The sequence below is a fragment of the Dyadobacter bucti genome, assembly GCF_005869225.1.
Taxonomy (GTDB): Bacteria; Bacteroidota; Bacteroidia; order Cytophagales; family Spirosomataceae; genus Dyadobacter; species Dyadobacter bucti.
On record NZ_SWFP01000001.1, the window covers coordinates 1,326,443 to 1,384,113 of the forward strand.

At 47.5% G+C, this 57,671-nt stretch carries 46 protein-coding genes and 1 pseudogene (2 of these 47 running past the window's edge); 16 read left to right on the forward strand and 31 right to left on the reverse strand.

Annotated features, from left to right (window positions below; all coding sequences use genetic code 11):
• Together FBF61_RS04975 and FBF61_RS04980 are read left to right on the forward strand one after the other, a co-directional pair.
• Positions 1 to 1,955, forward strand: the 3' portion of a protein-coding gene (locus FBF61_RS04975; protein WP_138476040.1) for a histidine kinase dimerization/phosphoacceptor domain -containing protein. It extends 1,204 nt beyond the left edge of the window; 1,955 of the gene's 3,159 nt are visible here — the last part of the coding sequence; its start codon lies beyond the left edge, outside the window; it ends in the stop codon at positions 1,953 to 1,955.
• 6 nt (positions 1,956 to 1,961) lie between these two features.
• Positions 1,962 to 2,705 carry a LytR/AlgR family response regulator transcription factor gene (locus FBF61_RS04980; protein WP_138476041.1) on the forward strand — a complete coding sequence of 248 codons (744 nt, stop codon included), beginning with the start codon at positions 1,962 to 1,964 and terminating at the stop codon, positions 2,703 to 2,705.
• A 67-nt stretch (positions 2,706 to 2,772) separates the two neighbouring features.
• Here the strand turns inward: FBF61_RS04980 and FBF61_RS35475 are convergent, their stop codons facing one another.
• From FBF61_RS35475 to FBF61_RS05060, 16 genes and pseudogenes are all read right to left on the reverse strand, one after another.
• On the reverse strand, positions 2,773 to 3,795 hold the full coding sequence (locus FBF61_RS35475; protein WP_138476042.1) for an acyltransferase family protein: 1,023 nt from the start codon (positions 3,793 to 3,795) through the stop codon (positions 2,773 to 2,775).
• A gap of 965 nt (positions 3,796 to 4,760) precedes the next feature.
• Positions 4,761 to 5,258: pseudogene (locus FBF61_RS04990) on the reverse strand (3-coathanger stack domain-containing protein); the annotation flags it as partial.
• A gap of 297 nt (positions 5,259 to 5,555) precedes the next feature.
• Positions 5,556 to 6,995 carry an NADH-quinone oxidoreductase subunit N gene (locus tag FBF61_RS04995; RefSeq protein WP_138476044.1) on the reverse strand — a complete coding sequence of 480 codons (1,440 nt, stop codon included), beginning with the start codon at positions 6,993 to 6,995 and terminating at the stop codon, positions 5,556 to 5,558.
• The gene (gene nuoM / locus FBF61_RS05000; RefSeq protein WP_138476045.1) at positions 6,985 to 8,502 is read right to left on the reverse strand and encodes an NADH-quinone oxidoreductase subunit M; all 1,518 of its coding nucleotides are present in this window, start codon (positions 8,500 to 8,502) and stop codon (positions 6,985 to 6,987) included. The genes FBF61_RS04995 and nuoM overlap by 11 nt, the downstream gene beginning before the upstream one ends.
• Complete coding sequence (nuoL, locus tag FBF61_RS05005) at positions 8,499 to 10,388, reverse strand: NADH-quinone oxidoreductase subunit L (RefSeq protein ID WP_138476046.1); 1,890 nt, start codon at positions 10,386 to 10,388, stop codon at positions 8,499 to 8,501. Before nuoL ends, nuoM begins: the two co-directional genes overlap by 4 nt.
• A 24-nt stretch (positions 10,389 to 10,412) precedes the next feature.
• Positions 10,413 to 10,724 (reverse strand): NADH-quinone oxidoreductase subunit NuoK, encoded by a 312-nt coding sequence (gene nuoK, locus FBF61_RS05010; RefSeq protein ID WP_138476047.1) that lies wholly within the window; start codon positions 10,722 to 10,724, stop codon positions 10,413 to 10,415.
• On the reverse strand, positions 10,721 to 11,269 hold the full coding sequence (nuoJ, locus tag FBF61_RS05015) for an NADH-quinone oxidoreductase subunit J (protein WP_138476048.1): 549 nt from the start codon (positions 11,267 to 11,269) through the stop codon (positions 10,721 to 10,723). Before nuoJ ends, nuoK begins: the two co-directional genes overlap by 4 nt.
• Before the next feature lie 3 nt (positions 11,270 to 11,272).
• Positions 11,273 to 11,788, reverse strand: coding sequence for an NADH-quinone oxidoreductase subunit NuoI (nuoI, locus tag FBF61_RS05020; RefSeq protein ID WP_138476049.1), 516 nt, complete (start codon positions 11,786 to 11,788; stop codon positions 11,273 to 11,275).
• Positions 11,789 to 11,809: 21 nt separating this feature from the next.
• The gene (gene nuoH / locus FBF61_RS05025; RefSeq protein ID WP_138476050.1) at positions 11,810 to 12,763 is read right to left on the reverse strand and encodes an NADH-quinone oxidoreductase subunit NuoH; all 954 of its coding nucleotides are present in this window, start codon (positions 12,761 to 12,763) and stop codon (positions 11,810 to 11,812) included.
• A complete protein-coding gene (nuoG, locus tag FBF61_RS05030) occupies positions 12,760 to 15,459 on the reverse strand; it encodes an NADH-quinone oxidoreductase subunit NuoG (RefSeq protein ID WP_138476051.1) in 2,700 nt (899 codons plus the stop codon). Before nuoG ends, nuoH begins: the two co-directional genes overlap by 4 nt.
• Before the next feature lie 6 nt (positions 15,460 to 15,465).
• On the reverse strand, positions 15,466 to 16,734 hold the full coding sequence (nuoF, locus tag FBF61_RS05035; protein ID WP_138476052.1) for an NADH-quinone oxidoreductase subunit NuoF: 1,269 nt from the start codon (positions 16,732 to 16,734) through the stop codon (positions 15,466 to 15,468).
• A 1-nt stretch (position 16,735) separates the two neighbouring features.
• On the reverse strand, positions 16,736 to 17,215 hold the full coding sequence (nuoE, locus tag FBF61_RS05040) for an NADH-quinone oxidoreductase subunit NuoE (protein WP_138476053.1): 480 nt from the start codon (positions 17,213 to 17,215) through the stop codon (positions 16,736 to 16,738).
• An 18-nt stretch (positions 17,216 to 17,233) separates the two neighbouring features.
• Positions 17,234 to 19,054 (reverse strand): NADH-quinone oxidoreductase subunit C/D, encoded by a 1,821-nt coding sequence (nuoC, locus tag FBF61_RS05045; RefSeq protein ID WP_229214919.1) that lies wholly within the window; start codon positions 19,052 to 19,054, stop codon positions 17,234 to 17,236.
• Complete coding sequence (gene nuoB, locus FBF61_RS05050; protein ID WP_138476055.1) at positions 18,993 to 19,631, reverse strand: NADH-quinone oxidoreductase subunit NuoB; 639 nt, start codon at positions 19,629 to 19,631, stop codon at positions 18,993 to 18,995. Before nuoB ends, nuoC begins: the two co-directional genes overlap by 62 nt.
• The gene (locus FBF61_RS05055) at positions 19,628 to 20,062 is read right to left on the reverse strand and encodes an NADH-quinone oxidoreductase subunit A (RefSeq protein WP_138476056.1); all 435 of its coding nucleotides are present in this window, start codon (positions 20,060 to 20,062) and stop codon (positions 19,628 to 19,630) included. Before FBF61_RS05055 ends, nuoB begins: the two co-directional genes overlap by 4 nt.
• 92 nt (positions 20,063 to 20,154) lie before the next feature.
• On the reverse strand, positions 20,155 to 20,586 hold the full coding sequence (locus FBF61_RS05060) for a CBS domain-containing protein (protein ID WP_138476057.1): 432 nt from the start codon (positions 20,584 to 20,586) through the stop codon (positions 20,155 to 20,157).
• 233 nt (positions 20,587 to 20,819) lie between these two features.
• Between FBF61_RS05060 and FBF61_RS05065 the strand changes: the two genes are divergently transcribed.
• Both FBF61_RS05065 and FBF61_RS05070 read left to right on the forward strand, forming a co-directional pair.
• Positions 20,820 to 21,170, forward strand: a complete 351-nt coding sequence (locus FBF61_RS05065) for a YciI family protein (RefSeq protein WP_138476058.1) — start codon at positions 20,820 to 20,822, stop codon at positions 21,168 to 21,170.
• Complete coding sequence (locus tag FBF61_RS05070; RefSeq protein ID WP_138476059.1) at positions 21,167 to 22,432, forward strand: RNA polymerase sigma factor; 1,266 nt, start codon at positions 21,167 to 21,169, stop codon at positions 22,430 to 22,432. Before FBF61_RS05065 ends, FBF61_RS05070 begins: the two co-directional genes overlap by 4 nt.
• A 31-nt stretch (positions 22,433 to 22,463) precedes the next feature.
• Here the strand turns inward: FBF61_RS05070 and FBF61_RS05075 are convergent, their stop codons facing one another.
• The 9 genes from FBF61_RS05075 to FBF61_RS05115 form a co-directional block, all read right to left on the reverse strand.
• Positions 22,464 to 22,817 carry a hypothetical protein gene (locus FBF61_RS05075; RefSeq protein WP_138476060.1) on the reverse strand — a complete coding sequence of 118 codons (354 nt, stop codon included), beginning with the start codon at positions 22,815 to 22,817 and terminating at the stop codon, positions 22,464 to 22,466.
• Positions 22,818 to 22,870: 53 nt separating this feature from the next.
• Positions 22,871 to 24,991 (reverse strand): PVC-type heme-binding CxxCH protein, encoded by a 2,121-nt coding sequence (locus FBF61_RS05080; protein WP_138476061.1) that lies wholly within the window; start codon positions 24,989 to 24,991, stop codon positions 22,871 to 22,873.
• An 85-nt stretch (positions 24,992 to 25,076) separates the two neighbouring features.
• Positions 25,077 to 26,450, reverse strand: a complete 1,374-nt coding sequence (locus FBF61_RS05085) for an enolase C-terminal domain-like protein (RefSeq protein ID WP_138476062.1) — start codon at positions 26,448 to 26,450, stop codon at positions 25,077 to 25,079.
• Between the two features lie 29 nt (positions 26,451 to 26,479).
• Positions 26,480 to 27,829 (reverse strand): hypothetical protein, encoded by a 1,350-nt coding sequence (locus FBF61_RS05090; protein ID WP_138476148.1) that lies wholly within the window; start codon positions 27,827 to 27,829, stop codon positions 26,480 to 26,482.
• Between the two features lie 71 nt (positions 27,830 to 27,900).
• On the reverse strand, positions 27,901 to 29,550 hold the full coding sequence (locus FBF61_RS05095) for a RagB/SusD family nutrient uptake outer membrane protein (RefSeq protein WP_138476063.1): 1,650 nt from the start codon (positions 29,548 to 29,550) through the stop codon (positions 27,901 to 27,903).
• Positions 29,551 to 29,574: 24 nt separating this feature from the next.
• Entirely contained in the window at positions 29,575 to 32,997 is a 3,423-nt protein-coding gene (locus FBF61_RS05100) for a SusC/RagA family TonB-linked outer membrane protein (RefSeq protein ID WP_138476064.1), read from the reverse strand.
• A 171-nt stretch (positions 32,998 to 33,168) separates the two neighbouring features.
• On the reverse strand, positions 33,169 to 34,152 hold the full coding sequence (locus FBF61_RS05105; protein WP_138476065.1) for a FecR family protein: 984 nt from the start codon (positions 34,150 to 34,152) through the stop codon (positions 33,169 to 33,171).
• A 132-nt stretch (positions 34,153 to 34,284) separates the two neighbouring features.
• Positions 34,285 to 34,875: an RNA polymerase sigma factor gene (locus FBF61_RS05110; RefSeq protein WP_138476066.1), complete on the reverse strand. Its 591-nt coding sequence runs from the start codon at positions 34,873 to 34,875 to the stop codon at positions 34,285 to 34,287.
• 199 nt (positions 34,876 to 35,074) lie between these two features.
• Entirely contained in the window at positions 35,075 to 36,118 is a 1,044-nt protein-coding gene (locus FBF61_RS05115; protein WP_138476149.1) for a PDDEXK nuclease domain-containing protein, read from the reverse strand.
• 191 nt (positions 36,119 to 36,309) lie between these two features.
• Here FBF61_RS05115 and FBF61_RS05120 point away from each other — a divergent pair, with 191 nt between their 5' ends.
• The 4 genes from FBF61_RS05120 (at position 36,310) to FBF61_RS05135 (ending at position 39,768) form a co-directional block, all read left to right on the forward strand.
• Positions 36,310 to 36,846 carry a hypothetical protein gene (locus tag FBF61_RS05120; RefSeq protein ID WP_138476067.1) on the forward strand — a complete coding sequence of 179 codons (537 nt, stop codon included), beginning with the start codon at positions 36,310 to 36,312 and terminating at the stop codon, positions 36,844 to 36,846.
• A 62-nt stretch (positions 36,847 to 36,908) separates the two neighbouring features.
• Positions 36,909 to 37,880 (forward strand): aldo/keto reductase, encoded by a 972-nt coding sequence (locus tag FBF61_RS05125; RefSeq protein WP_138476068.1) that lies wholly within the window; start codon positions 36,909 to 36,911, stop codon positions 37,878 to 37,880.
• Positions 37,881 to 38,762 (forward strand): helix-turn-helix domain-containing protein, encoded by an 882-nt coding sequence (locus tag FBF61_RS05130; RefSeq protein WP_138476069.1) that lies wholly within the window; start codon positions 37,881 to 37,883, stop codon positions 38,760 to 38,762.
• 271 nt (positions 38,763 to 39,033) lie between these two features.
• Positions 39,034 to 39,768, forward strand: a complete 735-nt coding sequence (locus FBF61_RS05135) for a hypothetical protein (protein ID WP_138476070.1) — start codon at positions 39,034 to 39,036, stop codon at positions 39,766 to 39,768.
• Between the two features lie 324 nt (positions 39,769 to 40,092).
• Here FBF61_RS05135 and FBF61_RS05140 read toward each other — a convergent pair whose 3' ends face one another.
• Complete coding sequence (locus tag FBF61_RS05140) at positions 40,093 to 40,737, reverse strand: class I SAM-dependent methyltransferase (RefSeq protein ID WP_138476071.1); 645 nt, start codon at positions 40,735 to 40,737, stop codon at positions 40,093 to 40,095.
• A 160-nt stretch (positions 40,738 to 40,897) separates the two neighbouring features.
• Here FBF61_RS05140 and FBF61_RS05145 point away from each other — a divergent pair, with 160 nt between their 5' ends.
• A complete protein-coding gene (locus tag FBF61_RS05145) occupies positions 40,898 to 41,779 on the forward strand; it encodes an FkbM family methyltransferase (RefSeq protein ID WP_138476072.1) in 882 nt (293 codons plus the stop codon).
• Positions 41,780 to 41,829: 50 nt separating this feature from the next.
• Here FBF61_RS05145 and FBF61_RS05150 read toward each other — a convergent pair whose 3' ends face one another.
• A complete protein-coding gene (locus FBF61_RS05150) occupies positions 41,830 to 43,125 on the reverse strand; it encodes a T9SS type B sorting domain-containing protein (RefSeq protein WP_138476073.1) in 1,296 nt (431 codons plus the stop codon).
• 502 nt (positions 43,126 to 43,627) lie between these two features.
• On the opposite strand from FBF61_RS05150, the gene FBF61_RS05155 reads away from it, so the two are divergent.
• From FBF61_RS05155 to FBF61_RS05170, 4 genes are all read left to right on the forward strand, one after another.
• Positions 43,628 to 44,821, forward strand: coding sequence for a PAS domain-containing sensor histidine kinase (locus tag FBF61_RS05155; protein ID WP_138476074.1), 1,194 nt, complete (start codon positions 43,628 to 43,630; stop codon positions 44,819 to 44,821).
• Entirely contained in the window at positions 44,814 to 45,866 is a 1,053-nt protein-coding gene (locus FBF61_RS05160; RefSeq protein ID WP_138476075.1) for a response regulator, read from the forward strand. Before FBF61_RS05155 ends, FBF61_RS05160 begins: the two co-directional genes overlap by 8 nt.
• 84 nt (positions 45,867 to 45,950) lie before the next feature.
• A complete protein-coding gene (locus tag FBF61_RS05165) occupies positions 45,951 to 46,394 on the forward strand; it encodes a Rossmann-fold NAD(P)-binding domain-containing protein (RefSeq protein WP_138476076.1) in 444 nt (147 codons plus the stop codon).
• A gap of 132 nt (positions 46,395 to 46,526) precedes the next feature.
• Positions 46,527 to 47,945, forward strand: a complete 1,419-nt coding sequence (locus tag FBF61_RS05170) for a porin family protein (protein ID WP_138476077.1) — start codon at positions 46,527 to 46,529, stop codon at positions 47,943 to 47,945.
• A 267-nt stretch (positions 47,946 to 48,212) separates the two neighbouring features.
• On the opposite strand, the gene FBF61_RS05175 is transcribed toward FBF61_RS05170, so the two are convergent.
• Together FBF61_RS05175 and uvrA are read right to left on the reverse strand one after the other, a co-directional pair.
• Entirely contained in the window at positions 48,213 to 51,425 is a 3,213-nt protein-coding gene (locus FBF61_RS05175; RefSeq protein WP_138476078.1) for a T9SS type A sorting domain-containing protein, read from the reverse strand.
• 447 nt (positions 51,426 to 51,872) lie between these two features.
• A complete protein-coding gene (uvrA, locus tag FBF61_RS05180; protein WP_138476079.1) occupies positions 51,873 to 54,428 on the reverse strand; it encodes an excinuclease ABC subunit UvrA in 2,556 nt (851 codons plus the stop codon).
• Positions 54,429 to 55,061: 633 nt separating this feature from the next.
• On the opposite strand from uvrA, the gene FBF61_RS05185 reads away from it, so the two are divergent.
• From FBF61_RS05185 to FBF61_RS34465, 3 genes are all read left to right on the forward strand, one after another.
• Complete coding sequence (locus FBF61_RS05185; RefSeq protein WP_205748226.1) at positions 55,062 to 55,367, forward strand: helix-turn-helix domain-containing protein; 306 nt, start codon at positions 55,062 to 55,064, stop codon at positions 55,365 to 55,367.
• Positions 55,364 to 56,590 carry a type II toxin-antitoxin system HipA family toxin gene (locus FBF61_RS05190; RefSeq protein WP_138476080.1) on the forward strand — a complete coding sequence of 409 codons (1,227 nt, stop codon included), beginning with the start codon at positions 55,364 to 55,366 and terminating at the stop codon, positions 56,588 to 56,590. Before FBF61_RS05185 ends, FBF61_RS05190 begins: the two co-directional genes overlap by 4 nt.
• Before the next feature lie 72 nt (positions 56,591 to 56,662).
• Positions 56,663 to 57,031 (forward strand): hypothetical protein, encoded by a 369-nt coding sequence (locus FBF61_RS34465; RefSeq protein WP_166444422.1) that lies wholly within the window; start codon positions 56,663 to 56,665, stop codon positions 57,029 to 57,031.
• Here FBF61_RS34465 and FBF61_RS34470 read toward each other — a convergent pair.
• Positions 57,028 to 57,399, reverse strand: a complete 372-nt coding sequence (locus FBF61_RS34470; RefSeq protein ID WP_166444423.1) for a hypothetical protein — start codon at positions 57,397 to 57,399, stop codon at positions 57,028 to 57,030. The two genes, FBF61_RS34465 and FBF61_RS34470, sit on opposite strands and share 4 nt — an antisense overlap.
• Positions 57,389 to 57,671, reverse strand: partial view of a hypothetical protein gene (locus FBF61_RS05200; RefSeq protein ID WP_138476081.1) — the final stretch only. It continues 344 nt past the right edge of the window; 283 of the gene's 627 nt are visible here — the last part of the coding sequence; the start codon falls outside the window, past its right edge; its stop codon occupies positions 57,389 to 57,391. Before FBF61_RS05200 ends, FBF61_RS34470 begins: the two co-directional genes overlap by 11 nt.

The window sequence follows — 57,671 nt, forward strand, 5'->3', positions numbered from 1 at the left end:
CGAATATCTGGACGCATACTTTCCTCGAACAGCAGGGAAAAACGCAGTATGTTTCTGATCTGGAGATCAAATATGCGCTCGTCCGTCATGGTGGTGAATTATACTCAGGCGGGTACAACCTTTTCCGTTACCATGAACAAGAAAACAGGTTAATACGGATGCCGGGTGGGGCCGGATCAGAAATATGGTCTTTGTTTTCGGTCAATGACAGCCTGCTGCTCCTGGGAAGAACCGACGGCCTTTCCGTGTTCAACTCCCGGAGCAAAACATTTGATTCGATCCCCTATGCAAACAAAACTGTTCCCGCGGCAAAATTTGTGTACCGTTTCTTCAAAGGCGCTTCCGACACGGTTTGGGCGGTAGCAGAAAACGGGCTGTACATGCTCAACCGGGGCGTTATCCAAAAATACCAGTCGTCATCCACAGAGCGGCTTAGTTTGCTGGATGCTTATCTGGACATCGATGGCGTTTTCTGGCTGGCGACCAATGGGGAGGGGCTGTACCGCTGGGACAGGAAAACCAACGCATTCCGGCAATTCAATATCGCCGGTGGCCTGCCTTCGGATGTATTGTACCGGATCGAACCTGACGTCTACGGGCACCTCTGGATCAGCTCGGACTACGGGCTCATCCGGTTTAACAAAAAAACATTTTCGGTTAAAACCTATACCACCAAAGACGGCATTTCGCATAACGAATTCAACCGAACGTCGTCTTTCAGGGCCCGGGACGGCCAGCTTTTTTTCGGGGGGATAGACGGCGTAAATGCGTTGTATGCAAAGAATTTCGTGACTGATACCAATTCACTGCATGTACCGCTGCGCATCATTGCATTTAACCAGTATGTGGATTCTGAAAAAGAACTTATCGACAAAACGACTGCGCTGCTGAACACCCGGGAGATCAGGCTTGCGCCGGGCGACCAGTTCTTTACACTCCAGTTTCAATTACTCGATTTTTCCGAAAGCGAAGTGGAACGTTATGCATACAGGATCGTGGGCGTTGACAAGGATTGGAATTACATCAGTGAAAACTCGATCCGTATCAGTGGTCTGCCTTACGGAGATTTTACATTGCAGGTCAAAGCACAAAATCAGGAAGGGGCGTGGAGCAGGAGCGAGCTGAGCATTCCTGTTCATGTTTTGAAGCCATTTTATCTTACCTGGTGGTTTATTACCCTGATGCTGCTTTTGCTGGTACTGGCGATTTACCGGTTCATCAGACTCAGAACAAAGCAGCTGGCAGCGGAGAAAAACAAACTGGAGAGGACCGTCAGTGAAAGGACGGCACTTCTAAAACAGGCTTTATCTGAACAGGCCGGATTACTGGCCGAAAAAGATGTGCTGATGAAGGAAATTCACCACCGCGTGAAAAACAATCTGCAGGTTATTTCCGGCTTACTGGAACTCCAGAGTAAGAATCTGTATGATGAAACCGCCCGGGAAGCATTGATGGAAGGACGCAACCGGGTGACCAGCATTGCACTGATCCACCAGAACCTCTACCAGTTTGAAAACCTGAGTGCCATTGAACTGAACAGGTTTGTAAAAGATCTTTGCCGCCAGGTCGAGGCAGTGTTCAGAAAACAGAATCATGTGGCAGTAGAGATAGAGGTGCCGACTTTATATCTGGATATTGATTCGGCCGTTCCGCTCGGTCTGGTGATGAATGAATTGTTATCCAATTCATTCAAATATGCATTTAATCATGTTTCGGAAGGCAGGATATATCTGAAAATCGATGCGGTTGCAGAAGGAAGGTACCGGCTGATCTACTCCGATAACGGCCCCGGACTACCGCCCGATTTCAATTTACAGAAATCGACGACCCTTGGCACACAACTGATCGCCGACCTGAGCCGCCAGATAGGCGGTACCGTTCACTACGAAAACCGGAACGGCGCTGTATATACTATCCATTTCACCAATCGCGAGACGCGCAAAAATGAAGATTAACAAAGTATGACATTATTAAAAATAGGTGTTGTAGAAGATGAGCTGGTCATCGCAAGAACCATTCTGGGTACGCTCGATGAGCTTGGTTACTCACATTGCGGCCCGGCGATCAGCTACACCGAGGCACTGGAAATGCTGGGCGACAACAAACCTGACCTGCTGTTGCTTGACATACAGTTATCGGGCAAAAAAGATGGTATTGATGTGGCGCAAAAGGTGAACGAACTCTACCAGATCCCTTTTATTTTTTTGACAGCCAACAGCGACCCGGAAACGATCGACCGGGCAAAAAAAGTAAAGCCCCATGCTTACATTGTAAAGCCTTTCAGCAAGGAAGAGTTGTTTGCGGCCATTGAGATCGCGTTCAGTAATTTTTCAGAAAACCGCACCGGTACCAAACCGGAAGTGACCACATCCTGGCGCAGCAGGGATTTTATATTTGTAAAGGACGGCTATGTCTTCCGGAAAATATTCTTCAACGAAATAGTATACCTGGAAAGCGATGCCAACTACGTAACTGTTCATCTGGAATCAGAAAAAAAGGTAGTGGTGAGATCTACGATCAATGATTTCATCGGCCAGGTCGACCGGCAGATCTTTGTTCGGGTACACCGGAGTTATTCTGTCAATATCAACAAGATCGAAGACATCTTTCCAACCGAGATCAGCATCCGGGGATTCAGGGTCCCAATCGGCAAATCGTACAAGGAAATGCTGTTCAGGATACTGGGCATAGGTGATAATTTGTGATGGTCCGGAACATTGGCACCGGACCATAAAACCTTAGGATTTTCAACACATACAGATCTTTTACGGCCTATTTTGCTCTGAATATTTGATTGGCCTTATTTGGTTTTTCAGAAAACAAATTGAAAAGCCAATCTGAGACTTTATTAAGAATATAAGAGAAAATCAGTATAAGAACAAGCGCAAAAATGTAATTCACCGGAAAAACAATACCGGATTTTTTAATAGCATGAATGATAGAAAAGTGTACAATATAAATATCCAATGTTAAATAGGAAACAAATATTATACTCTTATTAACGAATGATTCAGGGGTATTTTTTAAGTACGAACTGACCCGAACCGACGCAAGATAAAAGGGATACGTTACTATAATTAAAAGGATAGGGTATATAAATTGTATCGAGCTATCAAAATTCAGTTTGGTAAACAAGAATTTGGGCGTATAAAAAAGAATCACAGATACGACAAGAATTGCCAGTAAAGTAAACCAGTTCATTTGTTGTTCTTTCAAATACAATTTATCCGATCTGTTGAAGATACTATCGTTTTTAGAGACTACTGCACCCAGCAACATTATCAGGAAATAATAGACCCAGTGAACCCTGGTCGGGTTTGTCATTATATCAATTGTCCACTTCGCGTGATTATAAGTAAAAAAGAAAAAACACGCAAAAGCCAGAAAGTTGACCAGCATAAGAATCCCAAGATATTTATCTAAATATTTAATCAATGGAAAAAACAAAAAATAGTAAACTACTATTGCCTGAAGGAACCACGATCCATTGAAGAACAGCCAATCATACCAGTCATAAGTCCCTTTGAACACCAGCAGGGAGAACACTGTAAACACCAAAAAGCTGGGATATAGCCGCACCAGGCGCTTTTTGAGCCAGGGTAAGTAGTCAGAAGTATTTTTCCTGATTCCCAGTGAGAGGGTATAGCCAGACGTGAAAAAAAAGATGGCATTCCCGATACTGCCTCCTGTCCCAAGGACGGATAGTCCTGCCGGGAACAGTTTGTCAGAGTGAGAATTAATTATTAAGAACGCGGCAAATGCCCGTAAAACATGGATGAAGTTTATAGAATTCATTTGTAACGTGAGTAGAATATAACCTATTAATTACTATCTTAGAACCATGCAATCCCGTGTTCTCTCAATCACTTCTGATGCTTGGGGCCAGCCTCATTTTTCTAATGAATATGTCGTTTCGTATGTTTAGATAAAGATTACTCTTACCTATCATTTTTTCTTTTGATTTATCTATTAACGTTTCTTATCTACATCCAAATTATCATCTATACACACGCGTTTGGGTATAAAGTACACAATGTGGCCATGCAACTAAATTAGTTTCAAAAGTCTCGTCCGTTCTCTGGCTGGCTGCAAAAGCAGAATTGAGCACGGGAATATTAATACCGGAATTAGTAAAGCACAGAATTTGAAATTTGGACGTGAATGTCCACAGATGGGTATTTGGATGTTCATAGTTCGTTGAGTTGGTCGCAAAGATAACATAAATGGGACAACTAAATATTCTACCAGCTAGTTTTCTAAAAGTTACCAATCGGTATCGCTCAACGGATCAATAAAAAAGGGGTGCCTAAACCAGGACTCCCGTTCAGATCTACTGTTTCAGATCAATTCATCCCTGACAAGCACAACTGACCCAAACAGCGATGCTAAAAATTATGCCAAATAAATTTTTATTGCCGAACATAAAAAAGATAGCCCCGAGCTGGGACTATCTTTATCATTAACCCTCCATTTAGGTACCGCCGTGGCGGCATTTAAGAACAGCAAGAAGCGTGCCTGATGGGCCCGCCAGAGAGCGCTGCCCGTTGTCAAACTAGTTTTAATGACCTCGCAGCCGAGGTTCCCGCTCTTTTCTTTCAGGGAAACAGAGACGATTGGCCGACGTACGCAAAGGTTACATCACCACCCGACCAATAAATATCGAAGAAGATAGGGAAGTTGCCGCACCTTGGCGTACACTACTGCTTGAAAACTTTATATACTTTTTTACCGGATGGCGTTTCCAGTACGCAGGTATACATTCCGGATGGAAGATGTTTGGATTCGAAGGTGACTTTATGCATGCCTCTCCCCTGGATCTGGTTGTGGACCGGCTTTGAGATTTCGGTTCCTTTGAGGTTCACGACGGAAACATTCACATTCGATTCCTCGGAAAGATAATATTCGATTTGGGTATTTTCAGCGAATGGATTCGGATAAACCTTGAATGCAAGCGCTTCATCCGGGCGTTGTTCTCCAGTGTTTTCCCTGAAATCGGTAGTAATCTCCGCATGAAAATTCGCCCCTTGGGCAACATGAAACCCGGGTTTCAACTCTATCAACCCGCCAGATAAGTAGGATACATTACCAGAACGGACTATATTATACGCAGTAATCGAGTTCCGGGCTTTCTCTACGAGCGTAGCGTTGGAGATCGGAGCGGATAAAACCGATTTCAGAGGAATGTTCTGTTGCGCAAAAACACGGGAACAAGAAATGAGAATGCCGAATAAAACCAGGGGGTTGGATAGAATTTTCACAGTCTGTTTTGAGAAGGATTGATAAAGCCGCCCTTTCCCGGGTCGGAAACAATATAAACCTAAACCAAAATCATCAAAAAGTAAAATAATTCTACAAACTATTTTGTCAAATAAATATGATATATAAACAACTATATGATTTAAAATACACAACTTATTCTACTCAACGATTTACCCGGACGTTTTGCCGGCTACCGGATGGTAAGCAACTGAATATCGCAAAAGACCAAATTTCATTGATTGAAATCGACGTGACTCGACTAACTCAATTTTCACAGGAACGGCTGCCTAGCCAGGCTATCTTAACCGGAATTGCTGAACAAAGCTGATAACTCCGTCGGGAAAAACGCCCAGCCAGATCACCAGGACGGTGAGGACAGACAGAACCCCCATGCTGATACCGAAAAAAAGAGGATGCTTCTCCTCTGGCTCAGGCACATGATCATTGATTCCTGAAAACATGACCGTGATGACACGCAAGTAATAATATAACCCGATTACACTGCTGGCGACCAGCACAATGCCCAGCAGCCAGAAACCGCTCCGAAGACTCGTGGCCAGAATATAAAACTTACCCGTAAAACCGGCTGTGAGCGGAATTCCCGCCAGAGAAAGCAATGCAGAACTTAGTATACAAGCCAGGACGGGGTGTTTCCAAAAAAGGGCCTTGTACCTGACCAGTTCCTCAGCATCCGATTCTCTATCAGACAAAACAGCCACGACTCCAAAAGCAGCTAGCGTCGTAACGAAATATGCAAGCAGGTAAAAACTTACTGCCTGCGGGACCATAGGACTTCCCGGGATAAATGCTACCAGCAGGTAACCCAGATGCGCAATGGAAGAATAGGCTAATATCCGCTTCAAGTTTTTTTGTCTCAGGGCCAGCAGATTACCAACGATCATGGAGGCAATAGCGATGCATATCAGCAAAAACACCAGTCCTGCGAACCGAAACCCGTCGATCGCCACAAAAAAACGAAGCAACACGGCTACCACCCCGCCTTTGGAAGCTGTCGCAATAAAAGCCGTAACAGGTACCGGTGCTCCCTGGTACACATCGGCCGTCCACATGTGAAAAGGGACAACCGCCAGTTTGAAACCGGCCCCGACCAGCATTAAGCCTAACCCCATCAAAAATAAAGGTGGAATGGTAGCAACATCAGCCAGTGCACCAGCCATTTCAGAAAAACCCATGGTACCCGTTTGCAGGTAAATCAATGCCATGCCGAAAAGCAGAAATGCGGATGAAAACGCAGCCAGGATGAGATACTTGATCCCCGCTTCAATACTATGCTTTCTTTTCCTGAGATAGGCGATCAGAGCATACAATCCTACCGTCAGTATTTCCAGTCCCAAAAATAGGGACACAAAATGCCCGCTCACAGCGAGCACACATGCCCCAAGCGTGCACAGGAAAAGTAACACGTAGTACTCTTTGGGACCCTCTTCTTTTTCTTCAAAATAAATATAAGACAGTACATTCACGACAAGCCCCGAAAAAATGATCAGACCTATCATAAAAACCCCGAAATCGTCGATCACAAACAAAGGATCAATAGGATAGGGAAGCAAATCCCTCATGTAAACAAGTGAGGAAAAAGATACAATGAAAAGTGCCAGACTGACGATCTGAATGATGCGGTGGCTCAGTCTGGCGACGATCAGCAGCATCACCAGTACGGATGCGCCGGCAAGCAGCAACAACGGCATGAGCGCATAGAAATCGTTATCTGACATAGGATTGCTCGGATTTGATGTCACTATCGGGTTGTAACAGCTGTACCAGCCTGACAACGGCCGGTTTGGCGGTATTGATCACCGGCTGCGGGTACAACCCCAGCCACACAATGGACACGGTGAGCGCGGCCATAATGACCATTTCCCTCCGTGAAAAATCGGGAATGTGTCCCGCTCCTTTCTCCGGTCCTAGAAATATTTTCTGGACAATGCGCAAAGAATACACCGCTGAAAAGATCAACCCGGAGGCCGCGACCACCGTGATCCAGAAATGAGCATGAAAAGCGCCTAGTAAAATCAGGAATTCGGCGATAAAACTTCCCAGTCCGGGCAGTCCCAGCGAAGCCATGGCAAACACCATCCCGATCGTCCCCAGCCGCGGCATCTGCGTCCATAATCCTCCCATGAGATTCATATCCCTGGTATGGAGCCGCTCCTTAATCATGCCGGCCAGAATAAACAATGCGCCTGTGCTGATCGCGTGCGTAACAATCTGCATTACAACGCCTTGCAAAGCCAGTTCGTTAAAAGCAAAAATACCCATGAGGACAAAACCCATGTGACTGACGCTGGTAAATGCTACCAGCCGTTTCAGGTCGGTTTGCGAATAAGCCAGCAGGGCACCGTAAACAATCCCTGCGACGCCCAGTACCATGGCCGGAACAGCCACTTGTCTTGCAGCTTCCGGAAACAGCGGAATGACAAACCGCAGCATCCCGTATGCACCCGTTTTCAAAAGCAATCCGGCCAGGATCAGGCTCCCGGCCGTAGGCGCTTCGCCATGTGCGTCGGGCAGCCAGGTATGGAATGGTACAACAGGCAGTTTGACAGCGAAAGCAACCATAAAACCCATCATGAGCCAGATCGCCACCTGGGAAGGAATAACAGTACCCGTCAGCTCAACATAGCTGAAAGTATAAACCCCTGTATTATTGCCATGAATAAAATAAAGCCCCAGTATCGCCAGGAACATCAGCAGGCCGCTTGCCTGGGTGAAAATAAAGAATTTGTATGCGGCATAAACCCGGTTTTCGCTTCCCCAGATCCCGATCAGGAAATACATCGGAATGAGCATTACTTCCCAGAAAAAGTAAAAAAGGAAGAGGTCCATAGCCATAAAGACCCCGGCAACACCGGCCAGTATCCAAAGCAAATTGAAGTAATAAAATCCTGTCCTTTCCCTGATTTCCTCCCACGAACACAGTACCGCCAGAATTCCCATAAAGAAGGTCAGTACCAAAAGCAAAAGGCTCAGCCCGTCGATAGCCAGGTGAAAAGTAATGCCAAATGAGAGTATCCAGTCCTTTTGATACTGAACCAGCCAGTTTTGATCAGAACTGACCTGAACAACCTGGTGCTGGTCTATCCAGAAAAGCAGCAGTATCAAAAATCCGGCGGTAGAGGAAATAAGGGCTATCCAGCGCGGGAAGCTTTTGTTCCATTTGCCGGCAAGAAGCGCGGTCAGGCCTCCTGCCATTAAGATCACGATCAGTAAAGCGAGCATCATAACATCATCTGAATACCTAATATGACAATAGCACCGATCACCATGCCCATAATATACCACCGAAGCGACCCCGACTGTGTCCGGGAGAGCAACCTGTAAAGTGCGTGCGTTACAGACACTATGCCGGTGTAGAGCTTGTCGACGACGTCGGCCTTATTGATCCTGGTAATAAATACAAAAGGCTTAACCAGAATCACGTCGTACAACTGATCAAATCCCCAGCCGGAAAACCAGAACCTGCGCAGGCCCGCCAGCATTTCGTTTTGTCTTAAATTCTCAATGCGCTGCGGCTGTTGGCCATAATAAAAATACCCCAGGAAGATCCCGCCGAAAGTAGCAAGAGCCGCCAAAAGCTGAAACATCCATTCAGAACTTACATTTGTTCGCAAAATCGTTTCAGGTAAGACCTTATGCATCAGGTCAGAAAAAAGTGTGAAATGCCCGAAATTATGGGGCAGCTCGATAAATCCGGCGACCAGAGAAAAAAACGCGAGTACAATCAGGGGAATGGTCATCCGTTTGCCGGGATGATGGCCGATATGTGTTTTGGACTCGCCCCAGAATGTCAGGATCATCATGCGGGTAGTATATGCGGCGGTGATCAATGCACCCAGAAGGGCAACCGCCCATAGCAACGGACTACCCCCGCCAGCGCCCCAGGCATACCAGAGGATCTGGTCTTTACTGTAAAATCCTGAACTGATCAGCGGCACAGCAGCCAGCGACGCCGCGCCGATCAGGAACGTCCAGAATACGACGGGCATTTTATCCTTTAACCCACCCATCCGGAACATATTATGCTCATGATGAAGGGATTCGATAATAGCTCCCGCCGCCAGGAATAGCAATGCTTTAAAAAATGCATGGACCATAAAATGAAAAACCGCCGCTGTCCAGGCGCCTACACCCAGCGCAAGAAACATATAACCGATCTGGCTCATGGTGGAATAGGCCAGTACTCTTTTAATATCATACTGCGTGAGCGCAGTGAATCCTGCGATCAGCAAAGTAGCAGCGCCTATAATGGCAACGACCGACTGCGCCACCACCGAAAGCTCGAAAATAACATGCATCCTGGCAATCAGGTAAACGCCCGCGGTAACCATGGTCGCCGCATGGATGAGCGCACTTACCGGTGAAGGCCCGGCCATAGCGTCGGGCAGCCAGGTCTGCAGCGGAAGCTGGGCCGATTTCCCTACGCCGCCTGCCAGGAGCAGCAATGCGATAACAGTGACCACGGTTTCATTTTGCTGCCATAGTTCCGGTGCTTTCGCGGTAATATCAGCGACGACCAATGTACCCGATTGGTAGAAAACCATAAAGAGCCCTATGGCCATGGCCGTATCCCCTATTCTGGTGATGGTGAATGCTTTGCGGGCTGCATAACCATTGGCCGGATTCTCATACCAAAACCCGATCAGCAGATAACTGCACAGCCCCACCCCTTCCCAGCCCAGGTACATCAGCAGCAGGTTATCGGCCAGTACCAGCACCAGCATGGAAAATACAAACAGGTTCATGCAGGCGAAGAATCTGGAATAATCCTTGTCGCCCTCCATAAAACCCGCCGAGTAAATATGTATCAGGGCGCCGATAAATGTGATCACGAAAACAAAAACCAGCGACAGTGCATCCAGCGTCAGGGTAATTTTAGCATTGAACCCGGCCACATCTATCCAGGTCCACAAGGTTTGGGAATATGTACCGCCGTCGGGCCCCGCCGAGAGCAGCTTCGTTCCGATCATAATGGTGATTAAAGCTGAAAGACATACGCTGCCCGCACCAGCTGCCGCTATCATTTTTTTGGACAAATGGCTGCCTCCGAACGCAAGGATCAGGAAGCCGGCAAGGGGTAGGGCGGGTATCAGCCATAACGGGTTATCCATACGCATTCATTTTATTTAAATGACCTAACCGTTCATTTCTTTCAATTTGTCGATATCCAGCGATTGGTGCTGGTGATAGATCTGCAGGATCAAAGCCAGCCCGATGGAAACCTCGGCCGCTGCCATGGCGAGTATAAAAATGAACATGACCTGCCCGTCCGGCTGGCCCCAATGCGAGCCTGCCGCGATAAACGCGAGCCCGGAGGCATTGAGCATGATCTCCACCGACAACAGCATGAAAATGATATTCTTCCGGATGATCACACCGGCGATGCCCAGCGCAAAGAGCAGGCCCGCCAGCAGCATGACCATTTCAATAGAAACAGATGATTTCATATTACAGCCTCTTCGTGTTCTTCTTTTTCTTCCTTCAGAAATCTGTGTAAAACCAGCCTTTTATGCCGTCCGATATGCGCTGCCCCTACCACTGCGGCCATCAATAGCATCGCCGCAAGCTCCACGCCGATCATGTACACCCCGAATAATGACAGGGCCACCTCCCGTGGGTTTACGGTTTTGGGACCAAATGCTGCGCTTTCCGACCATAGTACCAGAACCAGAAACTCCGCAAACAGTATCGCCGCAAGCAGTGACGGGCCTATCCAGACTTTCATTTTCAACCATTTACGCTCCTGCTCCTCGGTTTCCTTACCCAGATTTAAAAGCATGATCACAAAAATGAAAAGTACCATGATCGCCCCGGCGTAAATGATAATTTCCAGCAATGCCGCAAATGGCGCACCCAGCAAGTAAAACAGCATGGCATGCGACAGTAACGAGACATTGAGATACAGCAAAGCATGCACCGGATTATGCCGGGTAATGACCAGAATTGTAGCAATCACGGTGACTGCTGCGGTTATATAAAAAGCGATATCCATAGGTTATGGTAATAAGCTGCGTACATCCACCGGCGGCTCCTCGTTCTCTCCTTCTCCCTTGCCTTTCACTCCGGCAGCCAACCCGGCCACCTTGTAATAATTGTATCCGGGATATTTCCCTTCGCTATTGATGAGCAGGTCTTCCTTTTCGTAAACCAGGTTCTGCCGGTCGTATTCTCCCATTTCAAAATCAGGGATAAGCTGTATGGCATAAGTAGGGCATGCTTCCTCACAATAACCGCAGAATATGCATCTCGAAAAATTGATCCTGAAAAACTCCGGGTACCTTCTGCCGTTCTCATCCTCGGTAGCCTGCAAGGAAATGCAATCTACAGGACAAGCCGCCGCACACAGGTAACAACCTACGCAACGCTCGCCCATATCGGGGTCACGCGTGAGCACGATCCGTCCCCGCCAGCGGGGATGCAGCACCACTTTTTCTTCCGGGTACTGAATGGTCTCCCGTTTTCTGAACATATGCAGAAAAGTCAACCACATTGTTCTTAGTAAACTGATCATGATGCTGCGGTTTAGATTGTGTCAGCCTTTTAGTAATGCAAATGCACCGGTTATTAACAAATTCAGAAGCGCGACGGGCAGGATGATTTTCCAGCCATATTCCATCAGCTGATCATACCTCGGCCTGGGAAGCGATGCCCGCAGGAGTATGAAAAGCACGATGAAGACAAATGTTTTTAATGCAAACCAAACCAGCGGCGGCAGGAACGGCCCCAGCCATCCGCCGAAAAAGATGGTGACCACCATGGCTGAGACCAGTGTTATACCGAGGTATTCACCAATGAAGAACATCCCGAACTTCATACCGGAGTATTCAGAGTGAAACCCTGCCACCAGCTCACTTTCAGCCTCGGGAATATCAAACGGCAGCCGGTGCGTTTCGGCAATTCCGGCGATCAGGAACAGTATAAAACCGACCGGCTGCGTTACCACGAACCAATGATCCTTTTGCGCCATCACAATATCAGTGAGCCGGAAAGAACCCGAAAGCATCACCACACCCATGAGTGAGAGCCCCATAAAAACTTCGTAACTGATCATCTGGGAAGCTCCCCGCAGGGCACCAAGCAATGAATATTTGTTATTGGACGCCCACCCGCCAAGTACAATGCTATACACGCCCAGGGACGACATGGCCAGAAAAAAGAGCAATCCGATATTCAAGTCGGCAACCAGGATACCCGGGGCGAAAGGAACAACTACAAAACTCAGCAACACCGCAGCGGCAACGATCGCCGGGGCAATAACAAAGATGGTTTTCTCGGCAAACGGAGGTATCCAGTCTTCTTTAAAAAACAGTTTGATGGTATCCGCCGCGACAATCAACAACCCGAAAGGCCCTGCGCGGTTGGGCCCGTAGCGGTCCTGCCACAATGCGAGCATACGGCGTTCCAGCCAGATGAGCCAGGCAGCGATAGTGGTCAGCGTGAACAGCATGACGACGATCATCAGCAGATAACGGAATACCTCATTCATGACATTGTTTTGGTTAAAATCCCTTTGGCAGGCCAGACGGTACCAAGCATGGAAGGAAGGTTATATGGCATCGCAGCCAGACCTTCGGGCAATGCCTCTTTTCTGATGACCGGCAGATCATAACCCTGATCGCCGATCTGCACATGTAAAATATCCCCTTCGCCTACACGCAGACGTTCCGCATCCACATTACCAACCATGATATACGGCCTGGCCGATCGGCTGGCGACGGATGGTGAATACACACTCAGTTCGTCGGAACCGAAAATATGCGGTAGAGAAATGATCACCGTTTCTCCTGTATGCGGTTTAAAAGCGGTCGGAATATTATCCTGAAAACCTGCCTTTGAAACCAGTCCTTCCCGGAAAAGCCGGACGCCGGGATCACCACCATGCAGCGGACCGCCCACTTCTATCTGGTACTTGTTAATGGATTGGACCGAATTCCAGCCCGGTGACCAGTAAAAGGGGATCAATGGCGCAGGGGGCATCCCGCGGTATCCTTCCATTGTAAACGAAAATGGTGAATCGGTATCTTCCGGCGGCTTGGGTTCGCTGACGGCCACATTGGCCAGCATGGACGTACGGCCGCTGAACCGGTGCGGCTCCCGGGGTATCCGCTGCCCGTTGATCCGGAAATCGGCCGGAGGCGCTACGGTTTCAACCCCGCGGAACTGCGGCAAAACGGCAATGAGCTCTTCCGTGAGATTGTCCAGTTCATGGAGGTCCTCCGGCATGATACCATTGCGAAATTGCCTGAATTCGTCCAGCCAGCGCCAGCTTTCTCTGATGTTCTGATTTTTGGGCATAAAAACCTGAAAAAACCGCTGTGCCCGTCCCTCGTTATTGACAAGTGTACCCTCCCCTTCCGCAAAAGTGGCTGCGGGGATCAGTATTGTGGCCTTGCCTGTGGTTTCATTATGAAGGTGATCCAGTACGATGATATTTTTAAAACCACTGAGAAAATGGTCGATATCAGCTTTTGCTCCTCTTCTGTACAAATCGTTTTCCAGGATAATGGCTGTATCCGCATCCTCATTTTCCATAGCTCTGGTCAGGGAGGGAGCCTGCATCATGCCGAGTCCCGCTGAATTACATTCGGGAAGCACAAAACAGAGGCCGGCTTTCTTATGCTCCATTTCCAGCGCCAATGCGATGTTATAGGCAGCTTTGACTATATCTTCATTGAAAAGCGTGGTACCCGAAACGATCAGCGGTCTTTCGGCCTTTTCTAAAATATCCGCAACATGTTTTGCGATTTCCAGCGTCTGATTGTTCATCCCGTTGGGTACCGGAGCGGTATTGTTCAGGTAATCGGCTATGGCAAAACCAAAGCGTGCAATGTCATCCGGGGCCACATGAAAGGTCTCAGAGGCCACCTCGTCGAGTTTGGTTTCGATGGGGTAAGCAATAAAAAGCTCTCCTTTTTCCTCCTGGATAAGCTCACGCAAAGCAGCGTCATGCCAGGCAGGGATATTGATATTTGCTGCATTTTCGAGTGGTTTTTGCCTCACCGCCTGCCTTAATGCCAGCGCGAGCCTGGGAGCGGAGTTGGTGGGATCTTCGCCCAGGATGAGTACCACATCGGCTTGCTCTGTTTCTTTCAGCGAAGGTGTGTGCACGCGGCCGCAGTTCAGGACTTCGAGCACGGTATGGGTCAGGTGGGCTTCATTTTCCGGGATACCCTGGTAAAAATGCTGTTTTCCAACGAGTTGCCGCAATGCAAAGTTGGCCTCAAGTGACGCCCTCGGCGACCCTATCCCGATTATTTTACCGCCGAGTAAAACCGCCGCCAGAATATTAAATAAATTCTCTTTATCGCCTGTATCAGCTATTTTGCCACGGATTACCGGTTGCCGGACTCTGGTTATATCATTGACAAACTCGTAGCCAAACCGGCCACGGTCGCATATAAAGTACCCATTCACCTCACTGTTGAACCGGCTGGTGACCTGTCTCAACTCTCCATACCGCTCGCCGGCAATGATATTGCAGCCCAGACTGCAATGCTGGCAAATGGAAGGCGCCATCGTCATGTCCCATTTCCGGGTGTAATGTTCTTTCAGGGTTTTGTCTGTAAAAACGCCGGTAGGGCATATCTCAGCCAGGTTTCCGCTGAACTCGTTTTCGAGTATGCCGTCTTTTTCCCGCCCGAAATAAACATGGTCGTGGGCCGCAAAAACATCGAGGTCTTTTCCGCCTGCATAATCTTTGTAAAACCGCACACAGCGGTAGCACTGGATACAGCGGTTCATTTCATGGTTGATAAACGGCCCCAGGTACTGATTTCTGTAGGTACGTTTGGGAAACCTGAAACGACGGTAAGCATGCCCGGTCATTACGGTCATATCCTGCAAATGGCAGGAACCGCCTTCGTCACATACCGCGCAGTCGTGCGGGTGGTTGGTCATGAGCCATTCCACATTCTGTGAGCGGAAATCTCTGGCGACGGGATCATCCACGGACACATACATATTGTCGCGGATACCCTCCATACACGACATCACCAGCCGGCCATTGGCATCGTTTTCGTCTTTAAAAACCTTGACAGCACATTGGCGGCAGGCACCTACCGAACCCATGGCCGGATGCCAGCAAAAATACGGCAGGTTGAAACCCAGTGTCAGGCAAGTTTCGAGCAGGTTTTTGCCCGGTTTTACTTCATAAGGCTTTTTATCGACATAAATGAGTGCCATAATGATCTACCGCCAGGGGCATTTTTTTTGACTGATATGCGTTTCAAAATCCTCTCTGAAATATTTCAGCGCACTTTGCAATGGTTCCATCGCCCCGGGGGCCAGCGCACAGAAAGTATTGCCGGGCCCCAGAAAGCGCGTATGCATGTCGAGCAACTGCAAGTCTTCCGTCCTACCCTCTCCCTTTTCTATGGAAAGCAGTATTTTCTCTGTCCAGGGCAGCCCTTCCCGGCAGGGCGTACACCAGCCGCACGATTCCTGCGCGAAGAAATGTTCGAGATTATGCACGAAACCGACGGGACAAGTATGATCGTCCAGAATGATCATCGTGCCGGTTCCCAGCCTGCTTCCCGCGGCAGCTACCGATTTGAAGTCCAGTTTCACATCCAGATGTTCTTTTACCAAAAAATCAGTGGAAGCACCTCCGGGCAACGCTCCTTTGAACCTGTATCCGTTGGCCATCCCTCCGGCATGCACTTCGATCAGTTCCCGCATGGTGACGCCCATCGGCAGCTCCCAAAGCCCCGGTTTCCTGACTCGCCCGCTGACACCATATATCTTGGTCCCTGCATCGCTTCCGCCCAGGCTTTTGAACCACTCGGGGCCGTTATTGATGATATGCGGGATGTTGCAGAACGTTTCCACATTATTGACAATGGTAGGCTTGCCAAACAGGCCGCTCACCTGCGGAAAAGGTGGCTTGGTCCGGGGAGTGGCCCTTTTGCCTTCCAATGCATTGAGCAAGGCGGTTTCTTCACCACATATATAGCGGCCTACCCCGGTGTGCAGGTACATTTCCAGGCTGTAACCGGTACCCAATATATTCTTTCCGAGATAACCCGCCGCATACGCTTCATCCATCGCATGCCTGAGCAGCCTGCCTGCTTTTTTGTAGGCCCAGCGTAAAAAGATATACGATATACTGGCCTGAATGGCATATGCGGAAATGATCATACCTTCTATCAGCTGGTGCGGGTTGCCTTCCATGAGCATTCTGTCTTTGAAGGTACCCGGCTCCATTTCGTCCGCATTACAGATCAGATATTTGACGGCATGGTCGCCGGTCATGGGAACGAAACTCCATTTCATGCCGGTATTAAAACCCGCTCCTCCCCTGCCTTTCAAGTCCGAATCCTGTACTGTTTTGGTAATATCTGCCGGCCCCATGGTTGTAAGCGCCTTCCGCAAGGCCTGGTATCCGCCCGCTCTCTCATAGTCCCTGAGATTATATGGGGGCCGGTTAAAGCTGATATGCTGGGTGAGCGGTGTTTCCATGTCAGTGGTATCCGTCTAAAATTTCATCGAGCCTGTCTTCGGTCAGGTCCCTGAACAATTCATTGTTGATCATCAGCGCCGGGGCATGGTCGCAGGTTCCCAGGCATGCGTTGGGCAGGAGTGTAAACCGGCCGTCGGGTGTGGTTTCACCAAAACTGATATGGAGCCTGTCGCGGATATAACCATAAATTTTTTGATAACCCATTACATAGCAGCTGATACTGTCGCACAGCAGGATCACATTCCTCCCGACAGGCCTTCTGAAAACAAGGTTATAGAATGTCGCCACGCTTTCAAGCTCCTCGGGCGAAATTTCCAGGTGCCCGGCGATCGCGCGCAGGCTCTCGTCCGAGACCCATCCGCGGTGTTGCTGCACAACTTTCAATGCCTCAATAGCCGCTGCCTTTCGAAAAGGTACCAGGGAGATTTCATGGTCGATCTCGGTAATTTCCTCCGTTGTAAGTGTTTCCAGGATGGTCATGATCAGGATATTTCATGGTTATCTGTCTATATCTGCCAAAACATAATCGATGCTTCCCAGGATCGACAGCAGGTCGGCGACCGTGTAACCCTTGCTGATATACGGCAGCATCTGCATGTGCGGAAACGACGGGGTGCGGATCCTCACCCGGTATGCCGAAGTGCTTCCGTCGCTGGTCAGATAGTAGCCGTTCGCGCCTTTGGTGGCTTCAATGCAGCTCATCGCTTCTCCCGGCGGGATCACCGGCCCCCAGCTCACATTCAGAAAATGGGTGATGAGCGTTTCAATGTCCTGCATTGTATTTTTCTTCAATGGCGGGGTGGTGAGGGGATGATCCGACTTGTAAGAACCTTCGGGCATATTCTGAAGGCATTGTTCAATAATGCGGAGGCTCTGCCGCATTTCTTCCACCCGGATCACCGCCCGATCGTAACAGTCCCCGTTTTGAGCCGTAGGAATATCAAAATCGAAGTTTTCATAACCCGAGTAAGGCTGTTTTTTTCTAAAATCCCATTCATATCCGCAGGCTCTCAGTCCCGGACCTGTTACCCCCCACTCAATAGCTTCTTCCAATGTGTAAATACCGATAGCGACTGTACGTCCCCGGAAAATGCTGTTTCGCATCACCATCTGATCGTATTCACGCAATTGTTTTGGAAAGTAATTAACAAAATCGCGCACCAGCTTATCCCAGCCCACTGGCAGATCCTGGGCTACGCCACCGATCCGGAACCAGTTGGGGTGCATTCTGGCGCCACATATGGCCTCTATGATATCAAAGATCTTTTCCCGGTCGGTAAACATGTAAAACACCGGTGAAAGCTGTCCAAGATCCTGTGCAAAAGTGCCGTACCAGACCAAATGACTGGCAATGCGGAACAACTCGCACAACATCACGCGTATTACCTCTACCCGTGCCGGAACCTGAATTCTCGCCAGTTTTTCAACGGCCAGCAGATAAGCCAGGTTGTTCATAACGCCGCCCAGGTAATCGACCCGGTCGGTGTAGGGGATATAGGTATGCCAGGATTGCCTTTCACCCATTTTTTCGGCCCCGCGGTGGTGGAAACCAATGTCGGGAACTGCATCCACAATATCCTCTCCGTCCAGCTGAAGAATGATCCGGAGTACGCCGTGCGTGCCCGGGTGCTGCGGTCCCAGATTGAGGAACATAAAATCTGCATCGGCGCTATGCCTTTTCAAACCCCATTCCTCAGGGTTAAACTGCAGCGCTTCCTGTTCCGATGCCTGCTTTTCATCCCATAACCTGAAAGGTCCCATTTCGGTTGCCCTTGCCGGATGTTCTTTTCTCAGCGGGTGGCCGTTCCAGGTCACCGGCATGAGTATACGCCGTAAATTCGGATGCCCCTCAAACCGGATACCGAACATGTCGAATACTTCTCTTTCATACCAATTGGCATTTTTCCACAGGGATGAAATGGAGGCTATGGAAGGGTACTCTCCATGCAATGCCACTTTGAGCCGGACAAACCGGTTACGCCCGAAAGACAGTAAATGATAAACAACGGTGAAATCAGGGGGCACAGAGCCATTCATCCCCACTTTCACCCGGTTGCGCTCATCCATCGCGCTGAGGTCGTAGAGCATACCAAAGGGACTGCGGATCTTCGTTTTGAGATGTGTCAGCAGTGTTACAATATGTTCTTTTTTAACCCAAAAAGTGGCTACACCGTCTGCTGTGGCCTGCGGTTTGAAAGCTGCTTCGCCGAAGACGGCAAACAGTTCATCTTCCAGGCTTGAATCGGTATCCTTGCTATCAAACATTGTCAGGCGTACGGAAATCAATGATTTTCGCTCTTTCTTCTCTTTTTTCGACACGCATCACCGGCTTTTCGGGCCTGATGACGCCCTGGGGACCAATAGCCCAGCTTAGTGGCCGCTGTTCCTTTCCAACCGATTCGGCCAGGAGCATAAGCCCTTGCATAAAAGCATCCGGGCGCGGCGGGCAGCCGGGAACATACACGTCCACGGGAAGGAATTTATCCACACCCTGCACCACGCTGTAAATGTCGTACATCCCCCCGGAGTTGGCGCATGAACCCATGGAAATCACCCACTTAGGTTCTTTCATTTGTTCGTGGAGCCTTTTGATGATCGGGGCCATTTTAACAAAAACAGTCCCGGCGATCACCATCACATCCGCTTCCCGGGGCGTGCCGCGGATCACTTCTGCGCCGAAACGTGCCACATCGTACTTGCTCGTCAGGCTGGTAGCCATTTCCACGAAGCAACAGGAAAGCCCGAAATGGAACGGCCACATGGAATTTTTACGCCCCCATGCCAGCAAATCCTGAACGGTCGTGAGCATTATGCTTTGCCCTACTGATTCTTCGAATGAACTTGTTCCCTTGGTCGTAACGGCGGGATCTGACGGTTTGCTAAGCCACCATTTCATAGTACAGGATCTTTAAAGGGTAGCTTACGGTAAGCTTTCAGGATTTTTTTCCCGTCAGGTCCGAAATTCAGCGCCCCTATGCTCCATTCATAAATCAAAACGGCGAATAATAACCCTATAAAAACACAAATGCTGAGGTAACCCGGCCATCCGAGTTCACGGAAAGCCAAAGCCCACAGCACGATAAAAACCACTTCAATATCAAAAATGACGAACATCATGGCTACAAGGTAGAACTGCGCGGAGAACCTCAGCCTTGCCGAACCGGTTTCGAGAATGCCCGATTCATACGGCTGACCGGAAGCTCCGCCCTGATGACGTTGTCCTAAAAAGTAAGAAAGTGAAATGATCAGTGTTAATAATGCAAAAACCAGTAAAGTATAGACCCAAAAAGGCCACCCTGGCGCACCAGACGCATTTAAACCATCCATAAGCAATCGAATTTTAAAAAAGCGGAAACAGAAAAAGCTGTCTTTTCTTAAAATAACGTGATGCGAAAATGAAAATCCGGGATCGAAGCTGTTTAAATGCCCGTGATGTAGTGTTTCAGGTTCCCGATGATGAATTCCTGATCTTCGATGATATACTTTACAACATCACCGATCGAGATGATGCCCATGAGTTGTTCGTCGTCGATAACCGGCAGATGCCTGATAAATTTGTCCGTCATGAAGGACATACAATCTTCGATGGTTGTATCAGATGATACCGTCAGGGGATTCATCGTCATGATTTCCCTGACCCTTAGTTCTTTGGAGGCCTTTCCTCTCAGGATAACTTTGCGTGCATAATCCCTTTCAGTGAAGATCCCGACGACCTTCTGTTGTTCCATAACCAGGAGCGCACCGATGTTCTTTTCAGCCATCAGTTCCAGAGCTTCAAAAACAGTGTTATCCGGGCAAATCGACACCGGCCCTGTTTTTTTTGTTTCGAGAATGTTTCTGACTTTTCCCATAATTTACTCCTTCTCTTGACAGATTCAGCGATAAATTGGTAATTATAAAGCTAACTTTTTTTTTGAGAAAAAACTAATATTCTAATATTTTTTTGCACTTTATTTTCTAAGCCGCTTTTACTCCCCATAATCATGCGCCGACCGAGCATGGAAAAGGCCAAGCCAAATATATTTTTGTTTAAAATATGTCCGGAAAAGCATAACATGATGTACTATATCAGAAAAAAACTATCATGAAAAAATTCTTATTGCTTATCCGTGAGGATATTAGCCGGCTGTCACAAATGTCGGAGGAAGAAATGCAACAGGACATAGCCGAGATGAACAGCTGGGTGGAGGATCTCATCAGATTTGACAGCTTCATTTCCGGGGAACCTTTGGAAAATGATTTTAAACTGGTCGGCAAGCAGGTGCCGACAGACGGCCTGTTTATCGACGCCAGGGAGGGCATCAGCGGCTACCTGATGATCCAGGCAGAGAACCTGGAACAGGCGGCTGCTATTGCAGAACAGTGTCCGCATATCATTGAAGGCAAGATCAGCATAGAGGTACGTCCCATCATGGAGATTCCGCAATCATCGTGAACGAAGATCTTTCGCTTCTGATTTCCCGGCTGTACCGCAATCATTTCGGAAAAATGGTTGCGGTTCTGATGTACCATACCGGCATAGAAGAAATCGCGGTTTCCGAAGATATTGTTCAGGAAGCATTTGCAATAGCCTCCGATAAGTGGCAGAAAAGTATCCCGGACCAGCCGGAAGCATGGTTGTACAAAACGATCAGGAACATTGCTTACAATAACCTGAAGAAAGAAAAACGAAAACAAGTTCTTGAATATGACCTTATCGCTTTTGACCCGCAATTGGTTGACGACCATGATTTACTGAGGATACTGTTTGCTTGTCTGCAGCCGGCTTTTCCGCCGAAAGTCCAGCTAGTGATCGTCCTGCGATATGTTTGCGGTTTACGGGTGAAACGTATTGCCGCTTTACTGGCCTCGAATGAGGAAAACATATCTAAAATCCTCTATCGCTGGCGTGCGCAAAACAAATCCGAAAATTTCATCCTGACGGAAATGTCGGGTAAGCCGGACAGCCAGAAGGTCAGAATGGCGCTCAAAATTCTGTACGTCATGTTTACGGAGGGTTACCAACTGTCTGAGGAAGGCGGTCTTTCCGATGAAGTTTTATGTGAAGACGCTTTGAGCCTGCTGCAGGAAATGATGAAAATGGACATTGTGGCGAACGGAGAAGTGAAAGCATTGTACGCATGGATGCTGTACAATCTGGCCAGAGCCGAGACCAGAACAAACCAGCTTGATGAACTGACTGTACTGGCCGAACAGGACCGTACCCGCTGGAACCGTGAAATGATCGCCGTGGCGAACCACTATCTGCTCTGTTCCCAAAAGGAATCACTGAGCACCAGCGCGTACCAGTTAGAGGCTGCAATTGCCTATAAACATACGCAGGCAACCACATTTGCAGAAACGGACTGGCATGGAATAGCCGGTCTGTACGAAAAACTTGTGATCCTTAATCCATCCCCTTTTACGAAACTGGGGCAGGCGGCGGCATTGTATTTTGGCATGAATGAAACAGGGGCAATTGAAATCCTGAATCAATGGAACGCCAATCCGTTTTTTCAGAATTACCACCTGATCCATTGTTTCTGGGCCAGAATATACCGGGATAAAAACGATGTGCCCCGTGCGTTGGCCTCTTACAAAAAAGCGCTGACCTGCCCGGTCAACGCTTTTGAGAAAAAATTCATAGAAAGGGAAATAGACATCCTTCCCAAACTGAGCTTGTCCCAGTGCTCGGGGCCTACATCAAATCCGCCGTGATTGGCCACCAGCAAACAATTGACGCAATGCTTCAAACCTGCGGCGCCCAGTAGGTACAGTTTCCCTCGGGAGCTACCGGCCCGGTGAAAAGCAGGCAGCCGCCACATTCTTTTCCTTCTGCTACGGTTATCCATAATTTGCAGCCATCGCATTGTTTGTCGGGCATGGGCGAGAGGCTTACATAACCCAGGGCTTTTCTTTTTTCCACATCCACAGGGCTTACTCCCGTGAGATCTTCACAAGGATTTCCGGCGGCGGGTGAACTGATATTTGCCACATTTTTCTTGGCACTCCGGCAACCGGCAATCCATAAACTTCCAGCCGACAGGGCCAGTGACGATTTCAGACATTTTTGCAGGAATGCCCTTCTGTTTTTTTTATTCATAAATAAAATACTTGTAATGAATGTGTTTTGGCAATAACTGTTTCAAATGAGATTTACCGGACATTCATAGCCTTCTTCACCAAGTGAATTGCTTTCGTTACTTCATCCCCGGATTTATCCTCCATTTTTTGCAAACTTCTGATCACATTTTTATCCGGTTCGGTTTGGTTCTTCGACCGTTTGATTCCTTTTGCCAATCCGTTCAATACCGCAGCCTGATAGCTTTTATCTTTGTTCTCCAAAACACCCAATAACCCGCCGATTTCATTTTTCCCATTTCTCGATCCGGTTATATAGCCGAAATCTTCCGCAAACTTCAGCTTCCCGGGAGACGCGCTGTCAAAAAACCCGCTCTCCGCCAGCAGTCCGGCCATCTCAGCAGAGCTGCCGGGAACAGAACTCAGTACCGATAGGCGGTAAAGGGGTTGTTCTGCATTTTTTCCGGCCACATTTACCAGTACCGGCAAAACCTCTTTTCCCGAAAACTGCCCCAAGCTCAGGCTTGCCTGATATGACACCTGCGGGGACGGATCGTTTGTCAGTTTGATAACTTCCGGGAGGTATTTCGGATATTTTTCAGCCAGTACCAGTCCATGTTCCCGCATGCCCGGATGGGTGTCTGCCAATGCGCTGCCTACCATTCCCTCCTCCAGCGCGCCAAGGCCTTCCAGGGCATACATGATATGCAAACGGCCGCGGGCGTCCTGGGTTTCCGCGAACGCCTTTTTCAGGATCGGTACCATGCTTTGGTCCTGCCTTTCCAGCAGCAGACGCTGCGCATTCAGCCGCCACCATTGGTTGGGATGGGACAAAAACGGAATGAGCTCGGCGGAGTTTTTGCTGTGAAGATCGGGTAGCTGAAGATTCCGTTTTTCGCCGACCTTAGGGAAAATCCGCCAGATCCGGCCATATTGTTCGCCTTTTGAAAAATCCATATCGGCTTTCAGATCCTCTGGAATGGATACCGGCGTTTCGATATGCTGACGGTACATATCGATCAGATAAAGATACCCGTCGGGCCCGAGCGCCATGTTGACGGGGCGGAACCAACTGTCGGTGGATGCCAGAAATTCCCCGCCTTTATCCTCCCCGCTGCGGGTGGCAGTATACGCAGGCTGCCCGGGCTGTGATTTGATCACATCCCGGTGAACAAGGTTTCCTGCAACCTCACCCGTAAAAACAGAGCCGTAGAAAGATTCGGGGAAAGCATCACCTCCATAGTAGGTGGCGCCGGATGCCCCGGTAAAATGGTCGCGTGCATACTCTTTGTTCCCCGTTTTCAGCGAATCATATTTGGCCTGGCGGCGGTCGCTGCGCTGCTGACGCCAATAAGGCGTCGCCGACTTCTGGAACATTTCGAGTTCGTGGTCCGAAACATTTACGTCGGTACGATAACTCGGCAGGTACGGGTGGCGGTTTACATATCTCGCGGCAATGGGCGATTGCTGAATATGCAGGGTATTTTGGGTATAAAAACGATGCCCCCAGTCATCGATAGCCTGCCCGAACTGACCAGTGCCCGACTCCGGCTCAAATATGCCTCGGTCCATACGGAACCGGAAACCTCCTCCCCCAACCTGAATAGCGGGTTTGTCGGGCCATTTTGGCGAAGTGATCAGCCCGGCTTGTCCGTTGTTATTGGCATAGATCCAGTTGTCCGCCCCGAAGCGCAGGCTGGTGATCTGTGCTTCGGAATTTTTTGCGAAAAAACCTGTAAAAAGCACTTCTCTGCTATCGGCTTTGAAATCACCATTGGTATCTTTTAAATATAAAATATCCGGAGCCGCCGCCACGATGATGCCTGCTTTCCAGGGAAGCACAGATGTTGCGCTTGGCAGGCCGTCCGCATACACGTACGATTTATCTATTTTACCATCTCCGTCAGTATCCTTTAAAAGCCGGATCCTTCCCTTAAAATTTCCGGGTTTTGCGTCGTAAGGATAATCGCCCATTTCAACGACATAGATGTTCTTATTGTCATCAAAAACCATATCGACAGGAGAAAGCACGTCCGGTTCCGCCACGAAGGGCTCGATACCGAAAGCATCATGGAGCTGAAAAGTGCCCATGGATTCCTGCGGGGAAAGTGCCTGCGGGTAACGCTGGGAAAAGGCCGGCAAGCAAGGAATTGCCAATAAAAAAAGGTTGATTGTTATGTTGAATATGTATTTCATGGTTCAGAAAGGTTTTCAGGTTCACGGCGCAGCAAGCCAGAGCCCGAAGTATTTCCGGACGCTGCCCACACTGCCAGTTGGTTTTTTATTTGTGAAAAAGTGATTTGTAATGTGGGATTGTGTCAAAAATTCCGCCGCTGCGATCGTAGAAATCCCGATCGAGCCGGAACACGCCTCTCTCCGCACTTGCCCAGCTGGCCCCGGAATCGGGCAGATAGCTGCGCATTTGTTCCCAGTTTTTGTAGTTCATATCACCGTTTGTTTCCAGTAATCCCATACCCAGATCGGGAAAAGGTGCGAGCCGGGCCGCCAGGTTTTTGTGCCACTCCAGAAGCGCAGGATTAACCGTGAGATCCGAGCAGGCGCAGGGAATTCGATGTGCGTGGGCAATGCGGGCAATTTTCATGGAGAGGCTCAACGTTTTGGCCACGCCCTTTAAAATAATAGCACCATAGCCGAGTTCCAGACATTTCAGCGTACTGGCCTCATCATTGGCCCGCTCGTCGGCGGCGATCCGCAGCCCCAGCCCGCCCACATGCTCGTCGCTGGTTTCGGGAAGCGGTTCTTCGATAAACAGGATATGTGAAAACGCCCCGATTTTGTGGGCATAATCGATCAGCTTTTCGAGTGTTTCCTTTTTCTGGTAGCGGCCGTTGGAATCCAGGGTGTACAGGATCCTGCCGTTTTGGGTTTCTGTGCTGTTTTTATCTTTTAATGCCTCATGAATTTCAGCCAGCCGGGCCTTGTCTTTTTCGAGCATTTCCGCCTGGCTTCCGGGTTGTCCGGTTTTTATTTTTATTACAAAATAACCTTTATCGACCGCCTGCTGAATCTCTTGCACAGGCATCCCATACGGAACCTGGAACATGACGGCCACTTTCCGGTTTTGATGTGACAGGGCTGCCTTGTAAGCCTCGGGCACCATATCATCATAGCTGGTCAATCCATTCTCACGTGCGTATAAAAGCCAGGCAGCATTGTCTACGCTGACGAGTGCGTTTAAAATAAAATTCACGCTCAGATCGGCTCTGTCGGTCAGGTTTGCGGCTACCGGGCCAAGTCTCGGGATCAGTTCGTCCATCAGCGAAACGGGGTCAGCAAAGGGAATTTCCCTGGCAAGCAGTGATGCTTTCTGCGTAAGCACATACATGAGCGCATTTCCGGCAGCTTCCGGATAGTGGCTGAAAAGTTCGGCGTCACCATAAAGTACACTCTGGGTAGCGAGCCCGATCCCTTCATGGTTTTCTGTTGAAAGCCTGGACACAGTTTGCCAAAGCTCGGTCAGATAGCCGCCTTTAAATCCGAACGGACGCAGCAGAGGCTCTCTTTCAAAATCAGAATCGGTTGAAATGATCCTTAGCATAGATTGTTTTTTCAAATTCCCAATAAACGGAAGTCCGGCAGGATAAGCTAAAACCGCCGCCATACCCGACTTCCTGATAAAATCTCTCCGGTCCATTGCATGCAGGCTGGTTATTGGCCACGTCACTATTTCTGCAATAGCTGAAACATGGCCTTCATCAGCACACCTTCCACTTCGGGCGCTACACTCGAGGCGCGGTCGCTTACCTCATAGCCGCCTTTTTTATAGGCGTCGGCCGTTCCGATATAACCAGGCCCCAGGTCCCCGTAGGCAGCCATGGCAACAAAAAGATCCGGTCTTTTCGCCTTGGCTGCAAGCTGGTATTCCACAAAAAGTTCGCCCGGCATATATAGTATCCTCGCGTTTTTTAATTTCAGGCACGCCAGGTCGAGTTTTTTCCCGCTTTCGCAACGTCGGAGCCAGGCTATCTTACCTGCGTTTCCATTGTTTTCGTGCAGGATCGCATTGCCCGCTGCAAGATCCTCTTTCATTTTGTATAAATGCGCAGCCGGCGGCAAAGCGACCGGAACCACCGTCCAGTCTATATCCCCGGGTTTGATCGCTTCACGCTTTGTTGCTTCCCAGGCAAGCTTCATACCTTCTGCAAGCCTCTCGGCGAAGATAAGCCGGTTGGCCGGAGAACCATCGTTGTACTTGCCCGCGGCGATGTTCCCTCCTGCCCCGTTGAAATGAATATGAAGGGCCTCCGGCTCGGCAAGCTGCCGGTAAAAGCGGGCTACCCCTGGAAAATCGGGATTGACCACACCGGTACGGTAATAGCTCTGCGGGTGCGTGGCGTAGTAAGTGAGCACTGCGACGGGCTTGTCCCCATTCCAGAAACTGACAAGCGACAATTCGGGATCGATCAGCCCTTCGGGTTCCGCCCGGATCGCGGGGTCCTTGGTCGTCGACATCCGCGTTACCCGTACTTTTCCGTCCGGGCCGTATATGTTCCTGTTGGAAGCCACTTTATGTACTTTGGATTTCCCCAGCCCTATATGCGTCACAGGGCGGGATTTGCCAAGAGAATTTTTCACAGCCACAGTAAGCTCCCGCAAAGCCTGGCGCGGGAAATCTCCATTGAATTGCGTAGGATTAATGAATGCCGGGTCAATTCCCGCCTCAAGAAGTACCTGCTCGGCCCCGGCATCATACCGGGGTGCATCGTGCTGATGCAATACGTTCACGCTTACGCGCTGGGGCGTTGTTCCGGCCGCCGTGGCCAGCGCATTTCTGAACTCGTCCATTCCTTCATTGCTGATGCCAAGCCAGTCTACCGCACACAAAACAACCGGCAAACCCGAACCAAATAATACGATCCCTTTCGCACGCAGGCCCAGGTCCCATTTGTTGATCTCAGGGTCATAGGACAAATGGCTTCCGACGGGAGGCGTTACGTCAATATCAAAAGTGGACAGTCTGACGGTGTCCGGCTGTTGGGCCAAAACATTTTGACTTAAAAGGAACAGCAGCATAACACCTGTTTTACAGACGTATCTGAGGTAAAATATGCCTGAACGATCTCGGTAGTGATACATAGCCAGGCTTAGTAGTTAGGGTTTTGTTTGAGCTTTGCATTTTTATCCAGTACGGGCTGCGGGATGGGCAAGAGATAATTTTTGTTGGCAAAAAATATCCTGCCCCCGTTCGGCGCTTCTATAACGGAATAGACCTTTTTGCCTGCTTCTTTCACTATTTTCATTGCATGAAAAGGGCCGTTCAGAGTAGTCTCGGCTATTTTAAGCCTCAACAGGTCGGGCCAGCGTTTTTCCTCGAATGCAAGCTCAACCCTCCTTTCCTGCTGGATCAACGCACGCATCTGCGCCTGCGTCAGCCCGGACTTCAATGCCGGCAGCCCGGAACGTTCCCGTACCTTGTTCACTGCGCTGTAAACCGTTTCGTCGGGTCCGACTTCCTCATTTCTTGCTTCGGCATAGCTGAGAAGCACTTCTGCATATCTGAAAATGATAAAGCTGGCGCTGCTGAGCCGCTGGTCGCCACTGGCAAATTCATACTTGGGATTCAGGCCTTTTCGGAGGTAGTAGCCTGTATTGGTGGCTTCGTTGGCACTGGACAGGTCGAGGGTGTTGCGGGAACCCGAACCGATCCACATTTCCATTTCATAACCCAGCCATTTGCAGCCATCATAGATCACCGACTGGTAAAATCTCTTCTCCCGGTTCAGGTAAGGATTTTGAGGATCATAACCCGAAGCAGGATCCGTAATAGGCAGCCCGTTCGCCATAAAATAGGAATCCACAATCTCCTGGGTAGGATTCGGTGCGCTCCATGCACGCTGTGTACCGCCCACGATCCAGGCACCATGTAAGCCCTCCCTGCTAGCCCCCAGGGTAGTGCCGCCCAGGTAAGCTTTGTCAAAAATGACTTCTACATTGTTATTATTTTCCTCATAAAACAAAGTTTCGAGATCGGGAAAGAGGCTGTATTTATTCAAATCCATCACCTGTTTGTTGGTCGCAGCCGCGGCGGCCCATCTTGTTTTATCATTTGTCGGGTTTTTCAACGGGCTTGCCTGAAACAGTTCGCACCAGCCTTTCAGTGTGAGCGCGGCACCCTTACTGGCTCTTCCCTTGTCGGGAGTAAGCGGCAGGTCGGTAGCCATCGCGGCACATTCGTCTGTGATGAACTTAAAGGTCTCATCCGAGGTGCTCCGTTCGCGGAATATTTCATCTCCCTGCTCCTCGCGGTTCAGCACTTCCGTGATGATCGGTACGCCTCCGTAGCGGACCCAGAGCATCTGATAAAAATACGCTCTCAGAAACCGTGTTTCAGCGATCCGCATTGTTTTCCAGGCATCCGGTAAAGCACTTGCAGTTACTTTTTCAATGAACAGATTACATTTCCGGATCTTCGCATAATTGGTAGTCCAGTCGTCGCGGACCGAACCCGGGGTGTAGCTTGATTTGGCATAGGCAGTGAAGCTATAACCCGAAGAAGAACCCCGCATGGTATTGTCTGAAAAGCTTTCGTCAGGATCGTTCGTGGTAAATGAACCGGGCAGGCTTCCGTAAATATCATTCAGGAACATATCGGCATTCCCGGTGGTTGCCCAGGCATTATTATCTGAAACCTGGTCTGTAGGCGAGACATCCAGATAGCTGTCGCAGGAGGCAAGTCCGGAGCCCAGGAGCACCACAGCAAAGGCTGAATAGAAGTAATGGTTTATCGCTCTCATGTCTGATTTTTTTGATCTGTTGAATTAAAACGTAACGTTCATGCCCAGTGAAACCACCCGTTGCTGCGGGTAATTGAGCCCCGAGCTGACAATGTTCTCAGGATCGTAGTTGACGATTTTTGTCCATGTCAGCAGGTTTTGGCCAGAAACAAAAACCCGGGCGTTCTGCATACGTACCTTGCTCATCAGCTTCGCAGGAATGGAATAGGAAAGCATCGCACTTTTCAGTCTCAGGTAACCCGAATTCCTCATCCAGAAAGAAGACATCTGTGTGTTGTTAGTCGTAGGCGCGCTGGTGATCCGGGGATTTAAAGCATTGGTATTTTCTGGCGTCCAGTAGTTCAGATTTTCTTTTACCGGAACAGTCCCTCCGTAAAAAGCCCAGGCGGAGTATAAGCTGGTGTAAAAATTGGTTTTCGCCGCGCCCTGAAACAATACATCCAGAGCCAGTCCTTTGTAAGTAATATTAGGCATGAGCCCGTAAATAATCTGCGGCACATCCGGATTGCCGATCACCGTCTCATCGTCCGTATTGATCACGCCATCTTTGTTCATATCCTCATAACGGATGTCACCGGGAAGCACTTTCCCCCACGGCTGTACCGCAATGCCTTCTTTCAAGGCGCCGGTTTCTGTGAAGTCATCCACCTGGAAGAAACCCAGTGAATGATAGCCAAACTGCGTACCGAGCGGCCTGCCCGTTCTTTTCCGGTTTGGATTACCAAAAGTAGAGGCGGTTTCAAAAACTTTCAGCAACGTATTCTTTGCGAATGTCAGATTGCCTGTCAGCGACACATGCAGGTCTTTGGTGACATTGTATTCGGTACCGATCGAAAGGTCGATCCCACGGTTTTCCATTACGCCCGCATTCACCTGGCTCAGCCCGATCCCGTATTCGGCCGGAACCGTTACGTCGGGCGTGGTCAGCATATTGGATCTTTTTTCATAGAAATAGTCCGCTTCGATCGTGACCAGACCTTTCCAGAGCGTTGCCTCTATGCCAATGTCGGTTTTCTTTGCTCTTTCCCAGGTAATGTTCGGATTGGACTCGGCACGCTCGCTGATCCCCTGAACTGCCTTGCCTCCAAGTACATAAGCCGGGCCGTAAACGCCGTAAGTACTCAGGTACTGAAATGCGCTGCCGGCCAGTGCCCCTACTTCTCCATAAGATGCCCTGATTTTAAGATTATTGATCCAATTCACATTTCCTTTCATGAAATTCTCCTCAGAAATTCTCCAACCGAGCGAAAATGCCGGAAAAAAGCCAAACTTCTTGCCGGGCGCAAAGTAGTAGCTCCCGTCATACCGACCGCTGGCTTCGAAGAGATATTTTCCGTCATAATCATATTGGGCACGATAAACCAGCCCCACCTGCCGGGCCCTGGAAGAACTTCCCGTGTTGGATATATCCGCCTGGTTTGAGCTTCCCATATTCAGCTCGTCGATGGTAAGCCCGAAGTTTTTCCGCGTTGCGCCAAACGTAAGCTGATCATTTCCTTTAGCCTCAAAAAGACCCAGAAGACCAACATAATGTTTGCCAAATGAGCGGGCGTAGTTCAGGCTTCCCTGGAATGTGAGCTGCATCGCACGTATGTATCCTTCGGTCAGTTCGGCGGTGGCACGTTCGCCGTAAGAGACATTGTATTGACCTGGCGATGCCGGGTTCGGGGCCCAGATGGGGATCGGTGTGAGCCAGTTTTTATTAAAAGTCGCAGTTGGATCATAGGCTACCGAACCTTTGAGTTTCAACCCTTTTATAAAACTCAGATCCTGCTCAATGGAAAGCTGGGAGAAGATTTGTGTGGTATTGATTTTGCGGTAACCGTCACTTTTTATCAATCCAGCCAGCAGGTTCCCGACCAGTCCATTGGGGTAAATCTGCGTCCAGGTTGGATTGGCATTGGTAATGGTAATAAACATCCTGTCGGTGGTTGACGACGGATAATTGTTTTTTTGCTCCCGGCCTTTCAGCCCCAGTGAGATTTTGGTGGTTTTGGTAACCTGGGCATCCAGACTGAAATTGAGGTTGAAACGATGCTGGTAAGTAGAGCCGAACAAACCCGCTTCATACTGATAGCCAAGGCTTCCGTAATATTGTACAAGATCGGTACCTCCCGAAATTTCCAGATTATGGCTCGTGAGGGCCGTATTTTTATTGACCAGGTCCCACGGACTATTGTTGGGAAAATTCACAGGATCAGAACCATCCCTGAATTTCTGAAGATCCTCGTCCGAGTATTTCGCCGGCAGGCCTTCGTTCCTGGAAGCCGCATTGAGCAGGGACGCATATTCGAATGAATTGGGATATTTTGTCAGTACGGTCGGGTTTTGAAAACCCATGTAGCCGTTGTAAGTGAGTGCCGGAGAACCTGCTTTCCCTTTTTTAGTAGTAACCAATATTACCCCGTTTGCACCAGCCACACCATAGGGTGCCACTGCCGCCGCATCTTTTAAAACCGTGATACTTTCAACGGAATTGGGATCAAGATCCTGAAATGCCCGTGGGATATTGTCTACCACCAATAACGGCTGACTGTTCCCGGTCGTGGCGATACCCCTGATGTAGATACTGGATGCGTCCCTGCCCGGCTCGCCCGAACCCTGACGAAAAATAACGCCTGACATTCTTCCGCCCAGCCCGTTGCTCAGGTTCGTTATCGGTGTCGATGCAACCTCGCTGCCTGTCATAGAAGATATGGCAGCAGTTACAGAAGTCTTTTTCTGTGTACCATATCCCACCACAACAAGCTCTTCCAATGCCTTCGTGTCAGGCAACAATACTACGTCCAGGGAAGTCTTATTTCCGACAATTAGCTCTTGGGGTACGTACCCGACGAAGGAAAAAATAAGTGTAAGCGAGCCGCTTGCTCTTTCATTATCCGATATATCCAATGAATACTCGCCGTTTACGTCGGTAACCGTGCCGCGCTGGCTGCCTTTGACCAGAATGCTCACACCCGGCAAAGCGCCTCCTTTTTCTTCGGTCACCTTGCCTTTTATAGGAACATCTGCATCCTGCGGCTGCTTATCGGCACTTCCTGACTGGTGCGCTTCTTTCAATGCACTGATCAATATCCTTTTATCGATTTGCTTGAATGTCAGCCGATTGGGTGTCAGAAGCCTGGCAAGGAGTTTTTCAACGGTGATCTTTCCTTTGAGTTCCAGCTCACCGATATGCTTTACATCCTGTTTGCGGTACATAAACCGGAAAGGCGTCTGCTGCTCGATCTGGTGGAACACGTCAACGAGCGTTCCGTTTTTCAGCGCTATTTCCACCTCCGAGGTTTCCAGGTTCTGCCCTTTCAGGGAAGAAGCGCTCAGGAGCTGGGTAGTCGCCAAAACAGCCAGTGACAAAATCAGTGAAAGTTGCATAAGCTTCTTTAATTTTCTAACAGGAACGCGCCGGGCGAACACACCCGTAGCTTCTACAGTTGTAGAATTTTTCATATTTTTGACATGTTTTTAAGTGAAAATCCCGCAAAGGTTACTTGATCTTTTAAACACAGCCGCTTCGTATCCGAACCGGCGCCGGTGCTGCAGAGTTGTTTTCATACTTCCAATATGACGACAGTTTGCAGCACTTTTTTATGGAGTATAATTGTGCATGGCGAATAGGGTTTAGTTGGGTGAAATAATGACTTCTTTCTTCTCGGGATCCAGCTCATACCTGGCGTCGTTGAACTCGGTAATGCTTTTCAATACACTTTCAAGGTTTTCGTCTTTTCCAAAAGTTGTGGTGAAACGTTGTGTTTTCAGCCTTTCCCCGTTGATCCGGATTTTCACGCCGAAGCGCTCTTCGATCAGCCGGGAAGCATTGGAGACCGTCACGTCGTCAAACAAAAGGTCCTCCATTTTCCATTCAACCGTTTTTTCAGCATTTACCTTTTGCTGCACGGCTTCCTGTTTCACGGTACTGTAAGTGATCTGCTGATCGGGTGTCAGGGTGCCGAAAGTTTTATTCTGGTCGCTTACTTTTACCCTTCCGCGGGTAACGGTTACCGTTATACTTTCATCTCCGGGCAGCGCCCTGATGTTGAATGCGGTGCCCAGTACCGTCGTCGATAATTTGCCTGCGTGCACGATGAACGGCTTTGCAGGATTACGCTGTATGTCGAAATACCCTTCCCCCGAAAGGTATACCTCCCGCTTTTTCTTATCGTCAAATGAATTGGGATAATCGATTTTACTGCCTGCGGTAAGGATCACCGTGCTACCGTCGGGAAGCTGTACAAAATTATTGGGTTGATTGGCCTCCTTCTTATTCTTTGCATATACTATCTCAGGCTCTGTTTTTTCATGCGTTCTCAAAAAAAGAAAAGCAGAAACAAGCAATACAAGTGCAGCCGCGGCATAGGCCGACCATACCGGTAATTTACGTTCAGCCACCGCAAAACGGACCTCCGCTTTTTCAGGTGTGTGTTCGTCGATATATTGTTTGATTTCCAGCTCCAGTTTTTCCTGGTCGCTTTCCGACAAGCTATCCAGGATGTCAGGCTGAATTTCAAATGCATTGTAATAGGCTTTAATCAGGTCGGTTTCCTCCTTGGTGGCTCTCCCCGTCCGGTATTTTTCCAGAATCTTTAAAAATTGTTCTTGCTGCATGTCAGGGCTTTTGATCCTTTGAACATTCTGATAATACCAATAGAAATAACTGATGTTAACTGTATGTTCTGAAAAACCAAAATCCGCCCACGCGGAAAAGAACTTTTTTTTATTTTTTTGAAAAAACGCCTCTCAGGCCACAAAAGAAAAGGAGGATATGCAAACCACTGTCATCAGCAACGCCGTTTTCAGCTTCGTCAAAGCCCTGCCAAGCTGGTTACGGACCGTTTTCGGGGAAACATTCAGCTTATCGGCGATTTCATCGCTGGAAAGCTCGTAATCGTAGCGCATACGGAAAATAACCTGCTGCTGCTGAGGCAATTGTTCTACCACAGATTCAAAAGCCAAGCGCAGTTCATTGTACCGGATCAATGCGTCGGCATCATCCCTGCGGCTTTCCAGTTGTACAAGCAGGTCGGGGATCGGCACAAATTTCTTCTCGCTCTCCATCCATTTCAACACATTGTTCCGGACAGCGACGTAGAGGTAGGCAGACAGGTTGTCGATAGCGGGAGCCGAAGAGCGCGACGTCTGCTGCGTCCAGAACTGGATAAATACATCCTGTGCGATATCCTTGGCCTGATCGTAATTTTCCAGCCGCTTATAGGCGGCATTGTACACAAACCTCCAGTGTTTCCGGTACAACGCGTCAAAAGCCTCCCTGTTTCCCTCACGGATTTGAAGCATCAGCAAGCTGTCCTCTGCGGCGGATATCTCCCTCATTGTTTTTCGGCTTTAACCTTCGGTGGAAAATTATCCTAAAAGTATTGTGCGAAGATAAGCAAAGCAAATTCTATGAAAATTATATTTGAAAGAATTAAATTGGGTGAATGCGGGTGTTGGGGATTTATTTATAGTTTAAACGAGAAAGCTTCGGCCACGCTCCCGGACCTCAACTTCGCCAGTCAGACGAGATGGGAGTTCACGGAAGATTCTTTTGTTTTTTCACCGCATTTAATTCATTCAGTACCAATGTTTGCAATTCCTCCTTGGGCAACAAAAGTTGATATTCAGCTACGCCTATGGGTTTGTTGATGTCTTGCAGGGCTATTTCAACATCAAGATGGTCTTTGTCCGCACAGAGAATGATGCCTATGGATGGATTTTCGTTTTCGCTCTTTTCAAGGCGATCTAGTAAGGAAAGGTAGAGATTCATTTTACCTACAAATTCCGCCTTAAAATTTCCAATTTTCAATTCGATCGCCACCAGGGAACGTAAACCTCTGTGAAAGAAAAGCATGTCTACGAAATATTCCTTGTTATTGTATTCCAGTCGATATTGGTTACCGATAAAACTGAAACCTTTGCCCAACTCCAATATAAAAGCCCTGATTTTGGCGATAAGCCTGTTTTCGAGCTCTAACTCTTTGACGGGTTCGGTAATGCCCAAAAATCCCAGATTGTATGTGCTTTTGAATACTTCATTGACATAGTCAGCATGTTCAGTAGGCAGCGTTTGGTCGAAATTGTGTGTTTTGATTTGATTTTGGACCTGGCTGTAATTGTCCATTTTGATGGCATTCAGCAATAAGTCTCTCGACCAACCTTTTGTCAGGGTTTCATTTGCATAAAATTCAATTTTCGAATCATCGTTTAATTTATTGATTAATAGCAAATTATGCCCCCAAGGCAAAACTGCGACAGCCTGTCGCAGTTTTGCCTCTGCCTGATAATATCGCTCATAAAAGCGCTTCATATCCCATAAGTTGCGCGGAGACAACCCCATATCCGGAAACTCGGTTTTCAGGTCGATCGATAATTGTTTCACAACACCGCTGCCGTAGCCTTCTTCCAATTGTCTCTCAAAGAGCAATCTTCCTAAATTCCAATAAACGGATTGGGTGCTGCTACTTATTTGCTTGGCAATCAGAACACGGGCTGTGCGAATTTGGTTAATCGCCTGGCTTAGTATTTCTCCATACTCCAAGTCGTCTAAGTGCGATAGTGCTCCTTTTTTCTCTTTCATTATGATCAACTGCAAAATCTGACATAAGTATAACTTGCAAAAAACACTTTTTTTAGCATTCATCAAAAAAAGGACTGCCAACCAACAGTCAAATTCCCCCCGATATCACCACTATAAAAACTTGATTAATACACTTTTTCAAATCATTTTTTATGTTTATATTGGTTACATCATATCATCGCCACTAGCACATGAAACTGATACTGACATTGGCCATACTGGGCCTCGCGCTGGTTTCCCGAGCGCAGGGCGTTGTGGTCAATCCGGACGGGACACATTCTCATATCGTCAATAACGGCAGTACGTCCCTCATTGTGAACCCGAATGGAACGCATTCCACCGCTTTCAACAATGGCAACACGTCGATCATCGTGAATCCGAACGGGACGCATTCCACTGCTTTTCACAATGGCAATACGTCGACCATCGTGAACCCTAACGGCACACATTCCACCGCTTTCCGCAATGGTAACACTTCGGTCGTTTTTAATCCCAATGGAACCACGTCCACGGTGTTTCACAACGACCCCGTCCGGGAAGAAGAAGAAACTGATTCCCCGCGCAGGCCATCCTATTCCTTCGCCCGTCCTTGGGGAAGAGGCCCCGTAGTTCCCGAGGCTGCTATTGTCGATCTGTCCCACTGGAAATCCGGACCTGTTATCTGGTTAATGTTAAAAAAGCCAGGCGTTAAAAAAAAATTGCAAGTCTCGTGTTCATCTGAGCCATAAGGACTAATTATTTGAGCCGTAGGAGCAACTTACGACATGGTATGAAGGTTGACCTTTGTATCATGAAAAACTTCAAAACAATTCAGTTGGGCCACAGCGGCCCGTTCGTGTCCAAACTTGGTTTGGGCTGTATGCGTATGTCTTCGATATGGGGCGGCAATACACCAGATGAAACAGAAAGCATTGCTACAATCCATGAAGCCCTGGACAGCGGAATTAATTTTTTGAACACCGGAGACTTTTATGGTGCGGGTCATAATGAAATGCTGGTAGGTAAGGCCATTAAAGGAAGGCGCGACGATGCATTCATCAGCGTGAAATTCGGCGCTATCTTTCACAACGGCCAGTGGCTGGGGCTGGATCTGCGCCCCATTGCGATCAAAAATTTCGTCAACTACTCGCTGAACCGTTTGGGTATTGAAACGATTGACTTGTACCAGCCCAGCAGAATGGATGACAGCGTACCAGTAGAAGACATTATCGGAACAGTTGCCGATTTGATCAAAGAAGGTAAGGTGCGTCACATCGGTGTATCTGAAATCACAGCTGAGCAACTTCGCAAAGCCAACGACATTCACCCGATAAGCGCGCTTGAAATCGGCTATTCGCTGGCTGATCGTCAGATAGAAAGCGAACTGCTGCCAACGGCAAAGGAGTTGAGCATTGGCGTAATCGCCTTCGCGAACACTGCGGAAGGCTTGTTGACCGGCGAACTAAAAGCTCCACTTCCAGAAAACGATTACCGGAACCATTTCTCCCGTTTTAAAGGTGAAAACTTGATTAACAACCTGGAAAAAGTAGAAGTATTAAAGCAAGTGGCCAGCGATAAAGGTGTCACGCCAGCGCAGCTCGCCATCGCGTGGGTGAATGCACAGGGTGAGCAAATTATGCCTTTGGTTAGCATGAGCCGCAGGTCGCGTCTGCCGGAGAACATCGCAGCCATGCATATTGAATTTACACCGGAAGAAATGAACACCTTAAACATTACTTTTGCAATCGGCGCTATACATGGCGGTACCTACTTACAACGCTAAATGACCAGTCCAGCAGAAATCCTTCCAGGCGTGATCTTTTATTCTTACCTATCTGCTGAGCGGAAAGAGAAAGTATGTTTCTGGAACCACCATACCTTAGTATTTCAGGTATCAGGACAGTTCACCCTGGAAACCTCTTCGCAAACCATTTCGATGACCGGTGGAGAAATGCTGCTGATAGGCAGAAACCAGCTGGGTACGCTCACCAAAACACCGCTGCCAGGAGGCAATTATGAAACTATTGTGATATCCCTGCAGGAGGATCTGTTGCGCAGGATTGTGTTGGAAGAAAAGCTTGAAGCAGGTCAGAAATACGTCGGCCCGCCCAACCTCCTGATTCCAACCAACGAATTCCTGCAGGGATATTTTCAATCGATTATTCCTTACGCCCGAAATTCGGGAGCGGGTATGACAGACGAAATGGGTATCCTGAAAGTGAAGGAAGGGGTTAAATTGCTGCTGCTTGCCCTGCCCGGGCTTCGTCACTTTTTATTCGACTTTTCAGAACCCTATAAGATCAACCTGGAAAGGTTCATGCTCAGCAATTTTCATTTTAATGTTCCGATTGAAAAATTCGCGCAGCTTACCGGCCGCAGCCTGGCAGGCTTCAAACGCGATTTCCTGAAAACATTCGGCGCGCCTCCGCGTCACTGGCTGCAAGACAAACGGCTGACCGAATCAAAGCACCTCATCGAAACCAAGCATGAAAAACCTTCGGCCATTTACCTCGACCTGGGTTTTGAAAGCCTGTCTCATTTTTCACGTTCCTTCAAGAAAAAGTTCGGCATGGCGCCCACGGCGCTGAACGGTGGTCTTTCACTGGCAGGCAGCGGCAATTTCACTTCAAACAACGCCCCCCCGAAACATCCCGGCCCTGCTTAGGCATCGGTTTTCCAACAAAAAAAGGCTGCCCACCGAAAATGGCGAAATACTTTTAATCATTCACTTCCATTCGTTCAAAGAATACAACCCGCGAAATGCATATTACGGATTTAGCAATACGTCCGTGTTTAAAAATGATATCTTGCTGTTCAGTTTCCAAACAAAATCCGTTTAATAACTTTAAAAAAAATATATCATTATAATATTAGACCATCATAATTAACATTATATCATTGCATGGCAATATTGCTGCTGACTTAACAAATTAATTATGAGAAAATCTGTGATGCTCTTTGGACTATTAGCTGCTACGATGCTTTTTAGCTCTTGTCAAAAAGAGCAGGATGTTGAAGATGCGCTTAGTAAACAAACTTCAAAAAACAAGTTCAGCGCTTTTAAATTTGATAATTCAACTAACATTGTTGCCGTTGACTGGTCAGCACAGAATTCAAAATTTTACTATTGGAGTACTCAAGGTTTTGCAATTTTTGGAAACTTCAATGATACCGATCCACCTGGCTCCAGTTCATATCCTTTTTCTGTACTGGCCGGAAAGATTCCAAGTGATATTGTTGAAACCGTTATTTATGCTCCTGAGGGCGGAGGGGTTAATAAATGCTATGCCTACTACTATGACGGAACGGTGACCTCGGGTATCTCTAACGACCTGTCTTTTCACACTACCGCAACGCCCTACTTTTGTCCTACAGGATACAATCCAAGTAATATTGTCGGTATGTCAGTGGATGCTAGCGGAAAGCTTTTCACATGGTTTAACGACGGAAAGGTCTCAGTCGGGAGAAGCCTAAACCATACACACCTTTATAATCTGACAGCGCCCAGAAGCTATTCGCTTCCGCCTGGTAAGACCTATTCACAAATTATCGCAATAGGCATTGATAGAGCTCACAGCAACGCTGTTTATACGTGGTACACAGATGGAACTGTTTCAAAGGGAAATTGGCTGGATCTTGACGCAACAGCCGCACCAGTTCCATTCGATTAATTAAAAATGCCCGTTGGGGATAGTAAAATAATTTTATCATTCTTCCCAACGGGCATTTGATCTACAACTTTCTGCAACCCAAATATTTCACGTTGATTTTCCTATACATTGCAATTGTTGTTTCAAGGAATTGAGATAGCTATTGCTTGGGTATTAATTACTGAACTGGCACTGGGAACAACACGTCAGACGCGAATATGATTAACAATACGATAATCACTAACATTTAAAAAATCAATAAGTTACCTCACCTCGAAATATCGTCAAGCCGGTATCACTTTTGCTTAGATTGAGGTGCTCTCAGCAGTATTTTAATTGAAAGCTTCAAATACCGAAGCAATTCTCTTTTCTATAGAATATAGTGGAGCAAAACTCAGAATTTGTGATTGGCCCCATTCCCCAGAAATCTAATTTCTTAAATCCACTACCTTCCAAAGTATCCTTTATTGGCTGATACCATGGTCTTTCCGAATTATCCAATATTAAAACTCCTTCAGGTTTGAGGAAATCTGCCGCATACAGAGCGCACTTCACCCTATTTCGCCCGTCCACTACTATAATGTCGAATTTCCTATTTTCTTGAAAAATGGCTTCTGTGTAAGAGGAGCCTAATGATTTTGATATGATACTGGCATTATCGGGAAGCTTAGCACTTATTTCAGCAATCCATGATTTATCATGTTCGACAGCAGTTATTCTCTTCACCCTTTGCGCGAACCATCTTGTTGAATTTCCAGATCCGTATTCAAATACCTCAAAATCATCCTTCAAACGTTGTTCTAGAAAATTCTTGAATGCATATGTGTACCAAGGAATGGGGTTTCCATCTGCGTCTATCGACTCTTTCAATCTGAAGCTATCAAACCATCCATACTGTTTCAGAGCACTTTCCTCATGTAGATGGACACTACCACCCAACCCTATATTTTTTATCGTGGCCCAGCCGATCTTTTTAATAAATTGCATCATTTTTTGCCTCAGATACTTGCGGTAATTGAGTATAACATACTCATTGTAATAAATTTCTAATGATTACCAACTATAAGTTAGGTAAGTTGTGACCCAAATATAATACATTTAGTGTCCAAATATCCGTAGCATCCCTACTGTACCCTATTTGCCCTTTTCCATGAAGCTGAAAACTATTCAAACGATTCTAAATCATCCACTTAATCAGGGAAGTAAAGTTACGGCCCTGATTCGTTTTCTGAAAAGGGGGATATTAATTCGTTTGCACCGCTTTCCTATTGTATATCCGTTTATAGAAAATACCTTTCTAATAGTGGAAAAAGGTATGGCCAGTGCTGAACTTCAAATTTATACTGGTTTATATGACTTGAATGAAATGTTATTTCTGATGCACTTCCTGCGTGAGGATGACGTTTTCGTCGATGTAGGAGCAAATGTAGGTGTATACTCGATATTAGCATCCGGAGTGGCTGGCTCGTTTTCAATCGCATATGAGCCAATTCCGTCAACATTTGGCAAATTGAAACGAAATGTGGATTATAACGACCTTAATCATAAAGTCCGTTTGCTGAATTTGGGTGTTGGAGATAAAGCAGAGAAAATATTATTTTCGGATTCGTTAGACGCAATCAATCATGTCATTCAAGAACCCGGATTCAAGGGATCGACTATGCAGGTGGATGTCACTACGCTGGACATCAGTCTGGCCGACACAGCACCAACCTTCTTGAAAATTGATGTTGAAGGTTTCGAAGCTAATGTGATAAGAGGTGCTATCAAAATTCTGGAAAAGCCAGAGTTAAAGGTTATTATCATAGAAACGAATGGTCTTTCAGATAAATATGACTTTGGCCAAAACTACATTCATAATGAATTGATCGCCTCAGGATTTAGTCCTTTTGACTATACACCAAGTGATAAGAAACTTCGGCCCCTAAGTGAAACAAATCCACAAAATACAATTTATGTTCGCGATTATGCTTTTGTTGAAAAACGATTGCAAACAGCACGGAAGATCCGCTTGAACGGTATCTTAATCTAAAAATCATTTTGTCCGAAGGCTAACGTTGAATCTATTAGATTATGTTATTTTCAGTAAATGATAGTGATCGTTCCAGTCTTAGTTAGTTGACGATCAGACGTAATCTTAAATGTGTAGACTCCCGAGGGAACCAACGCACCCCTGTAAATGCCATTCCAGGGGTGTGAGTATTCTTTTGAGTAAAAAACAACTTCACCCCACCTATTATATACCCGTACTTCAAAATTTTTGTATTCACTTGCATTGATAATCTCCCAAGTATCATTTCTCCCATCATTGTTCGGGGTGAAAATGTTCGGAACGAATAGTTGCTTGGGCTCACTAGTTGGTTTTGTACAGTCAAATACTTTAAATTCATTTTTAATTAGAAATTCATTTTTAGGAAAGCAGGACTCCTCGAAGGATACCTCCGCAGTTACGTTCATGCTGTAATCGGAACCTTCTGATGTCTCGAAAAATAATTCATTGGTTTCAAAGCCAGCTATCACTACATTGTTAATCAACCACTTAAATTTTGCGTCCTGAACATTCGGGCTCAGCTTAAAGGTAACTTGATCACCTGCGCAAATCCTGGGTACATCAGCAACGATATTTCCGGCTGCAGGTTCTTCTGGTGCGGTACCGGTATAAAGCGCCTCAACTTCTTTTACATTTATAGCCCGATCGTAAATGTGTATGTCGTCAATAGTAGCATTTGAAGCCTGACCATAGTTGTTACGTGCACCTATAATGGCTCTCACCACGCTTGTACCGTAAAAAGCTTTCCCCCCGTTAACATTATTCGAACAAACAATTTTGTTGTTGACATAAAGGTGATAATCAGTATCGGTTTTAATTAAAACCAGATGATACCATACATCGATCGGTGGAACTGATGGCTCTGTACACAAGATATTATTAGCAACTCCCAGATAGCTGCCATGTGAAAGCCCGGTATGCCGGTCGTTTGAATAATGATCACCAAATAAAATATGCTGATCTCCGTAGTCGCTTCCGACCGAAAAGAAAAATAGGGCCTGCCCATAAGCTGGCAAAACATGGGGCCGGACCCAGATGGAATAAGTGAAATTATTAAGTTGAAGAGGTTCAGCCTTGATTTCAATAAAATCGTCTATTCCGTCAAAGCGGTAGGCCGCATTCGAAATTCCAAAGCGATCCGCGACTTGTGTTGCTCCGTGTATATCGCCATGGTTAGCCTTAATGCTCAGATCATTTGCATTACCACTAAATGGATAACAGCCAATTAAGCCATCAGTGAGATTTACTTGCGCAAGGCATGTATGTGAACTAAACAGAATTATAGTGTATAAAATATTGTAAAATAAACATTTAAGAAATGAAAGCATATTAGTGCCGGATATTTGTCAGGTACTCAAAAAATACGTTTTCTAAAAACGTATTTTCAAGAATTAATGAAATTGTCGGTTTCTTCTTAAAGTAATGATCAATCAGGCATTTCGTTCATGATTATTAAAACCCAATCAAAAACACCTTAACATGCTACATTTAGTACATTGATCTTTACGAGCAATTCGACTTCGATATATACTTTGCGATTGTTCAAATATACTACCGGATTAAACTAATATTGCTCGTTTCATTACATTTTACCAATTGTATCAATTACTAAATGTGCGTTTCCGGTGCTGAAATTTCGGCATTCTCGTTTAGTCGGCAGATCAGGGAAAAGATTTCTGATTCGGGCAGAGTCTTCGATGGCGGGATCATACGAGGTAACTAAGACTGCAAAGCAAGTTGAGCCCATCATTTTTTGCTTACGAGGATGATCACTAAACCACCTATTATTTACCTACCTTACATCATACCGTCGGCTTGCGCCTAAACTTCGTGGAAAATACTGCCCTTTTAAAAGCCATCATTGATAATGCCATAGATGGAATTATCACAATCGATGAAAAAGGCATCATTGAATCCATTAATCCGGCCGGATGCAAGTTGTTTGAATATGAGCCCGACGAAGTGATTGGCAAGAATGTTTCCGTCCTGATGCCGGGGCCCGACAGAGACCGGCATAACGGCTACATTCGACATTATCAACACACCGGGGAGCCCCACATTTTAGGCATCGGCCGCGAAGTGAAAGGATTACGGAAATCAGGGGTCGTGTTTCCGTTCCAATTGGGAATCAGCGAAGTCCAGTATTCGGGACGGAAAATCTATACGGGCTTCATACATGATCTCAGCAAGCAAAAACAGGCGGAAGAAAGTCTTAAAGAATACGCCTCACGCCTGGAAGAACAGGTCAGCCAGCGTACGCGGCTGCTGGAAGAATCTATCACGGCCCTGGAAGAAGCCAAAGCGAAAGTAAGCAGATCATTGGAGCAGGAGATGGAGCTTAGCCAGCTCAAAAGCCGCTTTGTTTCAATGGCCTCTCATGAATTTCGCACACCGTTGAGCTCCATCCAGCTGTCGGCGATCCTGATTGAAAAATATGCAGGGGACTGTATTCATCCGGGGATCTCGAAACATGTCGGCAAAATAAAAGTTTCTGTCAGCAGCCTCACGGGAATTTTAAATGATTTTCTATCGCTGGAAAAACTGGAAGCAGGTGAATTTAAGGCGGTTCCGACGCATTTTGACATTGTCGGATTTTCGGAGGAGATCACCGAGGAGATGCAGATGATTGCCAAACTAAACCAACAGATCATTTACCAGCATACCGGCTTGTCGAGCGATGTCCGGATAGACCAGGCGCTGCTCCGAAATGCCATTGTTAACCTGATCAGCAATGCGATCAAATATTCGGGGGAAAATACTTTTATTGAATTCAATACCGAGATTACCCCTACCCAATTGAAGGTGGTCATTAAGGACAATGGAATCGGGATACCACAAAATGACCAAAAACATCTTTTTGAAGCATTTTTTCGTGCGCACAACACCGGCACAATTCCAGGAACGGGCCTGGGCCTGAACATTGTCGAGCGGTACGCGAAACTCATGAATGGCCAGCTGCAATTTATAAGCGAAATTAACCAGGGTGCCGCTTTTACACTTTCATTTCCACAAAGCCATGAATAAATCCATATTGATTATCGAGGACAATGACGATATCCGGGAAAGCACCGCTGAAATCCTTGAATTTTCGGGCTATGAAGTGATGCAGGCAGGCAACGGGAAAACTGGTGTTGAAATGGCAGGAAGCCACCGGCCCGACCTGATCCTATGTGATATCATGATGCCCGAGCTGGATGGGTACGGAGTTTTATATCTGTTGAGTAAAAACCCGGATACCGATTCGATCCCTTTTATTTTCCTGACTGCCAGGGCGGAGCGTGTCGATTTCAGGAAGGGAATGGAAATGGGCGCCGACGATTATTTGACCAAGCCTTTTGATGACATTGAACTGCTCAATGCCATAGAAGGCAGGCTTAAAAAAGAACAAAAACAAAAGGCTTTTTATAGCAGAACATTGCAAAACCTGGTAAAGCTGACCGCTACCTCACAAAGCGGAAAAGCTGAATTGCAGGAATTGATCACAAACCGGAAAATCCGGCATGTAAAAAAGAAACAAGTGCTTTATTATGAAGGCGACCAGCCACTTGGCGTTTATCTGGTGCTGGAAGGATGCCTGAAAACGCTCAAACAAGCCAGCGATGGCCGGGAATTGATTACCGGGCTCTACCACACGGATGACTACCTGGGTATCAATGCGATGTTGCTGGACGAACCATTCAGTGAAACAGCGTTGGCAGTGGAAGATACTGCGGTATGCCTGCTGCAAAAAGAATCGGTCGTTTCTCTCCTGAACCTGTACCCCCTCATTGGGAACCAGTTTATGAAAATTCTTTCCAATGATATCCGTCTGAAAGAAGACCAGCTGGTAGACCTTGCTTACCATTCGGTCAGAAAACGACTGGCAAATGCGCTTTTGCGATTAAGCAAACAGACATCGAACGAGTCACTGGATTTCATATCACGTGATGAGCTGGCTTCCATGGTAGGGATCGCTTCTGAAACGGTCAGCCGGACATTGGGTGATTTTCAAATTGAAGGACTCATTTCAAAAAAAGCAAGCCTTATTCAGATTTTGGATAGCAATCGCCTGGTTATGATGAAAAACTGACAAGCGTCACAACAATGCGTGATTGAGGTTAAATGCTTAACCACTTACTGCGGGTAAATTCGTGTCGCATTGAAGTACCCGAAAATGAAAGTAGTAGCATATAGTATTGAGCCGTTTGAAAAAGAATTTTTGGCGAAAGCCAATCAAAAAAAACACGATATCACTCTGATATCCAATGCACTGACCATTCAGACCGCTGACTACGCGAAAGGGAAGGATGCGGTGCTTGTCTCTGCCAGTGATGATGTTTCTGCTCTCATTATAAACAAATTAGCAAGCCTTGGGGTCAAGTATATGGCAAGCAGGTCATCAGGTATGGACCATATTGACCAGGCTGCCGCAGCTTCCAAAGGAATTAGGTTAGCCAATTTAGGCTCAGTTTCGCCACAGCCTGATGAAAATGTGTCAACCAGACCGCATCATGCTTTTCCCACCACCAAAGCCTTACAGCGGCTAGCAGAGCAGACCGTCAAAAACCTCGACCTCTGGCAGGCGGAAAACGTTCCCAAAGCGGGTGCCCAGGATTAAGGAAAAGTGTGATGCTCGTCACTATTTGAGGACTTCTACCTGACGAAATTTGATCCGTAATGAGGAAAAGATAAGCCCATCAGCTCGTCGACTTCACAGCTTAATTTTTAGATAATACAACTCAACAAACAGATGAAAAAAATTCAATTCATGGCAGTGTATGCATTTGCTATGCTACTTTCAGCATTCCCCTCAAACGCACAACTGGTTTCCAGAGACTCTATGGATGTGCTCAAAACACAGAAGAGCGACCTTGAGGCCGATGTCAAACAGAACGAGCGGAAAATCGAGCTGGCCAAATTAGAAAACGAGCTTGCAGAAAAACGTGTCGATGCCGAAAACAAGTCGGCAAAAGCGCAAACAATGGCAAACGAGAACCAAAGTTTGGCCGATGAGCTTCAAAAAAAACCTCAGAACAAAAAGCTTTCAAATCAAGCTTACAAATCAGCACGAAATGCAGAACGAAGCGCCAAAGCAGCCCGGAAAGCCGCTGATGAGGCCCAGGAACTCCAAGAGGAAATCGAATCCCTAAAAAAACAAATTCCCGAAGAAGAGTCTAAGTCAGGCGCCACGGGTATTCAGGTAGAAACACCTGTTGGGCAGCCGGCGACGCAGCCGCAAGCTGTCAGCAATGAACGCCAAACCGCACCTCCCGCGCCGGGCATCGCTCAGGGAGTGATTGAATCCACTTACAGGAGTTATCCGCAGCAGCCTGGGCAACCTACCATTATCATTAACAACATTATCTCCCCGGGTTACGACCAGTCAGGCAGTTTGCCCGCCGCAGTTCCGGCAAGTGAAGTTGCTGGCCTGAACCGCCAGGACTCACAAGACTTTGAAGATTTTAAAGCCTGGAAACGACAAAGTGAGACTAATGCAAACAATCGGTTCGGAAAGTCGCAAAACCGGTTATCTGAAAGTGATATAAACGAGCCAGATTATGATGCGGATGACAATCCATCTGTATCGTCTGAAAAAATGAGCTTCCGTCAGCGTTTTGGTGAAAAATCCCCGCGCAATTCGGGCTTATGGGTAATTCCGATGGTAGGTATCCACGCCTCCAACTTTAAAACAGACCTGAACGAGGGCAAAGCAGACGGCCGTACCGGCTGGAACGCAGGACTGGATTTCCGGATCCACGCGAAAAGATTCTTCGTCCAGCCCGGCGCACATTATTTCAGCTCCTCGATGCGGTTTACCAGTGAAGACAGCATATCCACTGCCCCGCTCTTAACCGGCCCGAGGATACACTCGCTGAAAGTCCCGGTTTTGTTAGGTCTTTATCTTACAAAAGCCAATAAAGGGTTCTTCAAAATGAATGTCAAAGCAGGCGCCACCGGCACATATGTTTTGTCAGTCGATAAAAATGACTTGGCCCAGTTTTCAAAAGACAACATCGAAGAATATTCTTATGGCGTGAATGCAGGATTGGGACTTGAATTTGGACTCATAACGCTTGATTTTTCTCATGAATGGGGAATGAGCCCTCTATTTAAAGATAACAGCACCAAAAACAATGTGTTACGGGCAACAATTGGACTGAAGTTGTAACTTGTCCGATAGTGAGGCATGTGATCCAAATCTCTCATTATCGATGTAAATCATCTCGTGCAGGCCGAAAGGACGCAAGGCTATCTGGGTTCCGAAAAGCTTAGGTTAGAGATTACAGAACCAAACAGGAAGAAGCTATTAAATAAACGCAAAGTGGTTCGCACAAAGTGATCCGGGGCTTTGTCAGGTTACTGCAAGCCGACAGCCGAATCTTACATATCGGCTGTCGGTACTTGCAAAAAAGCCTCTTTACGCGCGAAAAACGACTTACCGGGATACAACCACGGTTTGAAAATGGCTTCTCCCGTCTTTGAGCCGGAATTGGATGACATATTTACCTGCTACCAGCTGTTGAACTGAAAAACCCTCACGTCCCGGACTTGCAAGACGTATGACCTCTTTGCCTTGCATATTGACCACGCTGACAGATTCAATATCGCCGATTCTTCCATTCTTTAAGTATACTCTGTCAAAAGCCGGGTTTGGATAAATTTTAGCAGCCAAAAATTCGCCAAATGAGAGGTTTCTGATTACGCTATATGCAAATGTCCCGTCCAGGTCGACCATTTTGAGACGATAGAAGTTTATCCCTTCGAACGGGGCGTCGTGATTGAAAGAATAGGTCAAGGCTGTGTTGCTCTCTCCGGAAGCGGCCACATTACCGATTTCTTCCCAGTTAATTGCATCCCTGCTATGCTGAACCTGATAAAAACCGCTATTTGTTTCCGCTGTAGTTTCCCAGGTTAAAAGGGCAGAATTCTCACTTTTTCTGGCTGCGAAGCTGGCCAGCACAACAGGCAGGCTGGAATCCTCATTGTCAAAAAAGTAAATGGCGCCGGCATCATAAAGGTAATCGGCACTTTGTTCATCTGTATCCACCAAAGGAGCTCCGACGACAAGGTTTCTGCCACTGGCTGCCACCGCTGCCCCGAACCGGTCTACATGGGTATAATCGGAGCCCATCAGTTCCTGGAACAATCCCCAGTTATCATTACCACCATCATTTTTTCTAAAAATAAAAACGACGCCTCCATCCGTAGGCGCAAAGCCTGGTCCGGGACTGATGCCGTCGTCCGCTTTGGGAGAACCAATAAGGATGTGATCACCATTGACCGTAACGGAGGATCCAAAACCCTGATCTTCATTAGGGGAAGGATCAGTGAGTTTTTTTACAAATCCCCAATTGTTGGCCCCACCCTGGTCCTTCCTGAAAACATGGGCCGCCCCTACCGCATTGAATGTTGCCGGCGTGCCGCCGTTCTGAACATTAGCAAAGTCACCGGGAGCGCCGACGACAATGTGATCCCCCTGAATGTAGACAGACGAGCCAAAATTCGCGTATTCAACCATCTCGTCCGCAACAATTTTCTTCACCAGTCCCCAATTGTTCGCTCCGCCTGTATTCATCTGCACCACATAGGCAGCTCCTGCACCATTCAAAGGATTAGCTCCGGCCCCATCTCCGGATTCGCTGAGCGCACCGATCACCGCATATTCACCATCCATCGAAACCGCATACCCGAAATTGTCGAAGGTGTTATGGACCGGTGCCTGAATGGATCTGACCAAACCCCAGTTTCCGGTCCCGCCCTGGTCTTTCTGATAGAAATGTGCAAATCCTCCTAAAAAAATGGGGCTTCCATTCTCGTCATAGCTGTAGCGCGGGGCTCCTACCAGCAGGTAATTCCCACTGACCGACACCGACGTTCCAAAGCCATCGTCCACTTCGCTGGGCGATTCGATTTTCTTGATCAGGCCCCAATTGCCGGCACCGCCCGTATCCTTCCCATATAAATAGACAGCTTTTCCGCCAGCAGCGCCAACTGCGATGTAGCTGTCACTGATGGCGACGGAGACTCCATATCCTGTTCCCAGCACGCGGTCAGTAGCCACCATCTTTTTTATTTGTTGCCAGTTCTGCGAGTTATTGAAAAATATGTAAACGGAGCCTGCACCAACAATACGGTTCTGCCCGTTTTCATCTTCCGTGTCGGATACGGCGCTCACAACTGCATAATTGCCGCTCACCGCCACTGCATGCCCGAAATAGTCCTGAAAGTCAGAGTGCATGGGCATGAGAGAGGCTAGCTGCCCGAAGTTATTGGCCCCACCCTGGGTTTGTTCATGAACATAGGCTGCGCCTTCCTTGTAGGTTCCATCCTCTTTTGCACCGACAATCACAGTACTTCCGCTGATACCAACCGCTGATCCGTAAAGGTCGTTGTCACTTGCCGAACCGGTTCTGGTGGCAGTAATTTCAGTTATGATACCCCAGGCGCCGCTGCCCTCCTGGTTTTGCCAAAGTACGTAGACCGTGCCCAGGTTCCCGCCGCTGACCGGGGCCGTTCCGGGGGCACCAACAAGGGCATATGCTCCATCGATAGCTACTGCCAATCCGAGCTGATGCCCCTCGTCTTCAGAGGTTATCTCCCTGACCAAAGTCCAGGCATCGGGATTTAAATCATCTTTTATAAAAACACCGGCAGCCCCCGCATTCGCTGCATCGTCGCCAGGTCCGTTAAGCGCGGTCCGGGTTGGCGCGCCCACCACCGCATGATCGCCGGATATCGCAACCGACGCACCAAAAGACTCTCCATCGATATGGCCCTCCGACACCAGCCGTGCTGAATAGCCCCAGTTGTCCGCTCCGCCGTTATCGCCCCTGAAAATATAGGCCGCGCCGGCAGCATCGCTGAACGGTGCACCTACGATCGCATAATTTCCAGTAATCGCTACGGCTTTCCCAAAATTATCGCCGGCCGCACGGTCGGGCGGCGTAATCTTCCTGACCTCGCCCCAGTTGTCTGTCCCGCCCTGGTTTTTCTTGAAAATGTAAGCCGCCCCCGCATGGCTTAGCGGACTGTCATCGGCTGCATCCTCTGACTCCCGATGCGCGCCCACGATGGCATAATCGCCGTTGATATGAACGGATACACCAAATTCTTCGTCCCCGTTTTTATAGGACGCATTCAATTTTTTGACCAGTCCCCATTTGTTGGGCCCGCCCTGGTCTTTTTTATAAATAAACGCCGCCCCGGTATTAGTCAACGTCGTTGTCGATACATTCACAGAATCTTCGTCACGCTGCGGTGCCCCCACGATCACATAGTCCCCGCTGATGGCAACCGTGGTGCCAAAATAGCTGGGGTCCTGGTCTACCGTCGGCGACCTGATGATCTTCACCTGTTTCCAGCTCCCGCCAACGTTTTGTAAAATATAGGCCAGGCCCTCCGGAGTATAGAATCCATCCAGCACTGGCCCGCTTCCAAGTGAACCAACCACAGCATAGTTGCCCGAAACGGAAACGGAATACGCATACCGGTCGAACGCCTGCCTTCGCACAGTAACATAGTTGATCCTGTCACTTGCTACGCTTTTCATAATCTCATCCCACTCCTGTGCCCTGGCATCGGCCAGGCTCAGAGACATGAAAACAAGGACCCAAACGATTTTTTGGAAATAACATCGATTTAACTTCATAGTTGTTGAGTAAAATAGTTCGATGAACGGATGCACCTATGGAGTATAGGGGTATCTGGTGCATAACCTTGATAATAAAGATGCTTGAATTCCGGGTTTCCGGCAGAGAGCTGGCAAGACGGCCAGTTTGGAGCAACAGATCTTTAGCTGTTTTCTACGTAGCGATCAGGGGAGATCAGGGTAAAAGGATGTGATCGGTTTCATGATTTAGGTTGAGTAAGGATGAAGTTGGAAAAATATAAATAAATAATCCCAAAATCACAATTATTCAGAAAAAATATTCAGGTTAGCGGGCTCAACTTCCCGAATTCCATCGAAACAGCTGGCCCAAAAACCTATTTTATCACACAAACCTTTGACGGTATCATTCAGAAAGTATCATTGTAACCCAACGCTTTATTTGCTTTGATTGAAACAGCCGAGCCACACACCTGACATTCAATCGTCCTAAGAGGTAATCTTTGATCTGTTGAAGGGCGTTTTTTCATTAAAATGAACTGCTAAATACTTTCCCGTTTGACTTGCTGGTTCACCAGCGACCATCGCTGCCGGACCACATACAACGATTTCGCCGCCTTCATCTCCGGCACCGGGTCCGACGTCGATCACCCAATCGCTGTTGGCGACAACGTGCATATCGTGTTCGATGACAATGACGGTATTGCCCTGATCTACCAACTTATTAAGCTGGACAAGCAGATTGTCTACATCGGAAGGATGCAGTCCGGTTGTGGGCTCATCAAGAATGTATAACGTATTGCCATGCTGGGCCCTTTGCAACTCGGTGGCCAGCTTTATTCGCTGCGCCTCACCACCCGAAAGCTCGGTAGCGGGCTGCCCAAGACGCAGATATCCCAGACCGACCTGACGAACTACATCCAGCGCCCGGTTGATTTGAGGTTCAGACTCAAAGAAGTCAAATGCCTCATCCACAGTCAGCGCAAGCACCTGGGCAATGTTTTTTTCATTGTATGTAATTTCCAGCGTCTTTTCATTGTAACGGCTTCCGTGACAGGTCGGGCAGGGTGTATAAACACTTGGAAGAAACAGAAGCTCAACCATTACAAAGCCCTCGCCCTCGCAGTTCGGACAGCGCCCTTTTGCGACATTGAAAGAAAAACGACCTGCGTCGTACTTTCTTCCCTTTGCCATTTTGGTATTGGCAAACAATTTACGGACATGATCAAACAGGCCTGTGTAGGTTGCCAGGTTTGACCGGGGCGTGCGTCCGATGGGTTTCTGATCTACCGGTATTAACCTGCGGATATGACTCATCCCTTCTGAGATAAACCCCGTAGTCGTCTTGGGGCTTTCGGTTTGAAGAAGATTATCATCCTGATCCTCTGTGCCAGGAATTTGCTGGCCTAGTTTTTCCAAAACAAGCTCTACAAGCGCCTGGCTGATCAGACTGCTCTTTCCCGAGCCCGATATGCCGGTGACGCTGGTCAATACGCCCAATGGAAAGTTGGCATCCACATGCTTTAAATTATTCCGGCTTACGTCCCTTAGCCGCAGCCATCCTTTCGCCTGTCTTTCAGACTTTTGGCTTTGATCCGCATCAAACAAATACCGCCTTGTAACGGACCTGCCGATTTTTTCCAATCCCTTCAATGGGCCACTGTAAAGTATTTCACCACCCTTCTCACCCGCGCCTGGTCCTACATCGACAACCCAGTCGGCATGGCGTATGATTTCGATCTCGTGTTCTACAACAAAGAGCGAGTTCCCAGCTGCTTTTAACCGGTCTAACGCCCGGAGCAATGACTGTGTGTCGGCAGGATGAAGACCTGCCGATGGCTCGTCGAGTACATAGACGACACCAAAAAGGTTGGAGTGTATCTGAGTTCCCAGTCGCAGGCGTTGTAATTCTCCCGGCGAAAGCGTGGGGGTACTTCTTTCAAGGGTCAGATACCCAAGCCCCAGATCTATAAGTACGTCCAGACGAGATAAAAGATCCTGGCCTATGCGTTCAAGAACCAGTGTTTTTTCGGGATGTTCCTCGTCCGGCTCAGTACTTTTGGATTCTAGGCATGCATATATAATATCACGTAAACTCTTGATATTTAGCCGATAAAATTCCGCAATATCCATCCCGGCAAACTTTACAGATAAAGGCTCAGGACGCAGGCGCTTTCCCTGGCAAACGGGACATTGCGCGCTCAGCATAAATTTAGACACGCGCTTTTTCATCGCCTGGCTCTGTGAATTCGCAAATGTTTGCATCACATACCGTTTGACCCCTGTAAAGGTCCCCATGTAACTGGGTTCCATTTTTCTCGCCAGGGCTTGCTGAACTTGTGCGGCCGTAAGTCCGGAATAAACCGGAACAACAGGCTGCTCCTCTGTAAACAAGATCCAATCCCTGTCTTTCTTCGGCAGATCACGCCAGGGAATGTCCACATTGTAACCGAGTGTCATCAATATTTCCCGCAGGTTCTGCCCCTGCCATGCGGTGGGCCATGCTGCGATGGCTTTTTCTCTGATTGAGAGTGAATCATCGGGCACCATCGAATGCTCTGTCACTTCATAGACAACCCCCAGGCCGTGGCATTCCGGACAGGCGCCTTCCGGGGTGTTTGGTGAAAACGATTCTGCATAAACGATTGACTGCCCGGCGGGATAGTCTCCCGCCCTCGAATACAGCATTCTGATCAGATTTGAGATCGTTGTGACGCTGCCAACAGAGGAACGTGTGCTTGTCGCTCCACGCTGCTGCTGCAAAGCGATAGCCGGTGGAAGACCATCGATACTATCGACCTGGGGAATGGACATCTGGTTAAAAAGACGTCTTGCATACGGAGAGACCGATTCCAGATAACGCCGCTGAGCTTCCGCATACAATGTCCCGAAAGCAAGCGATGATTTGCCAGAACCCGAGACACCGGTAAATACTACCAATGCACCTCTGGGAATGACCAAATCAACATTTTTCAGGTTATTCTCTTTGGCTCCCTGTATTCTGACAAAATCGGAGACAGGAAGCGATATCAATTCTTTTGACATGAGATCTGGGGTAAGTTTTACCGTGAAAAAATAGTCCCAGAGCTTTGGTATCAGTTTTTCTGGAAGTCCGTGTTAAGCAAATCTCACTACTTTTTTTGAAGCCTGAGCAATCGAATCTTAAAGTAGCTAAGGTCGGGCATTAAATGAAGAATACGAAAAGAATGGTAAAAGTAAGGATATTTCAGATGGGACGTCGGAAATACATTTGCACTTGTTTTGTGCATCTATTTCCCGATACAATATGTATTAGGCATTCATAATCAATGGATTAAACCCATCTAGGTACAAAAAAGGTACAAACTGCGAAAAACGAGCAAAAAGTTTCCAAATTGTTGCCAGCCATTTTTTGGACTTGCACATATTGAACAAGCACTCTTTAATATGGATGATACCTCCATACAACATCTGAACTCACCCTCAAAAGTAACGATTTTGTGTGTTATGCTTCATTGATCAGCTTTACATAAATCTCGCGGTGCAACTACCGAGGAATTCTCGGCAGTTGAAGTTGGAATGTAGGGTGTAAAGTGTTGCGCTTTAAACCATCTAAGTAAGGCATTTTTCGATTTTAATTAGCTATATTTGTGATACAATGGTATTAATTATCTGGTGATAAAGCCTATAAGTACTACAATGATATCACTTATATCACCATCAAAGGCGCTTCGTAAGCTTGCAGAGAACGTGCGATCTAGGCGTCTAAGTGCGGGCCTTACTCAGGAGGGTTTGGCAGAGCGTTCAGGCGTTGCACTACCAACTCTAAGAAAATTTGAGCAGAAAGGGGTCATCTCTTTAGAATCATTCCTTAGGCTCCTTTTGGTAGTAGGCGGCATCGAGGAAGTGATTGAGGCTATTAAGCCTATAAAACCAACTTTCTCTTCTATTGATGAAGTGTTGAAGGAAGAGACTTCAATCCGTAAACGAGGTCGTCGCAAATGAAACGACTTATCACAGAACTCAAAGTAAGATTGGATTTCGGCAGCGAAATTCTTCCGGTTGGGCGTTTGGCTATTCGCGACCACACCATTTATTTTGAATATGAGGCCTCATTCATTCAAAGAGGATTGGAGATTTCTCCATTACGATTACCTCTTAAAACAGGCGTTACCGCTTTTGAAACAAGACCTTTCGAAGGATTGGCGGGTGTTTTTAGCGATAGCCTTCCCGATGGTTGGGGCCGTTTATTATTTGACCGCCATTTGCGTTCTCAAAACATATTGCCGTCCGATATTTCTTCACTGGATCGTTTGGCACATGTGGGGTTTCACGGAATGGGAGCCTTAGTCTATGAACCGGATTATAGTCCGTCTGATATAGAAGATGGCTTTATTGATCTGGATCAACTTGCTCAGCAAGCCAGTGAAGTTCTTAGAGGAAGTTCAGAAGAGATCATTCAGGAGCTACTTTCTTTAAATGGGTCATCTGCCGGGGCAAGACCTAAAGCGCTCATCGGGGTTGATGAGACCCGTCAGAATATAACCCATGGTGCAAAGCAACTCGCCGATGGATTTGAGCCCTGGCTGATCAAGTTCCCGAATTCTCAAGACGGACTTGATTCCGGCGCAATTGAATACGTTTATGCTCTGATGGCAAAAGAGGCAGGCGTTGTAATGTCAGAAGCTCATTTATTTGCCGCTAGCAAAGGATGCGGATATTTCGCGGCAAAACGCTTTGACCGGAATTGTACAAAACGATACCACATGCATACGGTAAGCGGGTTATTGCATAGTGATTTTCGGACACCATCATTAGATTATGAAGATTTACTGACGCTTACTGGTCAGCTTACGAAAGACATCCGTGAGGTTGAGAAAATGTATAGACTGGCTGTATTTAATGTCCTGGCCCATAACCGTGATGACCATGCCAAGAACTTCAGTTTTCTGATGGATAATAAAGGGGAATGGAAGTTATCGCCAGCTTATGATCTGACGTTTTCTAATGGCCCAGGGGGAGAACAAAGCACAATGGTAATGGGAGAGGGAAGAAATCCCGGCGACAAGCAGCTTATAAAGCTAGGTATTGAAGCGGGTTTGTCCAAAGCTCTTGTAGATGGAAGTATTGCACAAACAAAGGCTGCCTTGGGGCAGTGGAAGACTTTGGCAAAAGAATATCAGATAAGTCAGGCAAATATAGATTTGATAAATAAAAGGCTGCCATGAAAAGGATGGTGTATCCATTTCATGCCGATATTAACGTGCTTACGTTCGAGAAGCCCACCTTACGCTGGCGGTATGATTCAGGCCAGCACTTACGAGAATGAGGCCAACCTTTCGTACGACTGTATCCCGTCACTTTTCGCATTATACCCACCACAGCTGATCGACGCCTACCTGCGCAGTCAATTCGTCAACCTGCCGGCAGGATTTATGTATTCGAACTTTGACCGGAACCTGAACCATACATCCGAGACCATGCGCGATAAAGAGAATTTGCATATTGGAATGGATTTCAACGTGATGAACATGACAGCAATTATCAACGTCCTGCGCAATGATGATCCGCAGACTGTTATGGAACTGACAGGCGTCCGGGATACACCGACAATGGCACGTATGCTGGATGAACCATATAAGCAGAAAGGTCACCAGATCTGGATTTAACCGGATGCCAGTGGTAAAAAAACAACATCCAAAAACTGGAGCGAGAGCGATCTATCCATTCTGCGCCAGGCTGGTTTTAACATCGTCGTCGATAATTCAAACCCGGCCGTTAAAGATCGGGGCAATGCGGTGAACGCGGTGATCCTGAATGGCGAAAGCAAGCGCTGGTGGCTGGTGAACATAAACCTTTGTCCGGTCTGACCGAAAGTCCGGAACAACAGGCTTACGACAATAATGGTAAACCAGACAAGGACGGCGGCGCTGATCACGCCAATGATGCAGCTGGATATTTCATCAAGAAATGGCAGGTCATTAAACGCACGATCGGTCTGATCGGTGCTGCTGGTTTTTAATATATTAATCGTCACTAAGCGGCTTTTCGGATGGCGGATCCATCAATTTACCTCCGAAACACGACTGATTTACTTCGCTTAAATGCCTTATACTATCAAACCTATTAATCAAGCATTCCAGTTGCAATACCTTAAAATCTTCAAATTTCAGTCGCATAACTCCTTTGTTTCTTGTCCTTATTTCAACGAAATAAATCCCATGACGCATTACGCTACCCCACTTTTTTGCTAAAAATGTAAAAAGATTTTTCAGAGATTTTTTGGTTACATACTTTATAACCTCTTTC

What these genes read in the sequence shown, in the direction of transcription:
- nuoK (WP_138476047.1), bottom strand. Translation starts at nt 10,724, where the DNA reads ATGAAATCATCTGTTTCTATTGAAATGGTCATGCTGCTGGCGGGCCTG.
- FBF61_RS05185 (WP_205748226.1), top strand. Translation starts at nt 55,062, where the DNA reads ATGATATCACTTATATCACCATCAAAGGCGCTTCGTAAGCTTGCAGAG.
- FBF61_RS05145 (WP_138476072.1), top strand. Translation starts at nt 40,898, where the DNA reads ATGAAGCTGAAAACTATTCAAACGATTCTAAATCATCCACTTAATCAG.
- FBF61_RS05165 (WP_138476076.1), top strand. Translation starts at nt 45,951, where the DNA reads ATGAAAGTAGTAGCATATAGTATTGAGCCGTTTGAAAAAGAATTTTTG.
- FBF61_RS05135 (WP_138476070.1), top strand. Translation starts at nt 39,034, where the DNA reads ATGAGAAAATCTGTGATGCTCTTTGGACTATTAGCTGCTACGATGCTT.
- nuoJ (WP_138476048.1), bottom strand. Translation starts at nt 11,269, where the DNA reads ATGGATATCGCTTTTTATATAACCGCAGCAGTCACCGTGATTGCTACA.
- FBF61_RS05115 (WP_138476149.1), bottom strand. Translation starts at nt 36,118, where the DNA reads ATGAAAGAGAAAAAAGGAGCACTATCGCACTTAGACGACTTGGAGTAT.
- FBF61_RS05080 (WP_138476061.1), bottom strand. Translation starts at nt 24,991, where the DNA reads ATGAAATACATATTCAACATAACAATCAACCTTTTTTTATTGGCAATT.
- FBF61_RS05065 (WP_138476058.1), top strand. Translation starts at nt 20,820, where the DNA reads ATGAAAAAATTCTTATTGCTTATCCGTGAGGATATTAGCCGGCTGTCA.
- FBF61_RS05095 (WP_138476063.1), bottom strand. Translation starts at nt 29,550, where the DNA reads ATGAGAGCGATAAACCATTACTTCTATTCAGCCTTTGCTGTGGTGCTC.
- uvrA (WP_138476079.1), bottom strand. Translation starts at nt 54,428, where the DNA reads ATGTCAAAAGAATTGATATCGCTTCCTGTCTCCGATTTTGTCAGAATA.
- FBF61_RS04980 (WP_138476041.1), top strand. Translation starts at nt 1,962, where the DNA reads ATGACATTATTAAAAATAGGTGTTGTAGAAGATGAGCTGGTCATCGCA.
- FBF61_RS34465 (WP_166444422.1), top strand. Translation starts at nt 56,663, where the DNA reads ATGATTCAGGCCAGCACTTACGAGAATGAGGCCAACCTTTCGTACGAC.
- FBF61_RS05075 (WP_138476060.1), bottom strand. Translation starts at nt 22,817, where the DNA reads ATGAATAAAAAAAACAGAAGGGCATTCCTGCAAAAATGTCTGAAATCG.
- FBF61_RS05150 (WP_138476073.1), bottom strand. Translation starts at nt 43,125, where the DNA reads ATGCTTTCATTTCTTAAATGTTTATTTTACAATATTTTATACACTATA.
- FBF61_RS05125 (WP_138476068.1), top strand. Translation starts at nt 36,909, where the DNA reads ATGAAAAACTTCAAAACAATTCAGTTGGGCCACAGCGGCCCGTTCGTG.
- nuoL (WP_138476046.1), bottom strand. Translation starts at nt 10,388, where the DNA reads ATGGATAACCCGTTATGGCTGATACCCGCCCTACCCCTTGCCGGCTTC.
- FBF61_RS05085 (WP_138476062.1), bottom strand. Translation starts at nt 26,450, where the DNA reads ATGGACCGGAGAGATTTTATCAGGAAGTCGGGTATGGCGGCGGTTTTA.
- FBF61_RS05160 (WP_138476075.1), top strand. Translation starts at nt 44,814, where the DNA reads ATGAATAAATCCATATTGATTATCGAGGACAATGACGATATCCGGGAA.
- nuoE (WP_138476053.1), bottom strand. Translation starts at nt 17,215, where the DNA reads ATGACCATCCTGGAAACACTTACAACGGAGGAAATTACCGAGATCGAC.
- nuoH (WP_138476050.1), bottom strand. Translation starts at nt 12,763, where the DNA reads ATGAATGAGGTATTCCGTTATCTGCTGATGATCGTCGTCATGCTGTTC.
- FBF61_RS05060 (WP_138476057.1), bottom strand. Translation starts at nt 20,586, where the DNA reads ATGGGAAAAGTCAGAAACATTCTCGAAACAAAAAAAACAGGGCCGGTG.
- nuoI (WP_138476049.1), bottom strand. Translation starts at nt 11,788, where the DNA reads ATGATCAGTTTACTAAGAACAATGTGGTTGACTTTTCTGCATATGTTC.
- FBF61_RS05175 (WP_138476078.1), bottom strand. Translation starts at nt 51,425, where the DNA reads ATGAAGTTAAATCGATGTTATTTCCAAAAAATCGTTTGGGTCCTTGTT.
- FBF61_RS05140 (WP_138476071.1), bottom strand. Translation starts at nt 40,737, where the DNA reads ATGATGCAATTTATTAAAAAGATCGGCTGGGCCACGATAAAAAATATA.
- FBF61_RS05100 (WP_138476064.1), bottom strand. Translation starts at nt 32,997, where the DNA reads ATGAAAAATTCTACAACTGTAGAAGCTACGGGTGTGTTCGCCCGGCGC.
- FBF61_RS05170 (WP_138476077.1), top strand. Translation starts at nt 46,527, where the DNA reads ATGAAAAAAATTCAATTCATGGCAGTGTATGCATTTGCTATGCTACTT.
- FBF61_RS05105 (WP_138476065.1), bottom strand. Translation starts at nt 34,152, where the DNA reads ATGCAGCAAGAACAATTTTTAAAGATTCTGGAAAAATACCGGACGGGG.
- nuoM (WP_138476045.1), bottom strand. Translation starts at nt 8,502, where the DNA reads ATGATGCTCGCTTTACTGATCGTGATCTTAATGGCAGGAGGCCTGACC.
- FBF61_RS05120 (WP_138476067.1), top strand. Translation starts at nt 36,310, where the DNA reads ATGAAACTGATACTGACATTGGCCATACTGGGCCTCGCGCTGGTTTCC.
- FBF61_RS05110 (WP_138476066.1), bottom strand. Translation starts at nt 34,875, where the DNA reads ATGAGGGAGATATCCGCCGCAGAGGACAGCTTGCTGATGCTTCAAATC.
- FBF61_RS05130 (WP_138476069.1), top strand. Translation starts at nt 37,881, where the DNA reads ATGACCAGTCCAGCAGAAATCCTTCCAGGCGTGATCTTTTATTCTTAC.
- nuoG (WP_138476051.1), bottom strand. Translation starts at nt 15,459, where the DNA reads ATGGCACTCATTTATGTCGATAAAAAGCCTTATGAAGTAAAACCGGGC.
- FBF61_RS04995 (WP_138476044.1), bottom strand. Translation starts at nt 6,995, where the DNA reads ATGTCAGATAACGATTTCTATGCGCTCATGCCGTTGTTGCTGCTTGCC.
- nuoF (WP_138476052.1), bottom strand. Translation starts at nt 16,734, where the DNA reads ATGGAAACACCGCTCACCCAGCATATCAGCTTTAACCGGCCCCCATAT.
- FBF61_RS35475 (WP_138476042.1), bottom strand. Translation starts at nt 3,795, where the DNA reads ATGAATTCTATAAACTTCATCCATGTTTTACGGGCATTTGCCGCGTTC.
- nuoB (WP_138476055.1), bottom strand. Translation starts at nt 19,631, where the DNA reads ATGAAATGGTGGCTTAGCAAACCGTCAGATCCCGCCGTTACGACCAAG.
- FBF61_RS05190 (WP_138476080.1), top strand. Translation starts at nt 55,364, where the DNA reads ATGAAACGACTTATCACAGAACTCAAAGTAAGATTGGATTTCGGCAGC.
- FBF61_RS05055 (WP_138476056.1), bottom strand. Translation starts at nt 20,062, where the DNA reads ATGGATGGTTTAAATGCGTCTGGTGCGCCAGGGTGGCCTTTTTGGGTC.
- FBF61_RS05090 (WP_138476148.1), bottom strand. Translation starts at nt 27,829, where the DNA reads ATGCTGCTGTTCCTTTTAAGTCAAAATGTTTTGGCCCAACAGCCGGAC.